59 protein-coding genes (1 of these 59 only partly in view) are annotated in these 55,794 nt (G+C 64.6%); 53 read left to right on the top strand and 6 right to left on the bottom strand.

The features are described 5' to 3' along the window. The first annotated feature begins 845 nt into the window (after positions 1-845). The 35 genes from ASC87_RS31965 (at position 846) to ASC87_RS19160 (ending at position 25,407) form a co-directional block, all read left to right on the top strand. Entirely contained in the window at positions 846-1,142 is a 297-nt protein-coding gene (locus tag ASC87_RS31965) for a hypothetical protein (RefSeq protein WP_157604134.1), read from the top strand. 205 nt (positions 1,143-1,347) lie between these two features. Then, positions 1,348-1,530 carry a hypothetical protein gene (locus tag ASC87_RS31970; RefSeq protein WP_157604135.1) on the top strand — a complete coding sequence of 61 codons (183 nt, stop codon included), beginning with the start codon at positions 1,348-1,350 and terminating at the stop codon, positions 1,528-1,530. Next, positions 1,527-1,934 carry a hypothetical protein gene (locus tag ASC87_RS31975; protein WP_157604136.1) on the top strand — a complete coding sequence of 136 codons (408 nt, stop codon included), beginning with the start codon at positions 1,527-1,529 and terminating at the stop codon, positions 1,932-1,934. Before ASC87_RS31970 ends, ASC87_RS31975 begins: the two co-directional genes overlap by 4 nt. Positions 1,935-2,008: 74 nt before the next feature. Next, positions 2,009-2,386 carry a hypothetical protein gene (locus tag ASC87_RS19035; RefSeq protein WP_056665694.1) on the top strand — a complete coding sequence of 126 codons (378 nt, stop codon included), beginning with the start codon at positions 2,009-2,011 and terminating at the stop codon, positions 2,384-2,386. 1,142 nt (positions 2,387-3,528) lie between these two features. Further along, positions 3,529-4,977 (top strand): P-loop ATPase, Sll1717 family, encoded by a 1,449-nt coding sequence (locus tag ASC87_RS32765; RefSeq protein WP_200954417.1) that lies wholly within the window; start codon positions 3,529-3,531, stop codon positions 4,975-4,977. Positions 4,978-5,604: 627 nt separating this feature from the next. Beyond that, positions 5,605-6,075 (top strand): GNAT family N-acetyltransferase, encoded by a 471-nt coding sequence (locus tag ASC87_RS19040; protein WP_056665696.1) that lies wholly within the window; start codon positions 5,605-5,607, stop codon positions 6,073-6,075. A 71-nt stretch (positions 6,076-6,146) separates the two neighbouring features. Further along, positions 6,147-6,629, top strand: coding sequence for a GNAT family N-acetyltransferase (locus ASC87_RS30845; protein ID WP_200954419.1), 483 nt, complete (start codon positions 6,147-6,149; stop codon positions 6,627-6,629). Between the two features lie 176 nt (positions 6,630-6,805). Continuing rightward, positions 6,806-7,489 carry a hypothetical protein gene (locus ASC87_RS31980; RefSeq protein WP_157604137.1) on the top strand — a complete coding sequence of 228 codons (684 nt, stop codon included), beginning with the start codon at positions 6,806-6,808 and terminating at the stop codon, positions 7,487-7,489. Between the two features lie 75 nt (positions 7,490-7,564). Further along, entirely contained in the window at positions 7,565-8,431 is an 867-nt protein-coding gene (locus ASC87_RS19050) for a putative phage abortive infection protein (RefSeq protein WP_200954421.1), read from the top strand. A gap of 85 nt (positions 8,432-8,516) precedes the next feature. Then, on the top strand, positions 8,517-8,825 hold the full coding sequence (locus ASC87_RS30850) for a hypothetical protein (protein ID WP_082568754.1): 309 nt from the start codon (positions 8,517-8,519) through the stop codon (positions 8,823-8,825). Positions 8,826-9,609: 784 nt separating this feature from the next. Beyond that, entirely contained in the window at positions 9,610-9,810 is a 201-nt protein-coding gene (locus ASC87_RS33290; protein WP_235582212.1) for a hypothetical protein, read from the top strand. Positions 9,811-9,822: 12 nt separating this feature from the next. Continuing rightward, positions 9,823-10,101 (top strand): hypothetical protein, encoded by a 279-nt coding sequence (locus ASC87_RS19055; protein WP_157604138.1) that lies wholly within the window; start codon positions 9,823-9,825, stop codon positions 10,099-10,101. An 83-nt stretch (positions 10,102-10,184) separates the two neighbouring features. Beyond that, the gene (locus ASC87_RS19060) at positions 10,185-10,514 is read left to right on the top strand and encodes a ribonuclease E inhibitor RraB (RefSeq protein WP_056665707.1); all 330 of its coding nucleotides are present in this window, start codon (positions 10,185-10,187) and stop codon (positions 10,512-10,514) included. A gap of 87 nt (positions 10,515-10,601) precedes the next feature. Further along, a complete protein-coding gene (locus ASC87_RS31985) occupies positions 10,602-10,853 on the top strand; it encodes a hypothetical protein (protein WP_157604139.1) in 252 nt (83 codons plus the stop codon). A 90-nt stretch (positions 10,854-10,943) separates the two neighbouring features. Continuing rightward, complete coding sequence (locus ASC87_RS19065; RefSeq protein WP_056665709.1) at positions 10,944-11,246, top strand: hypothetical protein; 303 nt, start codon at positions 10,944-10,946, stop codon at positions 11,244-11,246. Between the two features lie 249 nt (positions 11,247-11,495). Beyond that, positions 11,496-11,885, top strand: coding sequence for a hypothetical protein (locus ASC87_RS31990; RefSeq protein WP_157604140.1), 390 nt, complete (start codon positions 11,496-11,498; stop codon positions 11,883-11,885). A 171-nt stretch (positions 11,886-12,056) separates the two neighbouring features. Beyond that, on the top strand, positions 12,057-12,278 hold the full coding sequence (locus ASC87_RS19070) for a hypothetical protein (RefSeq protein WP_056665712.1): 222 nt from the start codon (positions 12,057-12,059) through the stop codon (positions 12,276-12,278). Positions 12,279-12,447: 169 nt separating this feature from the next. Then, a complete protein-coding gene (locus ASC87_RS30860) occupies positions 12,448-12,849 on the top strand; it encodes a hypothetical protein (RefSeq protein WP_082568756.1) in 402 nt (133 codons plus the stop codon). 1,925 nt (positions 12,850-14,774) lie between these two features. Continuing rightward, a complete protein-coding gene (locus ASC87_RS19080) occupies positions 14,775-15,029 on the top strand; it encodes a hypothetical protein (protein WP_056665718.1) in 255 nt (84 codons plus the stop codon). A 63-nt stretch (positions 15,030-15,092) separates the two neighbouring features. Further along, the gene (locus ASC87_RS19085; protein ID WP_056665721.1) at positions 15,093-15,398 is read left to right on the top strand and encodes an NIPSNAP family protein; all 306 of its coding nucleotides are present in this window, start codon (positions 15,093-15,095) and stop codon (positions 15,396-15,398) included. A gap of 172 nt (positions 15,399-15,570) precedes the next feature. Continuing rightward, the gene (locus tag ASC87_RS19090; RefSeq protein WP_056665726.1) at positions 15,571-15,987 is read left to right on the top strand and encodes a GNAT family N-acetyltransferase; all 417 of its coding nucleotides are present in this window, start codon (positions 15,571-15,573) and stop codon (positions 15,985-15,987) included. Between the two features lie 75 nt (positions 15,988-16,062). Beyond that, positions 16,063-16,329: a hypothetical protein gene (locus ASC87_RS19095; RefSeq protein ID WP_157604141.1), complete on the top strand. Its 267-nt coding sequence runs from the start codon at positions 16,063-16,065 to the stop codon at positions 16,327-16,329. A gap of 135 nt (positions 16,330-16,464) precedes the next feature. Beyond that, positions 16,465-17,013, top strand: a complete 549-nt coding sequence (locus tag ASC87_RS19100; protein WP_056665732.1) for an OsmC family protein — start codon at positions 16,465-16,467, stop codon at positions 17,011-17,013. 86 nt (positions 17,014-17,099) lie between these two features. Beyond that, on the top strand, positions 17,100-17,411 hold the full coding sequence (locus ASC87_RS19105; protein ID WP_056665736.1) for a DUF1330 domain-containing protein: 312 nt from the start codon (positions 17,100-17,102) through the stop codon (positions 17,409-17,411). A 43-nt stretch (positions 17,412-17,454) separates the two neighbouring features. Then, a complete protein-coding gene (locus ASC87_RS19110) occupies positions 17,455-18,000 on the top strand; it encodes a DUF1569 domain-containing protein (protein WP_235582213.1) in 546 nt (181 codons plus the stop codon). After that, complete coding sequence (locus tag ASC87_RS19115; protein ID WP_056665739.1) at positions 17,997-18,392, top strand: type II toxin-antitoxin system PemK/MazF family toxin; 396 nt, start codon at positions 17,997-17,999, stop codon at positions 18,390-18,392. Before ASC87_RS19110 ends, ASC87_RS19115 begins: the two co-directional genes overlap by 4 nt. Before the next feature lie 158 nt (positions 18,393-18,550). Next, complete coding sequence (locus tag ASC87_RS19120; protein ID WP_056665741.1) at positions 18,551-19,672, top strand: DUF4034 domain-containing protein; 1,122 nt, start codon at positions 18,551-18,553, stop codon at positions 19,670-19,672. A 104-nt stretch (positions 19,673-19,776) separates the two neighbouring features. Next, entirely contained in the window at positions 19,777-20,520 is a 744-nt protein-coding gene (locus ASC87_RS19125) for a sterol desaturase family protein (RefSeq protein ID WP_056665744.1), read from the top strand. Positions 20,521-20,589: 69 nt separating this feature from the next. Then, entirely contained in the window at positions 20,590-20,919 is a 330-nt protein-coding gene (locus tag ASC87_RS19130) for an antibiotic biosynthesis monooxygenase (RefSeq protein ID WP_056665747.1), read from the top strand. Then, complete coding sequence (locus ASC87_RS19135) at positions 20,919-21,578, top strand: hypothetical protein (RefSeq protein ID WP_056665749.1); 660 nt, start codon at positions 20,919-20,921, stop codon at positions 21,576-21,578. The genes ASC87_RS19130 and ASC87_RS19135 overlap by 1 nt, the downstream gene beginning before the upstream one ends. Before the next feature lie 142 nt (positions 21,579-21,720). Next, positions 21,721-22,311 carry a LysE family translocator gene (locus ASC87_RS19140; protein WP_056665861.1) on the top strand — a complete coding sequence of 197 codons (591 nt, stop codon included), beginning with the start codon at positions 21,721-21,723 and terminating at the stop codon, positions 22,309-22,311. Positions 22,312-22,441: 130 nt separating this feature from the next. Further along, positions 22,442-22,861, top strand: a complete 420-nt coding sequence (locus ASC87_RS19145; RefSeq protein WP_056665752.1) for a hypothetical protein — start codon at positions 22,442-22,444, stop codon at positions 22,859-22,861. Between the two features lie 13 nt (positions 22,862-22,874). After that, positions 22,875-23,276, top strand: a complete 402-nt coding sequence (locus tag ASC87_RS19150; protein WP_056665755.1) for a VOC family protein — start codon at positions 22,875-22,877, stop codon at positions 23,274-23,276. A 187-nt stretch (positions 23,277-23,463) separates the two neighbouring features. Then, complete coding sequence (locus ASC87_RS19155) at positions 23,464-24,348, top strand: PEP-CTERM sorting domain-containing protein (protein ID WP_056665758.1); 885 nt, start codon at positions 23,464-23,466, stop codon at positions 24,346-24,348. 141 nt (positions 24,349-24,489) lie between these two features. Further along, a complete protein-coding gene (locus ASC87_RS19160) occupies positions 24,490-25,407 on the top strand; it encodes a cation diffusion facilitator family transporter (protein ID WP_056665761.1) in 918 nt (305 codons plus the stop codon). A 142-nt stretch (positions 25,408-25,549) separates the two neighbouring features. Here the strand turns inward: ASC87_RS19160 and ASC87_RS19165 are convergent, their stop codons facing one another. Further along, entirely contained in the window at positions 25,550-26,371 is an 822-nt protein-coding gene (locus ASC87_RS19165; RefSeq protein ID WP_056665764.1) for a carbonic anhydrase family protein, read from the bottom strand. Between the two features lie 208 nt (positions 26,372-26,579). Here ASC87_RS19165 and ASC87_RS19170 point away from each other — a divergent pair, with 208 nt between their 5' ends. Together ASC87_RS19170 and ASC87_RS19175 are read left to right on the top strand one after the other, a co-directional pair. After that, complete coding sequence (locus ASC87_RS19170; protein WP_056665767.1) at positions 26,580-28,550, top strand: phosphatase PAP2 family protein; 1,971 nt, start codon at positions 26,580-26,582, stop codon at positions 28,548-28,550. 43 nt (positions 28,551-28,593) lie between these two features. Next, positions 28,594-29,364 (top strand): hypothetical protein, encoded by a 771-nt coding sequence (locus tag ASC87_RS19175; RefSeq protein WP_056665770.1) that lies wholly within the window; start codon positions 28,594-28,596, stop codon positions 29,362-29,364. On the opposite strand, the gene ugpQ is transcribed toward ASC87_RS19175, so the two are convergent. The 5 genes from ugpQ to ugpB all read right to left on the bottom strand — a co-directional run bounded on the left by ugpQ (position 29,361) and on the right by ugpB (position 34,356). Next, on the bottom strand, positions 29,361-30,119 hold the full coding sequence (ugpQ, locus tag ASC87_RS19180) for a glycerophosphodiester phosphodiesterase (RefSeq protein WP_056665773.1): 759 nt from the start codon (positions 30,117-30,119) through the stop codon (positions 29,361-29,363). The two genes, ASC87_RS19175 and ugpQ, sit on opposite strands and share 4 nt — an antisense overlap. Positions 30,120-30,129: 10 nt before the next feature. After that, complete coding sequence (locus ASC87_RS19185) at positions 30,130-31,200, bottom strand: sn-glycerol-3-phosphate import ATP-binding protein UgpC (protein WP_056665776.1); 1,071 nt, start codon at positions 31,198-31,200, stop codon at positions 30,130-30,132. 18 nt (positions 31,201-31,218) lie between these two features. Continuing rightward, positions 31,219-32,070 (bottom strand): sn-glycerol-3-phosphate ABC transporter permease UgpE, encoded by an 852-nt coding sequence (ugpE, locus tag ASC87_RS19190; protein ID WP_056665778.1) that lies wholly within the window; start codon positions 32,068-32,070, stop codon positions 31,219-31,221. 86 nt (positions 32,071-32,156) lie between these two features. Continuing rightward, positions 32,157-33,038, bottom strand: coding sequence for a sn-glycerol-3-phosphate ABC transporter permease UgpA (gene ugpA, locus ASC87_RS19195; protein ID WP_056665781.1), 882 nt, complete (start codon positions 33,036-33,038; stop codon positions 32,157-32,159). 4 nt (positions 33,039-33,042) lie between these two features. Beyond that, complete coding sequence (gene ugpB, locus ASC87_RS19200) at positions 33,043-34,356, bottom strand: sn-glycerol-3-phosphate ABC transporter substrate-binding protein UgpB (RefSeq protein WP_056665783.1); 1,314 nt, start codon at positions 34,354-34,356, stop codon at positions 33,043-33,045. 228 nt (positions 34,357-34,584) lie between these two features. Between ugpB and ASC87_RS19205 the strand changes: the two genes are divergently transcribed. From ASC87_RS19205 to ASC87_RS19280, 16 genes are all read left to right on the top strand, one after another. Beyond that, positions 34,585-38,463, top strand: a complete 3,879-nt coding sequence (locus ASC87_RS19205) for an FAD/FMN-binding oxidoreductase (protein ID WP_056665785.1) — start codon at positions 34,585-34,587, stop codon at positions 38,461-38,463. Beyond that, entirely contained in the window at positions 38,463-38,903 is a 441-nt protein-coding gene (locus ASC87_RS19210) for an HIT family protein (protein ID WP_056665788.1), read from the top strand. Before ASC87_RS19205 ends, ASC87_RS19210 begins: the two co-directional genes overlap by 1 nt. Before the next feature lies 1 nt (position 38,904). Continuing rightward, positions 38,905-39,321 (top strand): gamma-butyrobetaine hydroxylase-like domain-containing protein, encoded by a 417-nt coding sequence (locus ASC87_RS19215; protein ID WP_056665791.1) that lies wholly within the window; start codon positions 38,905-38,907, stop codon positions 39,319-39,321. A 23-nt stretch (positions 39,322-39,344) separates the two neighbouring features. Next, positions 39,345-40,076 (top strand): bifunctional demethylmenaquinone methyltransferase/2-methoxy-6-polyprenyl-1,4-benzoquinol methylase UbiE, encoded by a 732-nt coding sequence (gene ubiE, locus ASC87_RS19220; protein WP_056665795.1) that lies wholly within the window; start codon positions 39,345-39,347, stop codon positions 40,074-40,076. Between the two features lie 454 nt (positions 40,077-40,530). After that, on the top strand, positions 40,531-41,934 hold the full coding sequence (locus ASC87_RS19225; protein WP_056665798.1) for a TIGR03013 family XrtA/PEP-CTERM system glycosyltransferase: 1,404 nt from the start codon (positions 40,531-40,533) through the stop codon (positions 41,932-41,934). 44 nt (positions 41,935-41,978) lie between these two features. Then, complete coding sequence (locus ASC87_RS19230; RefSeq protein ID WP_056665802.1) at positions 41,979-42,596, top strand: XrtA/PEP-CTERM system exopolysaccharide export protein; 618 nt, start codon at positions 41,979-41,981, stop codon at positions 42,594-42,596. A 190-nt stretch (positions 42,597-42,786) separates the two neighbouring features. Beyond that, positions 42,787-44,337 carry an XrtA system polysaccharide chain length determinant gene (locus tag ASC87_RS19235; protein ID WP_056665805.1) on the top strand — a complete coding sequence of 517 codons (1,551 nt, stop codon included), beginning with the start codon at positions 42,787-42,789 and terminating at the stop codon, positions 44,335-44,337. Between the two features lie 10 nt (positions 44,338-44,347). Beyond that, on the top strand, positions 44,348-45,304 hold the full coding sequence (locus tag ASC87_RS19240; protein WP_082568761.1) for an XrtA-associated tyrosine autokinase: 957 nt from the start codon (positions 44,348-44,350) through the stop codon (positions 45,302-45,304). 23 nt (positions 45,305-45,327) lie between these two features. Beyond that, a complete protein-coding gene (locus ASC87_RS19245; protein ID WP_056665809.1) occupies positions 45,328-47,028 on the top strand; it encodes a TIGR03016 family PEP-CTERM system-associated outer membrane protein in 1,701 nt (566 codons plus the stop codon). Between the two features lie 8 nt (positions 47,029-47,036). Then, a complete protein-coding gene (locus tag ASC87_RS19250) occupies positions 47,037-49,196 on the top strand; it encodes an XrtA/PEP-CTERM system-associated ATPase (protein WP_056665812.1) in 2,160 nt (719 codons plus the stop codon). A gap of 62 nt (positions 49,197-49,258) precedes the next feature. Beyond that, positions 49,259-50,728, top strand: coding sequence for a lipopolysaccharide biosynthesis protein (locus ASC87_RS19255; RefSeq protein ID WP_056665814.1), 1,470 nt, complete (start codon positions 49,259-49,261; stop codon positions 50,726-50,728). A gap of 27 nt (positions 50,729-50,755) precedes the next feature. Then, positions 50,756-51,535: a polysaccharide deacetylase family protein gene (locus ASC87_RS19260; RefSeq protein WP_082568763.1), complete on the top strand. Its 780-nt coding sequence runs from the start codon at positions 50,756-50,758 to the stop codon at positions 51,533-51,535. Positions 51,536-51,546: 11 nt separating this feature from the next. Then, the gene (locus tag ASC87_RS19265; protein WP_056665821.1) at positions 51,547-52,716 is read left to right on the top strand and encodes a glycosyltransferase family 2 protein; all 1,170 of its coding nucleotides are present in this window, start codon (positions 51,547-51,549) and stop codon (positions 52,714-52,716) included. A 15-nt stretch (positions 52,717-52,731) separates the two neighbouring features. Continuing rightward, entirely contained in the window at positions 52,732-53,937 is a 1,206-nt protein-coding gene (locus tag ASC87_RS19270) for a glycosyltransferase (protein WP_056665823.1), read from the top strand. Further along, a complete protein-coding gene (locus tag ASC87_RS19275; protein WP_056665827.1) occupies positions 53,934-55,064 on the top strand; it encodes a glycosyltransferase in 1,131 nt (376 codons plus the stop codon). Before ASC87_RS19270 ends, ASC87_RS19275 begins: the two co-directional genes overlap by 4 nt. A gap of 24 nt (positions 55,065-55,088) precedes the next feature. Continuing rightward, positions 55,089-55,794: the start of an asparagine synthetase B gene (locus ASC87_RS19280; protein WP_082568765.1), read on the top strand. It continues 1,145 nt past the right edge of the window; 706 of the gene's 1,851 nt are visible here — the first part of the coding sequence; it begins with the start codon at positions 55,089-55,091; its stop codon lies beyond the right edge, outside the window.

Consider the following 55,794-nt stretch of genomic DNA (forward strand, 5'->3'; position numbering starts at 1 on the left):
CTGGCTCTCGCTGAACTTGCTCTTTCTCATCGCGTCCTCGTCTTCCTTGTGAGGCCGCATTCTCCAGATTCAGGTGTCTACTGGTTGGGGGAGCTTACGTAGGGGAGCCGCTGTCCGCTGATCCAAAGAGTTTTGGCTACTTCGCTTTGCCACTGCTTGTTGGGCTCATCCTTGGCGGAGGCCTACTACTCGTTGGCTTGCCAAACCTTGTAGTCGGGCAGAGACGGCCGGTTCTTCGTGTCGCAGCTGCCATCCTGTTGGCCGTCTCGGTGGTGGCAGTGTTCTGTATCGACTTCCCTGGCTCAGTGACCGCAGTAGTTGGCCCTCTGACACTTCTAAGCAACGCGGCGGCGTTCTACTACTTTGTCTACCCGGCCAAGCGCTTCTCGAATCCCTCAAGCACCGGCACTGTCAACACCAATGACGCCTAACCCATCCATCGAGCGGACGTCACCAAAGTGGCTTCGCCACTTTGGCGCCGCCGCTCATGTCAAACGTTAGGCTTGCGCGAATACTTCATGCGAACGCTCGTGCGTATGGCCAGGAGCGTCTTGTTGGTTGGTCCGTTGGCAAGCTCGTGTGGGCCGCCCGTCCTTCGGCGGTCAGCGGCCGGCCGCAGTGACACGAAGTAAGTGCGGATGCTCGCTGGAAGAATGGCTGAGGCATGTGTTCGAGCCCTGCCCTAGAGTAGGCCCTGAGCAAGAAGGAGGCAGCACCTGTGGAGGTCGCGGGTTCAAGATTGTTCGCACATGCAGCGGCGAACAGTTGGTGCTTGGCCAGCGGTGCCGCGCTGTGGCACCTCCATCGGGATCGGCGCCGCTCGTCGCATCTGGAAGTGTGAAATCATGAGCCGTCGTCTTCAAACGCCGTTGAACGCACTCTGCTTGAGCTTTCCGGTTTGGGCATTAGTTCTCGCCCTCGGTTTCATCAGCTTGTTTCCAAGTTCGTCTCAGCTACCTGGCGAGCTGATTGTTGCGCCGGGTGCTATTGCGCCGTTCGTTGGCGGACTGCCCATCATTCGGATGCGAGCTGCGACAGTCGCACTGCGGGTGGTGCTCTTTGTTCTGTACTACGGTTGCTGCGCCATTGTGATGTTTGTGGTCGGTTGGGGGGCTCTCGGTGTTTTGGGTATTGCAAAGTGAGGCCCGCATTCATCGCATGCTAGGCCGAGTCACGCGAAGCTCTCGGACGTTCACCCTCGGCGAAACAGCGAGTTCGTCCCCGTGGGTAGTGCCGTGTCGTGGGCTAAGCTATGCCTAACCCATCCATCGAGCGGACGTCTTGCCAACCGCTTCGCGGTCGTCAAGCCGCCGCTCATGTCAAACGTTAGGCTCGCGCGAATACTTCATGCTGATGCTCGTGCGCTTGCGTGAAATATTCTCTGTGGGCTGCCCATCAGTGGGCGGCCAAGGTGGTGCGATGCAGATGTGGCTGCGCGCTGAATCAAGTGTCAGCGGAATGTTTGCGAGCGGGGTGTCGCTTCGCTCGCGGCCAGATTCTCCTTTAAAGCTTCAGATGTTCAAGCCATGAAAGCCTCGCGCCGAGTCACCGTTGTTCGCTGGATCCTTCGGGCGGCATTGCTGATCAATATGTTGTTTCTCACGGAGACAGCTTTCCTGTTCTACAGTCTCAATGCACTTGCAGGAAGTGATGCGTTCCGACCTTCAAGTGCCGAACAAGTGAGTCGTTTGGCTGCGCCGTATCAACTACACACGCGGGAGACCGACGGGATGTTTCGGATTGTTCAGCAGCAGCACTCGGAACTCGGCGTGATGTTCTCGGCACTCGCTACTTCTGATGAAATGGCCTTGAGACTTTCCTTCGCCAGCGCTGTCGGCTTTGCGGTGCTCTTCGTGAGTCTTGTCGGGTGCCTTTGGGTTTTGCCTAGCCGTGCGCAGCAGCGCCAAATGGTGGGTGCCATACATGACGCCTAACCCATCCATCGAGCGGACGTCCCAAAGCCTTCGGCTTTGTGCCGCCGCTCATGTCAAACGTTAGGCCGCACGAAATGGACCCAGTCGTCGCCCTCTATCAAAGTGTCAAGGAGAAATTCCCTGCGCTCTCAGTGAGAGCAGATGCCTTCCACAAGACGAGATGGGAAGACATGCTGGATATTGGAGCCGAGTACGCATGGTTCGAAGCCCTTGCCGATGCGCTGAACGATGAAATGCGGCGCGGGATTCCTTACCAAACTCACAAGGCACTGTTTGAATACATAGCTGGCGCGTACACAGCCGGCTCAACAGCCGTGAAGCAATGCATCGATGTCTCGTTCGTGGAGAACCTGTTTTGGCAGATTCCAAGCGAGAGATGCGCCCCCTACTGGAAGGCGGTTCCTTCCGCCATCAAGGAGCTGTACCTGGACTTTCACCACCGTGAGCCGTAATCTTCCGCTTCAAGGCCAAATGTATTTTCAGCTTTCGCCAAGGCCTGGGTGTTCTCTCGAGCGGCCTAACCCATCCATCGAGCGGACGTCACCAAAGCGGCTTCGCCACTTTGGCGCCGCCGCTCATGTCAAACGTTAGGCTTGCGCGAATACTTCATGCGAAGGCTCGTGCGCTTGCGTGAGATCGTCTCGGTAGTTTGGTTGTCGGCAAGCTCGTGTGGGCTGCCCGTCCTCCGGCGGTCAGCGGTCGGCCGCGGTGATTCGCAGCACGTGCGGCTGCTCACTGGAAGCAGGACTGCGGAGTGTGTTCGGTTAGTGACGTAGAGTAGGGCCAGAGCAGCAGGGGCGGGTCGGCTCGTCATTTTTTCTGCTTGGCCGCTGAGCCTGGCGGGAGGCAACGAGAGGGCCGTGGTATTTCCCGCGCATCAGAGGCGCTTCGGTAGCCTTGAGTGAACAGCACCTGGGGAGGTCGCGTGGTCGAAGGTCGTGGGCGTAGAGGTCATTGGCGAACGGAGCCGTGCGAGCAACAGCGCGCGGTGGCATCGATGCCGTTCTCTTGCGTAGCCGACCAGCCGCCCAACCTATCCATCGACCGGAAAGGCCGAGGCCTTAAGACCTGCTTCGACGCGTGTAGCCGTCGTTCGGTTATCAAATGCAAAAGATCCTGATGACTCGATTCATCTTTAGCATCTGGTGTGTCGTAGGCGGGCTGGCATCTGTCGGTGGACTCCTGCACTCAGGCCATGAGTTGTTCGAGCTGGTGAACGCAGGTGAGGCTGTCGGCTTGCGAGGCCTTCTCTTCAGCGTGCTTGGTTGCATTTCGCTAGCGACAACTGGGCTGTTCGCTCACGGGATATCTCAAGCTAAGTCGGGGCCAGTAAAGAGATGGCTTCTTGTCACTGGCTTGCTCTTGGGTCTGCCGCCCTGGCTGGTCCTGGTGTGGGTCATACAGAGGTCATAACTTTATTTGGCTAGAACACTTGGCACCCGGTCATGCAGCCTAACCCATCCATCGAGCGGACAGCTTCCGGCGGGATTTGCCCGCCTACAGCCGCCGCTCATGTCAAACGTTAGGTGTCGTGGCACTATTGCGATGCAGGGGCAGAGTAGGCACCAGACGCACGTTCATGGGGGCGCAATACATGGCAATGTTCAAGTTCGATGACCCAACTCTCTTCGGGAGTGAGGCTGCTGACCTCGAAGATGCATCACTCTTTTTCAGCTACGCGATGCAGCGACCAGAAGTCGTTGAGTTTCTGGATGACCGCCATGCCGTTCGCATTGTCAGTGCTTACAAGGGCGAAGGGAAATCTGCGCTGCTTCGTCTCGCCGAACAGAAACTTAAAGATCGTCCGTCGCAGCCTCTTGTGATTCGTGTTACAGGATCCTCAATCGCTCCTCCGCTGTCCTCGCTAAACGAAGACGAATGGATAAGGGCCTGGAAGCAATCAATATTCGCACTTCTGGCGCGGGAAATCGGCGCAACCATAAAGATTGCGCTGACAGATGACGCTACCACGTTGGTAGAAGAAGCGGAGCGCGAGGGATTTAGGCAGCGCTCGATTTTTGGCTATGTGTTGGATAGGATAAAAATCAAAGATAATCCTATCTTACAAGAAAAGCCGGCCTTGGCCAGCGCGGAAAGAATACTTCAACGTTGGCTTTCGTCCAACGACAAGGTGTGGCTTTTGGTCGATGACATCGATCACAACTATGCAAACAATGATCACTATCGAGTAAAGCTTTCTTCGTTCCTCGCCGCGGTGAAGGATTTGATGGTGAAGACGCCCGAAGTGCGAATTCGATTCACGATTCGTCCGAACGTTTGGCAAATACTCCGGCGGAACTACGAAGGCGTTTCGCATTTCAGGGAAAGCGTTCTGCCTCTGAGTTGGACGCTCCAAGATTGTGAGCTGATGGTTTCCCGGCGAGTAGAAGGTTATTTGCACCGGTCAGGGGAATGGTCGCGTATATCGCGGACGCTTCCAATGGATGCACGAAGGGTCGAGGCGCTGAACAAACTCCTTTTCGAGACACCGATGCCTTGGGGGAGGGACTCGTGGCGGCCGGCAACTGTGGTTCTTTACACGCTTTCTCGACATCGCCCACGTTGGCTTATTGAGCTAATCAAGGAATCGGCCAAGCGCACAAACAAGCGCGGCGGTTCTAAAATCAACTGGGACGACATAAAAGATGTCTTGGCTAGCTTCAGCAAGAATCGATACGACGATACGATCGTCGAGTTCAAGTCCCATTGTGCTGAGCTTCCCGAGTTATTGACGGCTTTCGCCAATCAGCGTGAGCGGTACACTACTGATGAACTTCTAAAACTCTTTCGGGACAGCGTGCTACAGCAAGTGCATCCGAAAATATCTGGCTACACGCATCCCGTCCAACCGAGGGAGGTTGCCCATTTCCTATTCGAGATCGGATTCCTATCGGCACGCCTTGACAGGCCGGACGGAAGTTATGAGCATGCCACCTATGCCGATCAGCCTGATCTTCTCGACTCGCGAGTTAATCTAGATCAAGGCTATTCTTGGGAGATTCATCCGGTGTTCCGACATGTCTTAAAGCTCCGCTCGTTCTGAGCGCTCCGCCTAACCCATCCATCGAGCGGACGTCCCAAAGCCTTCGGCTTTGTGCCGCCGCTCATGTCAAACGTTAGGCTCCTATGTACCAGTGTCCGCATTGCAAGCAGAAGATCGTGTCGTTTAGGTCGAAGTGGCTCTCCTGGCGCATTCTTCCGACGGAGTGCCGGCATTGCGCCGGGTTGAGCTATGCGCCGAGTTCTCGAGGCGGGGCTCTACTGGTCATTGCAGCGCTGCTGTTCACCGCAGCTGGGTTTCTTGGGATCCATTTGCGTTCAGCTTTGCCTGTTGCTGGAGTCGTTGCGCTGGTATCGGCGCTGTGGCTCGCCCGGCTGCACGTGCAGCCGCTTCTGGCACTCAGTCCGCATGAGGTGGCGCAGCCTCGCAAAGCGGAGGGCCTCGGCTGCTTCACGCTGCTTCTGCTTGGAATAATGCAATGAGTGTGTTCACAGCAATGCTTCGCGGCGTTCGCGCTGGGCCTAACCCATCCATCGAGCGGACGTCCCAAAGCCTACGGCTTTGTGCCGCCGCTCATGTCAAACGTTAGGCCTCACAAAATCATCACCGCATCACCGCATCACCGCATCACCGCATCACCGCATCACCGCATCACCGCATCACCGCATCATGCGAATCGAAGTCGACGATCTTTCGCGCTCAGCAGTGCATGACCTCCTGAGCGAGCACCTTGCGAACATGTACGAGTTGAGCCCGCCAGAACAAGTGTTCGCCCTTGATCTGTCGAAACTGAAGTCTCCAGACATCACCTTCTGGACGGTCTGGGACGACGACATGCTGCTCGCATGTGGCGCACTGAAGGAGTTGACCGGTGCTCACGGTGAAATCAAATCCATGCGCACGCCGGCGAAACTTCGAGGCCGCGGAGCAGGCCGTGCAGTACTCAATCGAATCATCGAAATCGCGAAACAGCGCGGCTATAAATTGCTTAGCCTGGAAACAGGAACGCATCCCGCGTTCTTGCCAGCGCAGCAGTTGTACAGGAGTGCAGGCTTCCAGGAGTCAGGGCCGTTCGCCAGCTACAAAGAAGATCCGCACAGTTTGTTCATGGAACTTCGGCTGTCACAAAGTGCGACCTAACCCATCCATCGAGCGGACGTCCCAAAGCCTTCGGCTTTGTGCCGCCGCTCATGTCAAACGTTAGGCCGCACATGCCAATCGACGCCAATCTCATCTCTCTTCGACCAATCACGGCCGAGACTGTGCGTGCAATCACAGGTCTGTCAGTCTCCGAGAGCCAGAAGGGCTTCGTTGCACCGAACGCGATCTCACTGTCTCAAGCGCTGTTCTCGCCAGAGGCTTGGTATCGCGCGATCTATCTCGGCGAAGAGCCAGTCGGCTTCGTCATGCTCGAGGACGAATCGCTGCGCTCGCCGCAGCCCGACACTCCGAAAGTGGGCGTGTGGCGCTTCATGATCGACGCCAAGTTCCAAGGTCGAGGCATCGGGAAGGTTGCATTGCTTCATGTCATAGAGCATGTGCGAAGCAAAGGCCTGTTCAAGAGGCTCAAGCTGTCGTACGTTCCAGGCCCAGGGTGCCCTGAGCCGTTCTACCTTGGTCTCGGTTTTCAGCATACGGGCGAAGTCGATGGCAACGAAATCGTCCTCGAAATTCCGCTCCGTCAAAATGCCTAACCCTTCCATCGAGCGGACGTCTTGCCAACCGCTTCGCGGTCGTCAAGCCGCCGCTCATGTCAAACGTTAGGCCTCGTCATATGCTTCACTGTCGATGCTGCGGATCGGCCGAAAAGCTGGTTAAGGCGCATGTAATTCCAGAGGCGTTCTTCCGGGAGCATAGGGATGGTAGCGACATGCCGCTGATCATCTCTGGGGCAGGAAGGGAGGCGCCCAAGAGATCGCCTATTGGGATCTACGACACCGGAATTCTTTGTCTACGTTGCGAGGAAGCATTAGGCGCGACAGATTCCTATGGAATCGATGTTCTACTGAAGAGGTTTGGGCAACTATTTCTGCCCAAAAGCGGCCTTGGCAGAACGGTCGGCTTTGAAGCTACTGAAATCGCCAATCATCGCTTACTTCAGTTCCTGATAGCCGTCTTGTGGCGCGCCTCCGTGTCGTCGCAAGACTTCTATGGCGGGGTGAAACTTGGTCCTCACGAAGATGCCGCCAAGCAGATTGCGTTTGATGTTGCGGCCTCGTCATTCGGGGTCTTTGATGCGATTCTTTCGAAATGGCGGGACGACGAGGGAATCGGGCTTGTCACGCCACCACTCCTTAATCCCCATAGAGAGCGGTGGCATGGTGTCAATGCATACCGCTTCTACTTTGGTCAGGTGGTCGCGTACATCAAGGTTGACGCTCGGAGTTTCCCTGAGCCACTGAGGCGCAACTCTCTGCTGAATGCATCCACGGCCCGTGTGGTGTCGAGGAACATCGCGACTTCAAAGGACTTCGGCGCAATGGTCAGCACTACGCGTGGATCAGTAAAAGCAGAAGAGGCAAGAAGGGCAGGTCGGCGTGGCAACACGGCCTAACTCATCCATCGAGCTGACGTCTTGCCAACCGCTTCGCGGTCGTCAAGTCGCCGCTCATATCAAACGTTAGGCATAGTGGTCACCACCACCGTCACCATGACTCCAAGCCAAAAGCTATACCGTGCCTTCCGAAGCCTAGTAGCGCCACGCAGGCGAAATTCCATACGGTCGCTCTATCGGCTCTTTCAAGTAGCTGTCGCCACCTTGGCAGTCGTGCTCGTTGCTAACCTCTTTGCTATCGGCAAGAGTTCCTTCGGCGAGTGGGGTGACTTTTTTGGCGGAGTGCTGAACCCCCTGTTCACGCTTCTCACCTTTACCGGCGTGCTGATCACCATCGTTCTTCAGCAGACTGAGCTACGGGAGTCTCGTGTCGAGATGAGGCGATCGGCCGATGCGCTGCACGAACAAAACAAGAGCATGCAGCGTCAGAACTTTGAGGCAACATTCTTCCAAATGCTTGCTGTACACACATCTCTGGTAAATGCCATTGATTTGGTGGATGAGCACAACCGAATAACCAGAGGACGTGATTGTTTCAGCGTCTTCTACACTCGATTCAACAAGATCTATCGAGAGCAGGCGAGCAAAGAAAACGGCAAGTACACCGATGAAAGAGTACTCAAACGTTCGTATCAGATCTTCTGGAAAGTCCATCAAGTTGAACTCGGCCACTACTTCCGGTATCTGTACAACATTGTCCGGTACGTCAAAGAGGCGCCCTTCGTGGATGGACCTTACATCAGGCTTATTCGAGCTCAGTTGTCAGACCAAGAGACGCTCTTGCTGTTCTACAACTGCATTGCGTCCCAGCATGGCAGCCGCTTTAAGGCATTGGCCGAGGATTTCGCCCTCCTGGACAACATGCCTCAGATCCGTGCTCTCAAGGAAAGCCATCTGTCTTTGATCGATCAGCGGGCATTCCAGTCGGCCAGCGATGCCTAACCCTTCCATCGAGCGGACGTGCCACAGCAAGCTTCGCTTGCTGCGTCCCGCCGCTCATGTAGAACGTTAGGCTGTGAGGAAGAGCATGTCGAAAACGGTGTTAGCCGCAAAGGAAGTCCTTGCTGCCAATGAAGAAGTTCGCTACGGCATCTTTGGCGTCGTCGGAGGCTCGAAGGTCTTTCCTCCTCGTACTTTTCTCAACGAATTCTTCGCAGGTGGCAATGATCCATGCGACCAAGACGGCCGAATGGGAAGTTGGCGACCCTTCTCGGTGACTGAGCATGACTACCTTGAGATTAAGGCTTGGTGGGTGGCGAATCATCCCGGCGTTGCCGAGGACGATCTGGGCGTTTCAGAGTGGGATGACTGGGTCCAAGCGCTTCTCAATCCATGAGTGTCCAGCTTCATTCATTCGCGGCTTTCCGTGGACAGCCCCGTTGCGGACATAAGAAAATTGCCAAACTGCCATTTGTGCGTGCCGCCGGCCTAACCCATCCATCGAGTGAACATCCCACAGCCGGCTTCGCCCGCTGCGTCCCTCAGACCATGTCAAACGTTAGGCCGTCGCAGAAATGAAAACGTTCTTGGCACACAAGGAGAATGCACCGGGTGACTTCTACGTTGAAGATGGGTGCTGCCTAACCTGTGCAGTTCCGTTCACCGTCGCCCCGGACATGTTTGCGTGGTCAAGCGATGGAAATGAGCAGTGCATCGTTTGTAGGCAGCCCAGTACGCCAGAAGACCTAGATCGGATGCTCGCTGCTTTCCGAGTAGCTGACATGGGCTGCATTCGGTACAAGGGAAGTGAGCGTCCAATCCTGATGCGCCTTGTCGCTGCGAAGGAGCATGCCCAATGTGACGATCTTCCACCGGATCTCCTTGTTGAAGCTATACGCAGGCCAGTCTTTGGTGTGTCATTTGCCTCTGACGCGAGAGCAATTTGTGCGGCTGTAGGAAGGGTGTTTCGTTCGCTAGAAAACTGGCTGCGTAGAAATGCCTAACCCATCCCTCGAGCGGACGTCCCAAAGCCTTCGGCTTTGTGCCGCCGCTCATGTCAAACGTTAGAGCGCATGAATAGCCCACCTCGCCGGCCTGTAGACAAGAACGGAACACTCGTCCGAGTTGGTTCTCGTGTTCGAGTTTTAAGTCTTTCGGGAGAATGGTTCGATTCGCTGCCCGTGGACGAGAAGGAAAATGTTCAGTCGATGATTGGCGAAGTCTTCGTAGTCGAGGAAATCGACGAATACGGCCAGCCCTGGGTTCGAAAGTCATGGCCAAACGAAGCGGAAGGCACATGCAGTTCTCATTCAGTCGCAATTGAGCCACGCGAGATGGAGTTCGTTGGTGAGTCAACCCCGCCATCCAGCCAAAACACCTGAGAGACGCCATACATGAGCAAGTCGAGCGAACACAAGAAAAGGGAGCCACCGCTTGAAGTGAAGCTCCTACTGTGCATAGGCGCGTTGCTTCTCATGGTAGGTCTCATGTACTACTCGGTCACCTATTCCTATCCAACTGCGAAGCCACTTGATGTGTCGGGGTTCGTGGCTCTCTGGTTCAAAGAGATTCTCATTCTTGGCCTCCTCGTGCTTGGCTTGCTCGTCGGCACCGTCGCGTGGCTCATCAAGCTGATCGGTCTCATGCTGGCCAGAGGCAAGAATGCGCTCTAACCCATCCATCGAGCGGACGTGCCACGGCGGGCTTCGCCCACCGCGTCCCGCCGCTCATGTCAAACGTTAGGCTTCAGTCCGCGATGATCAGCCTTCAATCGCTGCACGACCTGTTCGAGAACATGCGATCGGCTCCGCAGGTGGACGTCAGTGCTCGTCTACTTTGGGGCTACTTCTTCTTCGGTGAAACCAGCGAGCCACTTGAATTGCTGGCTGAGGAACTTGAGCGGTTGGGGTACACCGTTGTGCGGCTGGAGCTTACCGATGACGAATTTTCGTACGTTCTCCATGTCGAACTGATCGAACATCACACTCCGCAGTCGCTGTTCGATCGAAACTCGGAGCTTGAAGCGCTCGCGGCCGTTCACGAAGGGATCTCGTATGACGGCATGGACGTCGGTCCTGTGTCGTAGAGCCGCGAGCGGGGTTGGCTTATGCTGCGCCTCGCGGCCCAAGCGCCACACCGGTTCCGGCCGCTCAGCTCAAACGTTAGGCGCTCGATGAAGATCTACGGCTATCGAAAGGAAGAACCAGATGATGCGCCCGTCTCGTCGAAGGGCCTCGCAGAGATCACGTTGTGCGCAACACCGCATGAGCTTAGGCGCATGGCCGAGTTCTTTGCTGTTTGTGCTGACGAGATGGAGCGCATGGGTGATGTATACGACCATGTCCACCTTGGAGATCGTATGAAGGAGTTCGACGGTTCATCACCCCATCTCGTGATCTGTAAGGCGGAGAGCGATGATGCCTAACGCGTACTCAAGCGGTCATCGGCAGAGTGGTTTCGCCACTTTGGCAGCGCCGCTCATGTCAACCGGTAGGACGCACGCTCGATGGTAGACATGAACGACATCGGCGTAGCAGCATCGGCGATTGGTTTTGTGCTTTCTGGCTTGTTTGGGTGGCGCATGCAACAGCCGTTCCGATTGGCGCATCTCGTTGTCCTAGCCGTGGTCGCCATCGCGCTTGCAATTTCGCTGTCTTTCGGCGCGGGTTTTCTTCACGTGGGCTGCACGTATCTCGGCCTTTGCGCGAAGACGACCGATACGACGATCTGGGGTGTCGCTTTTCCTTTGATTGCGACTCCTGCTTTTTGGTTGATGGGCTTTGTGGCCAACCTCGCTGGGCCGAAACAATCAGGCTGAGTTTGCGTGAATCAAGAGGAGAGCTCCATCGAACGGACGTCTTGCCAACCGCTTCGCGGTCGTCAAGACGCCGCTCATGTCAAACGTTAGGCGTCAGAATCACCTCTCGATGAAGTTCCTCACTTCTTTCCGCAATCTCGCTCTGCTCGCGATGGTAGCGGACATGCTTCTGGCAACGGTGCCGCCTAAACCTTCCTTCAACCGGATCCGCCTACGGCGGTCCGCTTCAGTCAAACGTTAGACGTCGAGATGAGATCCCCACTCCCGTCCAAAGCACAATCTGTTCTCGTACTACTCGGCTTTGCGCTCGTAGTGGCCGCAGCAATCCTCGTCATCCGATCAAAGTCCACGGCGAGACTCTCTATTGAAGAAAAGGTCAATGTCTCCACTTTAGCCAACCGCATCTGCAAGGCCGCGAGCCTAAGCAACTGTCCAATTGAGTGGGTGGGTCAAAGCAAAGGTGGCGGCATGCTTGTGGGGCAACCCGGAAAACCGGTTGCTTCTGTGGAGCAGATTCGCACGGTTCTGGCGGCACCCCAATGGTCAGAGTTGCCTGGTCCAAGCTGGGTGTTCCAGAATGGCAAGTATTCTGTGGCCGTCACGCCAAGTACTGGCGCCATAGTCATTGCTCCCTTTTGAGGCATCGTTAGTGTTCCTTTGCTCGCCGCCTAACCCATCCATCGAGCGGACAGCTTCCGGCGGGCGTCGCTCATGTCAAACGTTAGGCGACTGAAATGCGCATCGCCGCACATCCTGAAGTTTGAAGGCAATTCGCAATTCTTATCAACTCACTACCGCGGGCACAACTGAATGATTAAGAACAAGGAAACGGCGAAACAGATCAGCGATCTCATGCTCGAGATCGGCTCCAAACTCAATCAATCCGTAGTCCTGGCCCGAGATACATGCGAAGCAAGTGAGTTCGATGAGTACAGAGGAGTGGTCGGTCAGCTCATGGGAACCATGTTCTTGGAGGTCATGAATCCGCTGTACTCGATTCACCCTGAGCTCAAACCCGATGAGCTCAAGTAAGTTCAGGTGAAGGCAAAAACAAATGCCGAGGCCACTCAGGCAGCAGCCTAACCTTTCAATCGAGAGGACGAACAACGGCGGGTCAAGCTTTACTGATTTTGCCAACGCACAGCCGCCGTTGTTTGCCTCTCATCTCAAACGTTAGGCCACCTTAGCCAAGAGAGCCCTCATGAGTTGCGACTACTCCGTCTGGCACACAAACACACCCCTTACTTCTGTAGAAGCAGGCAGGTTGCACGCACGCCTCTGCGAGGGCGACACGTCCGGTGTTGCCGCACACCCGGGCATCGCCGCGTTCTACGCAGAGCTGACTGCAAAGCATCCGGAGATCGATGACTTACCTGAAGATCAAGTCGACGATGCTGAACTGTGCCCCTGGAGCATCGCGTTTGATCAGTCGGATGGCCACATCATCATGTGTTGCGTATGGTCGAAGGCTGACTACGTCGGCTCCCTCGTCTCCAGTCTTGCGACAAAGCATGGGCTTGCGTTCTACGATCCGCAGTCCGAGCGTGTCGTCTATCCGGGCATTGCTCAGGAGGCACCAAGGCCATGGTGGAAAGTTTGGTAACGCCACCTGCTCCTTCTGCGTGGCCTAACCCAGGCGCCGTCGGGAACCCGCACGGTGGTGAGGTCACCGGAACAGCCAGGCGGGCCAGCAGCATGGCGTCACGCCGATCCGTCTTGATGCGGTCACCCGAGGGCCGGGCGATTGAGGACGGCGCGACGACGTCGCAGTGCAGGCCCTGTGCGGTGAGGTGGCGCCAGATGACGAAGCCACAGGGGCCGGCTTCGTAGACGATGTGCAGCGGGTGGCCCCGGCTGACCAGGCGGCGCGAGGCCTTGTCGAGCGAGGCGAGGTCGCCTGCGGTGGTGCCTACATGCCGCACTTCCCCTTCCCTGGGGGGGCGTCGGCGGTGGCAATATCGATGCTGTCCTTGTGAACGTCCAGCCCGACAAACAAGATGCTAGATTCATTCATGGCCCGTCTCCTCGCAAAATTGCAACGCCCCGGCAGCCCGTCTGCCGGGTGCCTTGGTGTAGCTCGGTGGCCCTCCGGTTCGCAACCTACGGCATCGCGGGAATCGGGCCAACCGTGTTCGCGAAGCCATCTTGTCTAGGGACGCGAATGCGACGGGAAACTCGGCTTTTGGGACTGTTTGCCCTTGTGCTGGGACTCGGCGCGATTTTGGCTGGCTTGGCCACGCTCCTGTGGGACCCGGCGTCGGCCGCCGGCTTGTCCTGCAAAGTGATTTGCGGCTTGTCGCTGCTAGTCGCTGAAGTCTTTGGTCCAAATGCTGGCGCGATCGTCGGTGGTCTCATTGGACTGTCCATTGGTGTCGGCGTAGCTGTCCTTGGGGTCGGGATCCTGCGGGACGGGCGTGACGCCTAACCCGTCCATCGAGCGGATTTCACCAAAGCGGCTTCGCCCCTTTGGCGCCACCGTCCATGTCAAACGTTAGGGCTTGGGCTCATGTACCGCGCTCGATTCAACGAACGAAAGGCCTCTGAAGCTCCAGCGCTTCGTGAGGTCGCTATTCGCCGAAAGTCTCACTGGCTCTCGAACGTTCTTGGTTGGCTAGGTGCGGCGTTCGGTGCATTTGCTGTCGTGGTGCTCGTGAGCGGAATGCAGCATGCTGCGAAACTTCCAACAACGCCGCGACCTAACATCGGCCCCGGCCTCAGTGAGGGCACGACTGCGGGAATCGGGGCCATGATCTTTGGGTTAGGCCTCTCGCTGATTGCATTCGCTCTGGTTGGCTTGGCGCTCCTCCACGCCAAGAACCGTCGTCGAACGCTGATGCTCTCGGTGCCGGCGGTCCTATGCATCCTCTTGCTCCTCTCTGTCGAGTTGTGGGCCACATGAGTGCTCGCGTGATCGCGCCTAACTCATCCATCGAACGTACGCTAGGCTTTCGGGGAGGACCCATGCGAGTGTTGTTCACCAGGAACTCCATCGAAGCCGGAATGGTGAGTACTGCGAGACCGGATGCGCTCTTGGAATTCGGAGGGACGAGGCCATCTTCATGGGAGAACTTCGGGAGGGTGTGTATCGCGTCCTCCAACGGAAGATGTAGCTCGGCGCCGAGGTTCAGCTGCAGCTTGAAAGTCAGCCCAGCCCATCCATCGAGCGGACGTCCGGCAGCCTTCGCCTTTGTGCCGCCGCTCAGGTCAAACGTCAAGCCTTCGGGGAAAACTCATGCCAACGCTCGCGCGTCTGCAGAGTTTGGTTTGTTGTGAAGGTGTATGGGTGGGAGCGTTTGAATGGCGCTCTGAAATCTGCCCACCGGATGAAGTTTGGCGTTCTGGTCTTCGTTCAGCGGTTGCTTGTGAACCTGCTTGCACCAGGCCGCGCGCGCATTGGCGTGGGCTGCCCGTCCTTCGGCGGTCAGCGGCCGGCCGGTGTGGCTCGTAGCATGTGCGGCTGCTGGTGCGGCCAAGCAGGTCGGGGAGTGTTTGGCCGGTGCCGTAAAGTAGAGATCGGGCAACAATCAGATGCGCTTCGCAAAGATCACACTCATTCAACTGGTAAACCTTGCGCTTCTCGCAGGGCTGTCTCTGTTTGCCCTGGAGTCCTGGTGGAAGATCTTTTTGTTCGGCCTGATCGTTATTCTGATCACCTCGGCTCTCGCCTTCCGATATGAGGCTTCGGAGATGGCTCTGGCTGTCGGATCGCTGCCCATTGCGTGGGTGGCGGGGATGGCGTTGAGTGTCGTTGCGAGTTTGCTGGGCTTCCGGCTAGGTTGGTAATGACAGCGTGGACTGTCTCAGTGCTCCGGTAATATCCATCGCTCCAGCCAGGAGTCCTGTCAGATGATCACTTGCCATCTTCGGTATGTCCTCGACCCGACCAAGATCAGGGAGTTCGAGCAGTACGGTAAGGTCTGGATCCAACTGGTCAGGAAGTTCGGCGGGCTACACCACGGGTACATGCTTCCTTCGGAGGGGGCCAGCAACATCGCGCTTGCGTCGTTCTCGTTCCCGTCACTCGCGGCCTACGAGGAGTACAGAACGAAGTCCTTCGACGATCCTGGGTGCCAGGCTGCGTTCAAGTACGCAGAAGAGACTCGGTGCTTCCTCAGCTACGAGCGCACCTTCTTTCGCCCGGTGTTCGAATGACGCAACGGCCTGACCCTGCCATCGAGCGCACGTGTTTCACCGAGCTGTGCACGCTTCCAGCCGACGCTCCTGTCGAACGCTAGGCGCTTTCATGTCCCCTGCCACTGAAGTACCAGGTCCGTACACCGCGAGGCGAGCGCAGACTGACGACGTTGCAGAACTCGTGAGTCTCATGGAGGCGTTCTATGCCGAATCCGGTTACACGCTCGATCGAAAGTGGGCTGAGCGTAGCTTCAACACGCTCATCGGAGATCCGTCGCTAGGCAGTGCGTGGCTTGTCTTGCACGGCGACGCCGTTGTGGGGCACGCCGTGCTGACAACACGCTTCAGCATGGAGTACGGCGGCATGGATGCATTCATCGACGATCTCTTTGTTCGCCCAGGCTATCGGCGCCAGGGCGCAGGTGCGGCAGCGTTGCAGCGCGTCCTCGCCGAGTGTCGCGAACGCGGCGTATTGGCGCTTCACGTCGAGGCTGGCCAAGATGATGCGGCGGCAAATGAGCTCTATTCGCGGTTTGGTCTGGCTCTCGGCAACGACCGTCGCCACACCCGTACGCTCGTGTTCAGCGCCCCGGAATCAAGTGCCTGACCCTTCCATCGAGCGGACGCTGCAAAGGCGACTTCGCGCCTCGGGCAGCCGTTCATGTCAAACGTCAGGCCGCACGTGAAGGTCGCCCTGAAGCTGCTACTTTGGTATTTGCTGGCCAGCCTTCTGGCAACCGCTTTGTCGCTTGTCCTGCAGCCGCCGCACGCACATGTTCCGTCATTGGTCATCCTCGCCTTCTTCCCAGCTCACCCGGTGATCTGGGCCCGGGACGCAATTCAAGGGGACGTCTCGCCCTCCAATGCGTTGTGCCTGTTCCTGGTCGTCGCGCCCGTTGGCGCAGCCGCTTGGCAGTACCGGCGCCGCAAGGTCGAAGTAGCAAACTAGGAGCGTCTTCGTGGGGCGAGCAGTCCCCGGGGCGCGGTATGCTGTTGCTCGCCAAGGCAAGCAAGCCGATGGTGCGGTGTCTGGCAGACCGCTCAAGCAGCGGGCGGCATACGGCGATCTCGAGGAGCTTCCACCATGAATGCTGACGATCTGCGGTCTGTGCAAGCTCCGCTGAAGGAGCGCTACCGTGAAACCCCGGAGGCGGCGCTGATCACGCTGCATGCGGAAGGACGCGTCGGTGAAGGCCTCAGTTGCAGGATCGAAACGGGCAAGGCACTGGTGGTTGCCGGACTGCATCCGGCCACGGGGGGAAGCGGGCAGGCCGCCTGTTCTGGTGACATGTTGCTCGAGGCGCTGGTGGCGTGCGCGGGCGTTACGCTGAACGCCGTGGCGACGGCGCTTGGCATCGTGTTGCGAGACGCATCGCTGCGGGCTGAGGGCGATCTCGATTTCCGGGGGACCTTGGGTCTGTCGAAGGAGGTTCCCGTGGGATTTCAGCACATTCGGCTGCAGTTCACGCTCGACACGGACGCATCCGAGGAGCAACTCGCCACGCTCCTGCGGCTGACGGAAAGGTATTGCGTGGTGTACCAAACGCTGTCGCAGCCGCCTGCATTGACGCTCACCCGCAAGCGGGCCCCGGGTTCCGCTCAAGCATCGACCGATCCGTCGGGCAGCCCATGAACCGGCCGAGGCCTGCCTCGCTGCTGTGATCGACAATGCACGGGTCGCTGCCGGGTTCTTCGGCAGGCCCTCATCGGAGAAGTCCCATGTCAAAAGGTTACTGGATCGCACGCGTCGATGTTGCCGACTTGGAGCAGTACAAGGTCTACATCGCGGCCAACGCCGAGCCATTCCGGCAGCATGGGGCCCGCTTCCTGGTGCGCGCCGGCCGTTTCGAGAATCCGGAAGGGGCGAGCCGCTCGCGCAATGTCGTGATCGAGTTCCCGTCGTACCAGGCCGCGCTGGATTGCTGGCATTCGCCCGAGTACCAGGCGGCGATCAAGTTGCGGCTTCCAGCGGCAACGAGCGATCTCGTGATCATCGAGGGATACGAAGGCCCGCAGCCGACGTCGCCTTGAGTCCGTTGGCCCCCCTGATCACTTTCAAGTTGTCCCGATGCACATGAATCCATCTCGTCGCGCCTTTGTGGTGGCGTCCACCGTGGCCGCCGCCGGCACAGCTGGTTGCCAGGCCCATCCGGGGGACCGGCAGCTGACGTTCGCTTCGCTTGCCGCGGCCGAAGAAGAAATCGCGCGGCTGATGCAGGCGAAGGCGCTGGACTCCGGCACCACCTGGAGCTGGGCGCAAACGCTGGCGCACTGTGCCCAGAGCATCGAGTTCTCGATGAGCGGGTTTCCGCAGCCGAAGTCCAGGCTCTTCCAGCGGACGGTGGGCTCGTTGGCGTTCGAAACTTTCGCGTGGCGCGGCCGAATGACACACGACCTGGCCGAGCCGATCCCGGGGGCGCCCTTGCTCGAACCCGAGTCGGATGCGGTCAAGGCGCTGGCGCGCCTGCGGGCGTCGGTGCAGCAGTTCCGGCAGTGGACCGGTGCGCTGCAGCCGCACTTCGCGTACGGGGATCTGGACAAGCGCGAGTACGAACAAGCCCACGCGATGCATCTTGCCAACCACCTGTCGGCGTTCCGTGTGCGGGGGGCCGAGGGATGACCCAGGCCGGTGACCCACGGCGGGTCCCTCACCGCGGGGGCGTCGAGCAAGGCGACTTGTACTGGGTGGGGCCCGACAACACGCGAAGTTCGGTGCCCGGTTCGCCACACCCGCATGTGGTCGTGCAGGACGACGTGTTCAACCGCTCGCGGATCACCACGGTCATCGTCTGTGCGTTGACGTCCGACCTGAGGCGAGCCACCGAGCCGGGCAATGTGCTGCTCGACGTGGGGGAGGGCCGCCTCGAGAAGCAGAGTGTCATCGTGGTATCGCAGATCTCTTCCATCGACAGGGCGCAGCTCGGCGCACACATCGGTGCGCTGTCGATCCGGCGCGTCGAGCAGGCCTTGGCCGGGATGCGGTTCCAGCAAGCGGCGTTCTTCAACCGATAGGCACGAGTCGCACGCGCCTGCTGCCGAAAGTGCGGCTGTGCCCGGCTTCCTGCTCCCGCTGCCGCTGGCCGGCAAGCGGTGAGGGCGACCATGGCGGTGCAGGGCGCTCCCGGCCCCCTGGGTGCCTGGCCTGCTCTCGGTGCGCACGCTTCAAGGGTATGCTGCGCGCCATCATCGGCCCCCTCTTTCCTCGAATCCCACACATCATGTTCACCAGGCTGGCGTTCATCACCTTGTCATTTCTGTGGGGCTCGTCAGTGCAGGCGCAGATCGGCGTTTCCTCCCCTCCCGTGCTGCGCCCTGCGTCCGTGACGTGCACGGACATGGCCGCCCGAAAACAAGTGCCATGCCCTGACAGCGAGTTGTTCTTCCACGAAGGGCAAGCGCCCGTCCAGAGCGCCCTCAATGCGCGGAATTTTGCGGAGCTCGACGCGCTCTATGACCGATGGTGTGTCGGGAAGGATCGCTTCCCTGATGGGCGGTGGAAGCTCTCCCAGTACGAGGCGGCGTTGTCCGGGAATTTCAATGCCTGGGGGGCCTGGGCGAAAGACCTGGAGGTGATCACGGCCTGGCAGAAGTCCGCCCCGAGGTCGGCGGCGGCGCGCTTCGCCGAAGCAGTCTATTGGCACGCCTATGCATGGAAGGCGCGAGGTGAAGGGTACGCGTCGTCGGTTTCCAAGGAGGGCTGGGAACTCTTTCGTGAACGACTTGCCAAGGCCGATGCCGCGATGGCCAAGTTCCCCAAGATGATGGAGTGCGCTGCACCACACGCGCTTCGGCTGAATCTCCTGACAGGGCAAGGTGCGACGGAGGCCCAATTCCTGAAGGCCTACGAAGAGGCCGCCAGCAAGTTCCCCGAATACCACAGTATCCACTTTGCAATGGCGCAGCACTACGAACCCAAATGGGGAGGGAGCGCGGCGCAATACGAGGCTTTTGCCGATCGGGTGGCGGCCCGGACCAAGGGGTTCGAGGGCATGGGGATGTACGCCCGCCTCTACTGGATCGTGGACACCCGTCAGGGCCAGCCCTTCACCAACAGCCCGACGCAGCCGCCGTCGTGGAGGAAACTCAAGGCCGGATATCAGGACCTGATGCGGCTGTACCCTTCCAGCATGCACAACCTTGGGAAATTTGCAGGCGTTGCATGCCGGTCGCGCGAAGGCGAGTTGTACAGGAAACTTCGGACTGCCATCGCGGGCCATCAGGAGACTGCGGACATGCTGGATCCAGTGGATGTCTGCGACAGGCGGCATGGATGGGTCGAGTCCAAGGGCTGATGGTCATGCCGGACTGTCGGCGCCACGGCATTGCGCCTTGGGAGGCCCGGCGCCCGGCTGCCATCCACCGCAACGTGTCCTTGCCCAGGATCCCTTGAGTCGAGATGGAACTCTACGCCTTCCCGTTCCTCGCACTGCTCTTCGTCGGGCTGTTCACCCGCGAGGTGATCGCACCCGCGTCGCGAAACCGGTGCGACCGGCGGTGGCTCGTGCTGGCGTCGAGCCTCGGCGTGGCCACCGTGGCCGTCACGTTGGCCGGCGGATATCTGTTCTCGGAGTTGATCCGGGCGCACGCCGTGTTCCATGCGGATGATCACCTGCCCGACGTGCTGGTCGGTGCGGTGAGCTTCGTGCTCACGAGTTTCGTCTTCTACTGGTGGCATCGGGCCACCCACGCGTCCGACTGGCTGTGGCGGGTGTTCCACCAACTGCACCACAGCGCGCGGCGCGTCGAGGCGCTCACTGCGTTCTATGCGCACCCGATGGACTCGGCGGCGGCGATCCTGATCAGCGGGGTCTCGAGCTACGTGTTGCTCGGCGCCTCGCCACTGGCGGCCGCCTGGGCCTTGCTGCTGACCGGGGCGTTCGACCTCTTCCTGCACAGTGACCTCCGCACGCCCACGTGGCTCGGGTTCCTGGTGCAACGGCCCGAGATGCACACGGTGCACCACGCCGAAGGGCACCACGCGCAGAACTACGGCCTGCCGGTGTGGGACCTGCTCTTCGGCACGTGGACGAACCCGCGGGAGCGGTCAGTGCACCTGGGGTTCGATGGGGACAAGTCCGGCCGGGTCGCAGACATGCTGATGTTTCGCGACGTCCACAAGGTGGAAGACGGTCAGGCCTGAAGTTCGCCCCGGGTCAACCTGGACGGTGCCGCGTGGCCGTCAGCGCCTGCATGCCGTACAGTCACATTCATGTATTCCTCCACCTTCATCTTTGCCAAGAAGCAGTTCGACGAAGCCTTCCATCGCCTCGACGAGGAGATCGCCGCGATGGCCAAGGCGCTCCCCGGCTACCTGGGCGAGGAAACCTGGGAGAACCCCGCGACGGGGCTGGTCTCGAACGTCTACTACTGGTCGTCCCTGGAGGCCCTGCAGCAGTTGGTGCAGCACCCGCGCCATCAGGAGGCCAAGGCCGCGCAGCAGCGCTGGCTGGCGGGGTACCAGGTGGTGATCTCGCAAGTGATTCGCACATACGGGGACGCCGGGGTTCCCGCGGCCTGGTCGGCGTCGCGGCCCGCCTGATGCTTTCGGTGCGTGTGGCCATCGCGATGGCCGCGTTGGCGGCGGGTTGGGTCACGCCAGCCTGCGCCCAGGACGAGGCGGATGCGGGCCGCTGGGTGGTCCAGCAGGCGAGCACCCCGGACCATCGCTTTCGCGTGTGGACCTTCGTGTCGCGTGACGCGCTTGCAGCCGCCGACAAGGTGGAGGTGGTGCACCGAGCCACCGGCGTGGTCGTGCAGCACATCGACGGCATCGGCGGCATGGGCATGCACCGCGCCGCCGAGACCCTGCTTCACGTGGTCGACGTGAACTTCGATGGTCATCCCGACCTGTCGGTGGCGGCGGGGGACGGCGGGGCCGGGCCGAACAACACCGACAATTTCTACCTCTACGACCCGCGCACGCGCCAGTACGTGTTCCACGAGGTGCTGTCGTCGCTGACGCAGGTGGTGATCAACCCGGACCACAGCATCACGTCGTCGTCCCGGGGCAGCTGTTGCAGCCACCTCTCGGAGACCTACCGTTTCGTGGGCGGGCAGCTGACGCTGGTGGCCAGCTGGGAGGAGTCCCTCACCGCCGACGGCGCATGGATCGAGACCACGACAGGGCGGCTGCGCGGCGGCAAGATGCGCTACCAGGTGAAACGCCGGCGGCCGCCCGCCGAGTTGTCGGGGCGGTGATCGACTGGATCGATCGGCTTTCCCGCCCCGTGAGGGCGGGGGCGGATCGTGCCCGGTATGCTGGGCTACCGTTGCTGAACATAGAGGAGAGCGTGTGAGCCTGTTCCAATCGCTGCTGGTTTTTGCAGGCGCCGCCTTGCTGATGGCGCTGACGCCGGGGCCGAACATGATCTACCTGATCTCGCGGTCGCTCTGCCAGGGCCAGCGCGCCGGTGTCACGTCGTGGGTGGGCGTGGTGCTCGGGTTCACGGTGCACATGTGCTGTGCGGCCGTGGGGCTGACGGCGCTGTTCATGGCGGTGCCGCTCGGGTACGAGGTGCTGAAGGTGGCGGGCGCCCTGTACCTGCTGTGGATGGCGTGGCAGGCCGTCAAGCCCGGTGCCAGTTCACCATTCGACGCGCGGGACCTGCCCGACGAATCACCGCGCCAGCTGTTCATGATGGGCCTGCTCACCAGCATCCTCAACCCGAAGGTCGCCATCTTCTACCTGTCCATCCTGCCGCAGTTCGTGTCGCCCGCGAACGGCCCGGTGCTGGGGCAGGGCTTGCTGTTCGGTGGCACGCAGGTGCTGATCGGGGCCGGCGTGAACCTCCTGGTCGTCCTGTTCGCGGGCCGCATCGCCCGCTGGTTTTCCGGCCGCCCCACGTGGCTGTCGGTCCAGCGCCATGTGATGGGGTTCGTGCTCGGCGCACTCGCGGTGCGCCTGTTCACCGAGCAGCGGCGGGCGGTCTGACCCAGGCGCCGATGCACGAGGCGAGGGCCGGCCTCTCCTGACGTTGCAGCGCCTGGGCCGAGGTTCCGATGGCCGGGAGGGCCCCGGTTTGCTACAGTGGTCCGGCCCATCACTTCCGTTGGCCGTCCCGATGAAACTCCCCCTGGTGTTCGTGTTCGCGCTGCTGCCGTGCTGGGCGCACGCGGAACAGCTCTACCGGTGTGGCAACACCTACAGCCAGACGCCGTGCGCGGCCGACGCCACGGCGAAGAAGCTGCCGTCGTCCGCGGCGCCCGACGCCGCTGCCGGACTGCAAGGCGAAGCGCTGTGTGCCACGGAAGGGGTGTTGCGAATGGGCGTGCCCGATCCCGAAGGCGCCCGCATCATCAGCGTGACGAAGCTCGGCACCGAAGTGATCCAGTACGCCGACAAGCCCACGGCCGCGCGGAAGTTCGCGGTGCGGCTCAACCCTCGCAATGCCCATGGCGGCTACGGCGGCGAGCAGGTGTTCAACTGCTTCCTGAGTGAAGATGGGCGCCGGGTGCTCGCGGTGGGGAATCCGCGGCCTTGATCGGAGAGTCTCCATGGCAATCCAGCTCGACCACACCATCGTGCCTGCCCGGAACCAGCAGGCCTCCGCCCGGCAGCTCGCGGAACTGCTCGGAGTGCCTTGGTCCGCCACCACCATCGGACCGTTTTCCGCGGTGTTCGTCAACGACGGGCTGACGCTCGATTTCCAGGACACCGACGAAGCGTTCCCGGTGTATCACTTCTGCTTCCGTGTGAACGACACCGAGTTCGATGCCATCCTCGCGCGCCTCGTGGCGGCCGGCATCGACTACCGCAGCTCGGTGCGTGGTCCGGTGGACCACGCGGAGAGCACGCTGCTGGGCGGCCGCGGCATCTACTGGAACGAGCCCGAAGGGCACCAGTGGGAAATGCTGACGGTGAGCTATGCGCGCCAAGGCGTGGTGCTGGCACCGTGAGTGCCGCGCACGCGGGAGCGTGTGCCGTGTGCTTCTCGCAAGTGACGAACGCTCTTTCGCTCATTGAGTAACGCGATGTGAATGGCTCCCGTGAATGGGGGGGATCAATGCGAGACCCCGCCGATATCATGAATCTTTCACGCATTTCTCAATGGCAAGCCGCACAGAACGGCGTTAAGGAGGTTACTTGAAAACATTCGCACACGTCGCCCTGGCCGCATTGGCATTCGGGTCCGCCAGCCTCGCGCAGGCATCCACCGCGGCGTACTCGGCCAACTTCGCACTCGAAGGCGGGCTCCCGCGCCTGCTGACAGGCAACCCCAACTTCGACGGCCCGGATTCGCTCGACGGCCGCTGGACCACCATCGGCACCCAGAACGCCGAAGTGCGCTCGCGCGACTTGCTGTCCACGTCGATCGATGCCGACACCGGCGCGGTCGTGCAGAACTGGGGCAACACGAACTACTCGGCGAACAAGAACCGCAGCTCGGGGCCGCCGTTGTCGATGGGCCAGTCGGTCGCCCACGTGCCGGGCGCGGGTCAGGTCAGCCAGACCAGCGCCTTCGCTGGCGTCAACTACGACCGGCTGACCGCGCAGGTCGAACAGAACACGCTGCTGTCGGAATCCACCGCCGCCGCCACCTGGCAGCGCGGGTTCTCGCTCGATGCCCATTCGTCGTTCACGTTCTCGGGCATCGCCACGCTGGGCCTCGGCGGTGACGCCGGCCCGCTCGACGCCATCACCACGTTCGACCTGGGGGCCGGTTCGTCGTTCGCGTCGCTGACGCTCGGCGACGTGCTGGGCCGCGTGCGCACCAGCATCGGTGCCACCATCTCCGACATGCAAGCGGGCCTCGGCAACATCTTCAGCTACAGCCAGGGCCCCAATGGCCTGCTGTCGCTGACCATCACCAACAATGGCGACAGCGAACTGCGCGGTTCGTTGACCGCCGGCAGCTACGTCAGCGTGGCGGCACCGGTGCCGGAACCCGAGGTGTGGGCGTCGATGCTGCTGGGCCTCGGCCTGATGGGCTCGGTGCTGCGCAAGCGCGCGAAGACCGCCACCGCCTGAACGGCGCACCCCTGTCGCCACGACAGGGTTTGAGGAACAAGCGGCCCGCCTGCGCAAGCAAGGCGGGCCGCTTCACTTTCCGACTCCGATGGCCGCCCCGGTTTTTCCGGCTCGACCGGCGAGCCTGCACAATGCCAGGCCATGACCTCGCCACCGGACCGTTCCCTGCCTGAGCCCGCCGTCGGCCCTGCCGAACGGGCCGCCGCCGCGGCGCGCAGCACCTGGACGAGCGTGGCGGTGAACGTCGTGCTGTCCACCGTGCAGGTGGTGGTGGGGTGGGGCACACACTCCCAGGCCTTGGTGGCCGATGGGCTGCATTCGCTGTCCGACATCGTGGCCGACTTCGTCGTGCTGCTTGCGAACCACCACGGCCAGAAGGACCCCGACGCCGAACACCCCTATGGCCACCAGCGGTTCGAAACCGCCGCGTCGCTGGTGCTGGGCTCGCTCCTCCTCATCGTGGGCGCCGGCATGCTGTGGTCGGCCGCCAGCAACCTCGGGCCGGCCGCGGCCGTGCCCACGGTGCACGTGGCCGCCCTGTGGGTGGCGGGGGGCACGCTCGTGGCCAAGGAGTTGCTGTTCCGGTACATGCTGGCGGTGGGCAAACGCGTGCGCTCGGGCATGCTGATCGCCAACGCGTGGCACGCGCGATCGGATGCCGCGTCGTCGCTGGTCGTGGCCCTCGGCATCGCCGGCAACCTCGCGGGCTACCCGATCCTCGACCCCATCGCCGCGGCCATCGTCGGGTTCCTGGTGGCCCGCACGGGCTGGACCTTCGGCTGGCGTGCGCTGCACGACCTGATGGACCACGCGGCCGACGAGGACGAGGTGGCCGCCATCCGCAGCACGCTGGCCGGCACCCCTGGCGTGGCGGGCGTGCACGCGGTTCGCACGCGCAAGATGGGTGACCTGATCGTGGTCGATGCCCACCTCGACGTGGATGCGTCGATCACCGTCGAGGCCGGACACGCCATCGCGGTGGCGGCGCGCGACCGTGTCATGCAGCGGCACCGCGTGCTCGACGTGATGACGCATCTGGATCCGTGGCGGCCCGGTTAGATCGCTGTGAGCCAATGCTGTGTGCGGGCTGACGACCCACGCGCAGCGCGCTGCCGAGGGGCCTTGGCGACAGCCCGAGAGGGCCGCCGCCAAGGTGCGCACCCTGCCGCTCACGCGTCAAGGCTGCGCGCGCAAGGGGGAATCAGTTGTGGCTGTGAACGTGGTAGACGCTGCGCCCGTTGAGCGGCTGCGTTTCGCGCGAGTTGCCTTCTTCAAAGAGATGTCGGAAGGCCCTGATGTTCCGCCTGGGAATCTCGACCGGCTTCGTCAACACGACCCATTGCACGTTTTCGGGGAAGACGTCGGCGCTGAGTTGATCTTCGATCGATCCGCCCTGCGCGGTGCAGTTCGTGAACGTGGATGGCGCGGTCAACGAACCCGCGTAGCGCAACGAATCGTTCAGCTTGGGCAGGACCTTGTTGAGATCGAAGTGGTTGATGGTTACCGCCGCCTGCGTGGAATCTTCCGGCAGGCTGTGATTGTTGAAGATCTTGCTGAGTTCGGAGCGAGCGAAGTCGTCCGGCTTGATCAGTGCGCCGATGACGAGAAGGGCGTCCGGGTCGCAGGGCGTGGCCCCCGTCTTCAAATGCACGAAGTGAACTTCCATCGGCGCGCCGCGGTTGCTGATCGTGTGCTCCGACGGCGTGTGGAAGTGGAATTGCAGCAGGTCGTATTGCTGGTTGCCGACCATGACGTACGAAGCCCCGGCAGGCGTGGCCCGGAGGGTGGCCCACTCCTTGTCGACGAGGGGGACACGGTTCGGGTTGTACGTGTTGACCACGGTCAAGGTGGCGTCGGATTGATAGGTCGCCGTGATCCGCGGAGCGTGATTTGTCACAACAACATCTTTCTTGTCGATGTTGATCGGGCTCTGCCGAACGCCTTCTGCGTATGCGCTGGTGGCCAGGGCCAGTGCCGTGGCGATGGCAAGGGCGGTGCCAGAGCGGCGGAATTGGATGCTCATCGGGTCTCTCTCCGGTATGTCGCTGAATGAAAAAAGTGTCGTATTTGGTCTCGACATTCGATTTAAGCAAGAGGTATACCAATTGCGTGAGCGCCTGCCCACATGCACTGAGCGCCTGGATCGGTCACGAACGTGACTTGTGGCGTGGATAGAGTTCGCGGCTTCGCGGCCGGCCCCGGCGCGACGTCGCAACTCTTCCTCCCCGCCCATGCAGTCCCTTTCCTTTGCCCGCCATCCCCTGTCGGTCGCGCTGACCGCCGCGCTGCTGCTCACCGCCTGCGGCGGCGGCGATGACACCGCGGCCCCGGCCGACACCGCGCTGACGATCCCCGAGGCCCCGAAGGGTCTGGGCACGGTCGACACCGCCCCGGTGGCCGATGAGGCCATCGTGTTGCCGTACGTGGACTACAGCGCCACGAACCAGCGCGGCGACGCCCGCTACGCGACGAAGGAGACGAACGCCGGTGTGCGGCTGGTGACCGGTTTCCTGGACGTGTGGCAACCGGGCACGCTGCTCGTGGACGCCGGTGCCGCCGCGGCCGCCCGCGACGGCTTCCCCGCGGTGGTGGCATCCACGTGGGCCGGCATTCCCGGGGACACCACCGACGGCAAGGTGCTGAACACCGCGGTGCATGACGCGAACATTGCCTACGTGGTGCAGGCCACGGCCAACCGCACGGTCGAGCAGACGCTGGCCGCCTACCTCGACGACCGCCGTGGCAAGGCCTACAGCATCGCCGATGGCATGGGGCCGCTGACGGCCGCCTGGCGCACCGCGAGCCAGCAGACCACCACCATCACCGAGATGGCCGCCGATGCGACCACGGTCAAGTACGACGACCTGGGCAACGAAAACGGCGTGGGGGGCACTGCGAACACGCAGAACTTCGGCACCGCGATCGACCTGTTGAACAACATCGGCGAAAACGGTTCCACCGAGCCGGCCAAACGCTTCTACAAATACGCACGGCCCTGGCGCTGGAGCGCCAGCGTGAAGGTCGTGCCGCAGCTGGAGCCGGCCAAGAGCCCCACCCCGGGCACCGACGGTGGTTTTGTCAGCGGCCACTCCGCCGAGGGCGTGCGCAAGGGCCTGGCCATGGCCTACGTGGTGCCCGAGCGGTTCCAGGAGATGCTGACGCGTTCGCTGGTGCTCGGTGAAAACCGCATCCTCGCCGGCATGCACTCGCCGCTCGACGTGGTGGGTGGGCGCATCCAGGGCCTGGCCGTGGCCGCCGCCAGCCTCTCCACCGGCGCGAACAAGGACCGCCGCGCCGCCGCGCGCGAGCAGGCCCGCACCACGCTGATGACGGCCGTGGGTGCCGCCGACGCCGCCGCGCTCTACGCGTTTGCCCATTCGAAGACGACCGCCGAGGACCCCTTCGCGGAGCACGCGGCCAACAAGGCCACGCACCGCCGCCTGATGACGTTCGGACTGCCGGTCATCGGCGCCACTGGCAAGCCGGCCACCGTGCCGAAGGCTGCCGAGGTGCTGCTCGAGACCCGCCTGCCGTACCTCACCGCGGACCAGCGCCGGGTCGTGCTCAAGACCACGGCGCTGCCGTCGGGCTACCCCGTGATGGACGATGCCGAAGGCTGGGGCCGCCTGAACCTGTTCGACGCCGCGGACGGCTATGGCCGGTTCGACGGTGACGTGGCCGTGACGATGGACGCGGCCCTCGGTGGCTTCAACGCCCAGGATGGCTGGCACAACGACATCGCCGGCGCAGGCAAGCTGACGAAACTCGGCAGCGGTGCGTTGCGCCTGACCGGCACGAACGTCTACACCGGCGGCACCCGGCTGTCGGCCGGCACGCTGCAGGCAGCGTCCGCGACGGCGCTCGGCAAGGGCGACGTGTACGTGGACGGCGGGCGGCTCGTGTGCGAAGCATCGGCCGCGTTGAACGTGACGGGGGCCTACACCCAGCTCGCGGGCTCGACGCTCGAACTCGTGCTGGGCAGCAATGGTGCCGGGCGCCTCGACGTGTCGGGCACGGCCACGCTGGCCGGCGGCACGCTGGCGGTGTCCTTCAAGGCCGGCGAGGCGCCGGCCGTGGGTGCCACGGTCCAGGTGATCACGGGCGGCCGGCTCGCGGGCAAGTTCACCACCGTCACCGCCACAGGCTTCAAGGTGACGCCGGTCTACACGGCCACCGGCCTGCAGTTGCACATCGACGGCTGACCCGTTGGACAATGCCGGTCCTCGACACCGGGACCGGGATCCGATGAAAACGTTCGTTGTGCTGGCGCTGCTCGTGGGCGCCAACCTGGCCGCGGCGGCGCCGCGCCAGGCCATGCCGTTCAAGAGCGCCCCCGCCGGGCGGGTGGCCGCGGACTTGTTCCGCACCGTGTGCCCGCAACTGCCGGTGCCGTGCAACCCGGCCGACGTGACGGCCTGGGTGGGCGTGCGCGACACGGCCGGACCTGTCTACCTGATCGATGCCAGCCGGCCGATGCTGGTGGCACTCGACGCCGTGGAGCCGTCCCGTGCGGACCGTGCTCGCCAGTGGGACTTCCAGGACCACATGCATTCCTCGCCGCCTTCGGCCGATGGCGGGTCGCCCGAGCCGCTGCGGATCCACCCCGCGCTGTACCCGGTGGGGGCCGCCGGCTGGGCGGTGGCGGTGGTGAGCGAGCGCCGCGCGATGTACTCGGGCGGTGGCGCGTCGTTCCAGGTGGCTGACTTCGTGCCGCTGGAGGCGCCGGGCAAACCGGCCTACGCCGCGGTGCCGTTCTCCTGCTACCAGATGATCCGGGCGTGCTTCTACGACCGCGAGTACCGGCGTTCGCCCCATTGCCACGACGAAAGCAACGGTCACCTGACGATCCGGTTCGGCGAGGCCGATGCGCGCTGGACGTTCGTGTGGCACCAGACCGACTGGGCCGCGCATGAACCGAAGTCGAAGCAGGTGGCCACGCAGGCGCCGTTCCGCGTGGCTGCGGGCAACACGGAATTGCCCAAGGATGCCGCGTTCTGCGGCGGTCCGGTCGATTAGTCGTTGACGCCGGCGCCCGGCGAGAACCTGTCCACCGCGTCGGTGATCAGCCCGTCGATGCCGGCGGCCACGAGGCGGCGCGCCTCGGCCGGTGCGTTGACGGTGTATGACAGGGCGCGCAGGCCGGCGGCGTGGATGCGGCCGATCACCTGGGGGTCGAGCAGCGGGTGGTGGCACACCACGGCCACGCAGCCGAGTTCCAGGGCTTCTTCCAGCCAACCGTCGCGCAGCGTGTCGAGCAGCAGTGCGCGCGGCAGGGTGGGGGCCGCGGCGCGTGCCCCGGCGAGGGCTGCGGGCTTGAACGAGCTGAACAGCGGCGGGACGTCCTGGCCATCCCACAGCGCCGCGGCGCGTTCGGCGATGGCCCGGCCCGTCTCGTGTTCCACCTCGGGCGAGGGGGGCTTCAGCTCCACGTTCAGCGCGAACCCGTTGCGGATGCAGTAGCGCGCGATGGCGTCGAACGACGGGATGGGTTCGCCGGCCCAGGGGCGGCTGTGCCAGCCGCCAGCGTCCAGCCGAGACAGTTCGGCCCATGTGAGTTCCGTGGCCGGGCCGTGGGCCGGGGTGGTGCGTTGCAGCGTGGCGTCGTGGATCAGGAACGGCACGCCGTCGGCGCTCAGCTTCACGTCGCACTCGAAGGCCCGGTAGCCATGGCCCGCTCCCACGCGGAACGCCGCGAGGGTGTTCTCGGGGGCCAGGGTGCCGGCGCCTCGGTGGGCGATCCAGAGCGGGTAGGGCCAGGCGGGAGGGGTCATGGTGTCGGGGTCAGGTGTCGATGCGCACGCCGGTGGTGGCGTCGAACCAGTGCAGGTGATGGGCCGACCACTGTAGTGGCACCGTGCTGCCTTCGGCCGGCGGCACCAGCGTGCCATCCAGCCGCAGCGTGAAATCCGCACCCGCCAGGTGGCCGTGCACGAGGCGTTCGGCGCCCAGCATCTCGAGCAGGTCCACCTGCAGCGGCCAGCCGTTGCCGTTCGCGCCGACGATGGCGTGTTCGGGGCGCAGGCCCAGCACCAGGTCGCCGTCGCGTGGCGCAGTTTGGGGCAGGGTGAGCGCCTGGCCGCCGAGCGTGAACGTGTTGCCCTGCGCCGTGCCGCGCAGCAGGTTCATGGGCGGCGAGCCGATGAAGCCGGCCACGAAGGTGGTGGCCGGGCGGGCGTACACCGTCTCGGGGGTTCCGATCTGCTCCACGCGGCCTGCGTTCATCACGATCATGCGCTGGGCGAGGGTCATGGCCTCGACCTGGTCGTGGGTGACGAACAGCGACGTGACACCGAGTTCCGCATGCAGCTTGCGGATCTCGATGCGGGTCTGCGCGCGCAGCTTGGCGTCGAGGTTCGACAGGGGTTCGTCGAACAGGAACACCTCGGGCTCGCGCACGATGGCGCGGCCCATGGCCACCCGCTGGCGCTGGCCGCCGGAGAGTTCGCGCGGCCGCCGCTCGAGCAGCGCTCCGAGCTGCAGGATGCCCGCGGCCTTGTCCACACGCCGCCGGATCTCTTCCTTCGGCACGTTCGCGATCTTCAGGCCGTAGGCCATGTTGTCGTACACGCTCATGTGCGGGTACAGCGCGTAGTTCTGGAACACCATCGCGATGTCGCGTTCGGATGGTTCGACATCGTTGACCACGCGGTCGGCGATGGCGATCTGGCCGCTGGAGATTTCCTCCAGGCCGGCCACCATGCGGAGCAGCGTGCTCTTGCCGCAGCCGGAGGGGCCCACGATGACGATGAACTCACCGTCGGCGATCTCGGCATCGATGCCGTGGATGACGGCCGGGCCCTTGCCGGCGAGGCCGTACTGCTTGGAAACGTTGCGGATCGAGATGGAACCCATGGTGTTGTTGTTGTCTGGTTATTTTTCGGTGTCGACGAGGCCCTTGACGAACCATTTCTGCATCAGCATCACGACGAGCGCGGGTGGGATCATCGCCAGCACCGCGGTGGCCATCACGAGGTTCCATTCGTTGGCGGCCTCGCCGCCGGCGATCATGCGCTTGATGCCGATCACCACCGGATACATCGATTCGTCGGTGGTCACGAGCAGCGGCCACAGGTATTGGTTCCAGCCGTAGATGAACTGGATCACGAACAGCGCCGCCATGCTGGTGCGCGACAGCGGGAGCAGCATGTCCTTGAAGAACCGCATGGGGCCGGCGCCGTCGATGCGCGCGGCCTCCAGCAGTTCGTCGGGCACCGTCAGGAAAAACTGGCGGAAGAGGAACGTGGCCGTGGCGGAGGCGATCAGCGGCACCGTGAGGCCCGCGAACGTGTTGAGCATGCCCAGGTCGGCCACCACTTTGTAGGTGGGCGAGATGCGCACCTCCACCGGCAGCATCAGCGTCAGGAAGATGGCCCAGAAGGCCACCAGCCGGAATCGGAACCGGAAGTAGACGATGGCGAACGCCGACAGCAGCGAGATGGAGATCTTGCCGAAGGCGATCACCAACGCGGTGACCAGGCTCACGAACATCATGCGGCCTACCGGCGCCGTGGAGCCGGCCCCGGTGCTGCGGCCCTTGAGCGCCGCGGTGTAGTTCTCCACCAGGTGGTCACCGGGCAGCAGCGACATGGGGGCGTTGACGATGTCCTGCGCGGTCTGCGTGGACGCAACGAAGGTCACGTACAGCGGGAACGCGACGATCAGCACACCGAGGATCAGCACGATGTGGGCGAGGATGCCGAGGGTGGGGCGGCGTTCTACCATGTGAATCCGTCATCCCGGCGAAGGCCGGGGGCCATGGTGGCGGTGGGCCCCGGCGTGCGCCGGGGTGACAAGGGGCGGGCCATCATCTAGTAGTTCACCTTCTTTTCAACGAACCGGAACTGGACCACCGTGAGCGCCACCACGATGAACATCAGCACCACAGACTGTGCTGCCGAGCCGCCCAGGTCCATCGCCTTGAACCCGTCGTAGTAGACCTTGTAGACGAGGATGGCGGTGTCGCGGCCGGGACCGCCCTGCGTGGAGGCGTCGACGATGGCGAACGTCTCGAAGAACGCGTAGACCACGTTGATGACCAGCAGGAAGAACGTGGTGGGCGACAACAGGGGGAACTGGATCGTCCAGAATCGCCGCCAGGGCCGCGCCCCGTCGATCGCGGCCGCCTCGATCAGTGACTTGGGGATGCTCTGCAGCCCGGCCACGAAAAACAGGAAGTTGTAGGAGATCTGCTTCCACACCGCGGCCACCACGATCAGGGCCATGGCATGGTCGCTGTCGAGCAGGTGGTTCCAGGCGAAACCGATGGCCTGCAGGCCGTACGACACGATGCCGATGCTGGGGGCGAACAGGAACAGCCACAGCACCCCCGCCACGGCCGGGGCCACCGCGTACGGCCAGATCAGCAGCGTGCGGTAGAGGGTGGTGCCGCGGACGATGCGGTCCGCGAACACCGCCAGCATCAGCGATACCGAGATGCCGAGCCCGGCCACGAGCACCGAGAACACCGCGGTGACCTTGAACGACGCGAGGTAGCTCTCGTCGGCCAGCAGGGCGCGGAAGTTGTCGAGGCCCACCCACTCCACGGACGTGCCGAACGCGTCGGACTGCTGCAGGGACTGCAGCAGTGCCTGTGCCGCGGGCCAGAAGAAAAACACCGAGATGATGGCGATCTGGGGTGCCAGGAGCACCCACGGCAGCCAGCGGGACCGGAAGACGACGCGTTTTTCCATGAACTCAGCGCTTGTTGGCCTTTTCGAACTTCTCGAGAAGTTCGTTGCCGCGCTTCACGATGGATTCGAGGGCCTCCTTGGCCGTCTTCTTGCCGCCCCACACCTGTTCGAGTTCCTCGTCCTCGATGGTGCGGATCTGCGGGTAGTTGCCGAGGCGGATGCCGCGGCTCTTGTCGGTCACCTTGCGCACCATCTGCGTGACGGCCACGTCCGAGCCCGGGTTCTCCTTGTAGAAGCCCGACTTGTCGGTGAGTTCGTAGGCGGCCGTGGTGACCGGCAGGTAGCCGGTGCGCTTGTGGCTGGCGGACTGCACCTCGGGGGTGGAGATGTACTTGAAGAACGCGGCCACGCCCTTGTACTCGGCCGGCTTCTTGCCGGAGATGACCCACAGGCTCGCACCGCCGATCACGGTGTTCTGCGGGGCGCCCGGCACGTCGGGGTAGAAGGGCAGCGGCGCCACGGCGTACCCGAACTTGGCGTTCTTGCGCACGTTGCCCAGGAACCCGGACGACGTGGTGATCATGGCGCACTCACCGGACACGAACGAGGCCTCAGGCACGTTGCCGCGGCCCTTGTAGACGAACAGGCCCTGCTTGGCCATGTTGGCGAGGTTCTCGATGTGGCGCAGGTGCAGCGGCGAGTTCACCTGCAGGCGGGCATCCATGCCGGCCAGGCCGTTGCGCTTGCTGGCGTACTCCACGTTGTGCCAGGCCGAGAAGCTCTCGAGCTGGGTCCAGCCCTGCCAGGCGGTGGTGAACGCGCATTTGTGGCCGGAGGCCTTGAGCTTGGCGGCGGCCAGCGCCACCTCGGGCCAGGTGCCGGGCGCCTTGTTCGGGTCGAGGCCGGCCGCCTTGAAGGCGTCCTTGTTGTAATAGAAGACGGTGGTGGAGCTGTTGAACGGCAGGCTGATCATCTGGCCGTTCGGGGCCGTGTAGTAGCTGGCGACGGCCGGGATGTACACCGACTGGTCGAAGCCGGCGCCGGCGTCCTTCATGACCTGGCCCACGGGGATGGCCACGCCCTTGCTGGCCATCATCGTGGCGGTGCCTACCTCGTACACCTGCAGGATGTGGGGGGCATTGCCGGCGCGGAACGCGGCCACGGCGCCAGGCATCGATTCGTCGTAGCTGCCCTTGAACGTGGGCACCACCTTGTATTCCTTCTGGCTCGCGTTGAAATCGCGGGCGAGGTCGTTGACCCATTCGCCGTTGACGGCGGTCATCGAGTGCCACCACTGGATCTCGATCTGGGCTTGGGCCGGGGCGGCGGACAGGGCGAGCAGGCCCGCGGCCAGGGCAAGTGCGGTCTTGGTGTTCATTTTTGGGGGCTCCAGGGCGCCAGGATCGGCGGGAAAAACCGTCGAGTAGGCCAAACGGATGTGACACGCAGGTTTATGTCCTCCGGAACCGGTCAAGGGCATCCGGGATTACCCCTCTGGACCCACATATTCGAGATTTCCGGGGCAGCGGAGCGGCCTGCCCTGGTTCCCAGGCTGCGGTACCATTCGTTTCCAACGCCATACAGGTGCAGTCGACGCCTGGAGTCCATGAACGCGCCGCTTCCGCTCAACCACATTGCCGCCGCGGCCGACGCGGCGCACCACGCGCCCCGCCTGCGCGAAATTCCGTACAACTACACCTCGTTCTCCGACCGGGAGATCGTCATCCGCATCCTCGGCCCCCGGGCGTGGGAGCTGCTGAACCGCCTGCGCGAGGAACGCCGCACCGGCCGCTCCGCCCGCATGCTGTACGAGGTGATCGGCGACGTGTGGGTGGTCCAGCGCAACCCGTACCTCCAGGACGACCTGCTCGACAACCCCAAGCGCCGCGGCCAGCTCATCGAGGCGCTGAACCACCGCCTGAACGAGGTCCAGCACCGCCGCGATCCGGCCGCCGACCAGGAACGCGACGCCTCCGTGGGCGAACTCCTGGACGCCGCCAGCCGGGCCGTGAAGGCATTTGCCGACCAGTTCAAGCAGGTGGCCGAGCTGCGCCGCCGCGCCACGAAGGTGCTGGGCCGCCATACCGCGAAGGACAACATCAAGTTCGACGGACTGTCGCGTGTGGCCCACGTGACCGACGCCACCGACTGGCGCGTCGAGTACCCGTTCGTGGTGCTGACCCCCGACACCGAGGCCGAGATGGCCGCGCTGGTCAAGCACTGCATCGAGCTCGGCCTCACCATCATCCCGCGGGGGGGCGGCACCGGCTACACCGGCGGCGCCGTGCCGCTCACGTGGAACAGCGCCGTCATCAACACCGAGAAGCTCGAGGCGATGACCGAGGTGGAACACGTCCGCCTGCCGGGCCTCGACCGCGACGTGGCCACCATCTGGACCGAAGCCGGCGTGGTCACCCAGCGGGTGGCCGATGCCGCGGAACGGGCGGGTTTCGTGTTCGCCGTGGACCCCACCTCGGCCGAGGCCTCGTGCGTGGGCGGCAACGTGGCCATGAACGCCGGTGGCAAGAAGGCCGTGCTGTGGGGCACCGCGCTCGACAACCTGGTGTCCTGGCGCATGGTCACCCCCGAGGCCAAGTGGCTCGAAGTGACGCGCCTGGACCACAACCTCGGCAAGATCCACGACGTGGCCGTGGCCACGTTCGAGCTGAAATACTTCGATGCGTCGGGCAAGACGCTGGAGCGCGTGGAGCGCCTGGAAGTGCCCGGCCGCACCTTCCGCAAGGAAGGCCTCGGCAAGGACGTCACCGACAAGTTCCTGGCCGGCCTGCCAGGCATCCAGAAGGAAGGCTGCGACGGCCTGATCACCAGCTGCCGCTGGGTGGTGCACAAGATGCCCGCCCACACGCGCACGGTGTGCCTGGAATTCTTCGGCAACGCGAAGGACGCGGTGCCGTCCATCGTCGAGATCAAGGACTTCATGTTCGCCGAGGCCAAGGCCGGCGGCGCCATCCTGGCCGGCCTCGAGCACCTGGACGACCGCTACCTGAAGGCCGTGGGTTACGCCACCAAGAGCAAGCGCGGCGGCCTGCCGAAGATGGTGCTCGTGGGCGACATCGCCGGTGACGACGCCGACGTGGTGGCCCGGGCCACCAGCGAGGTGGTGCGCCTGGCCAACGGCCGCGCGGGCGAGGGTTTCGTGGCCGTGAGCGCCGATGCCCGCAAGAAGTTCTGGCTCGACCGCAAGCGCACCGCCGCCATCAGCAAGCACACGAACGCGTTCAAGGTGAACGAGGACGTGGTGATCCCGCTGCCGCGCATGGGCGAGTACACGAACGGCATCGAGCGCATCAACATCGAGCTCAGCCTGCGCAACAAGCTGGCGCTGGTGGACGCGCTGGAAGACTTTTTCCTGAAGGGCAACCTGCCCCTTGGCAAGAGCGACGACGCGGGCGAGATCGCGTCCGCCGAGTTGCTGGAAGACCGTGTGCAGCAGGCCCTCGCCATGCTGCGCGACGTGCGCAGCCTCTGGCAGCAGTGGCTGCACCAGCTCGACGTGGAACAGGCCGACAACGGCCGCACGTTCTTCTTCGACCTGCAGGACCACACGCTGCGCGCTTCGTGGAAGACGCAGATCCGCGGCCCGTTGCAGCGCATCTTCGCGGGTTCGGCACTGTCGCCCATCGTGGACGCCTGCGTGCGCATCCACAAGGAGGTGCTGCGGGGCCGCGTGTGGGTGGCGCTGCACATGCACGCCGGCGACGGCAACGTGCACACGAACATCCCGGTCAACAGCGACAACTACGAGATGCTGCAGACGGCCCATGAGGCCGTGGCGCGCATCATGGTGCTGGCGCGGTCGCTCGACGGGGTGATCTCCGGCGAACACGGCATCGGCATCACGAAGCTCGAGTTCCTGACCGACGACGAACTGCGCGACTTCACCGACTACAAGCAGCGCATCGACCCGGAAGGCCGCTTCAACAAGGGCAAGCTGCTGCGCGGTGCCGGCCTCAAGGCCGACCTGACCAACGCCTACACCCCGAGCTTCGGGCTGATGGGGCATGAGTCGCTCATTATGCAGCAGAGCGACATCGGCGACATCGCCAACTCGATGAAGGACTGCCTGCGCTGCGGCAAGTGCAAGCCCGTGTGCGCCACGCACGTGCCGCGCGCGAACCTGCTGTACAGCCCGCGCAACAAGATCCTCGCCACGTCGTTGCTGGTGGAGGCCTTCCTCTACGAGGAACAGACGCGCCGCGGTGTCAGCATCAAGCACTGGGAAGAGTTCGAGGACGTGGCCGACCACTGCACGGTTTGCCACAAGTGCCTCACGCCGTGCCCGGTCAAGATCGACTTCGGCGACGTGTCGATGAACATGCGCAACCTGTTGACCAAGATGGGGAAGAAGAGCTTCCGCCCGGGCAACAAGATGGCCATGATGATGCTCAACGCCACCAACCCGGAAACCATCAAGCTGCTGCGCATGGGCATGGTGGACGTGGGCTTCAAGGCGCAGCGCCTGGCGAACAACCTGCTGCGCGGCCTCGCGAAGAAGCAGACCGCCGCCCCGCGTTCCACGGTGGGCACCGCGCCCATCAAGGAGCAGGTGATCCACTTCATCAACAAGAAGCTGCCGGGCGGCCTGCCGAAAAAGACGGCGCGTGCGCTGCTCGACATCGAGGACAAGGACTACGTCCCCATCATCCGCGACCCGAAGGCCACCACGGCCGAGACCGAGGCGGTGTTCTATTTCCCTGGCTGCGGATCCGAGCGGTTGTTCTCGCAGGTGGGCCTGGCCACGCAGGCCATGCTGTGGCATGCCGGCGTGCAGACCGTGCTGCCGCCGGGTTACCTGTGCTGCGGTTACCCGCAGCGCGGCAGCGGCCAGTTCGACAAGGCCGACAAGATCATCACCGACAACCGGGTGCTGTTCCACCGCGTGGCCAACACGCTGAACTACCTGGACATCAAGACGGTGGTGGTCAGCTGCGGCACCTGCTACGACCAGCTCCAGGGCTACCAGTTCGACAAGATCTTCCCGGGCTGCCGCATCATCGACATCCACGAGTACCTGCTGGAAAAGGGCATCACGCTGCAGGGGCAGGGCGGGTACCTGTACCACGATCCGTGCCACACGCCCATGAAGCTCCAGGACCCGATGAAGACGGTCAAGGCGCTCGTGGGCGACAACGTGCTCAAGAGCGAGCGATGCTGCGGCGAAAGCGGCACGCTGGGCGTGACGCGCCCCGACGTGGCCACGCAGATCCGTTTCCGCAAGGAAGAGGAGCTGAAGAAGAACGAGGCGGCGCTGCGCGCCACCGGCGCCGAAGGTGACCTGAAGATCCTCACCAGCTGCCCGTCGTGCCTGCAGGGCCTGAGCCGCTACGGCAATGACCTGAACAACGGGCTGCTCGAGGCCGACTACATCGTGGTCGAGATGGCGAACAAGATTCTCGGCCCTGACTGGATGCCCGACTACGTCAAGCGCGCCAACGACGGCGGGATCGAGCGGGTGCTCGTCTGATGGCCGCAGGATGCGAGCTTTGCGAACAGCCGGGCGGGGTGCCCGTGGCGTCCGGCCTGGCGTGGCGGGTCATCCGGGTGGCGGACGCCGATTTCCCGGCGTTCTACCGCGTGGTCTGGACGGCGCACGTGGCCGAGTTCACCGACCTGTCCCCGGCTGAGCGAGCCACCTGCATGGACGTGGTGGCCCGGGTGGAGACGGTGCTGCGCGAGCGGCTGTCGCCCACCAAGATCAACCTGGCGGCGTTGGGCAACATGGTGCCGCACCTGCACTGGCACGTGATCGCCCGCTTCGACTGGGACAGCCACTTCCCCCAGCCGGTGTGGGGCACCCGCCAGCGCGACGTGGCGCCTCCGGCCGCCAGCCGCCTGGCCGTGCCGCTCGACGTGCTCGACGCCGCGGTGCGGTCCGCCGTGCAGGCGGCCGAGGAAAGCGCCTGACATGGCCGGCCTGAAAAAGGATTCCCCCACGCCCACGGCCCTCGTCGTGCACCAGCAGTCGCGGGTGCTCGAGGTGGGGTTTTCCGACGGTGCCACGTTCCGCATCCCGTTCGAGCTGATGCGGGTGTACTCGCCGTCGGCGGAGGTGCAGGGCCACGGCCCCGGCCAGGAGGTGCTGCAGACGGGCAAGCGCGGCGTCGGCCTGGTCGATCTGGCCCAGGTGGGCCACTACGCCGTGCAGCCCACGTTCACCGACGGCCACCAATCCGGCATCTTCACGTGGGAATACCTGTACTTCCTCGGGTCGCAGGAGTCCGACCTGTGGCGCCAGTACGAAGCCCGCCTGGCCGCCGCCGGTGCCAGCCGTGACACCGAGATGCCGCCCCCGGCCGCGCCGGGCTGCGGCCACTCGCATTGACCGACTTCCCAGAAGGGTTCCCCATGAGCAACACCCACTTCGGTTACCAGACGGTCGACGAAAAGGAAAAATCGGGCCGCGTGCGCGGTGTGTTCGATTCCGTGGCGTCGCGCTACGACGTCATGAACGACCTGATGTCGATGGGCCTGCACCGGCTCTGGAAGGCCTACACCGTCACCATCGCCGGCCTGCGTCCGGGCGACCGGGTGCTCGACATCGCTGGCGGCACGGGCGACCTGGCCCGGGCGTTTGCCAAGAAGGTGGGCCCGCGGGGCCTGGTGGTGCACACCGACATCAACGAGGCCATGCTCCGCCAGGGGCGCAACCGGCTGCTCGACGAGGGGCTCGTGCTGCCCACGACCCTTTGCGACGCCGAGAAATTGCCGTTCCCGGACGCCAGCTTCGACCTCGTCAGCGTGGCCTTCGGCCTGCGCAACATGACCCACAAGGACCAGGCGCTCGCCGAGATGAACCGGGTGCTCCGCCCGGGCGGCAAGCTGCTGGTGCTGGAATTCTCGAAGGTGGCCAAGCCGCTGGAGAAGGCCTACGACTTCTATTCCTTCAAGGTGCTGCCCCGCATCGGGCAGGTGGTGGCCGGCGACGCCGAGAGCTACCGGTACCTCGCCGAATCCATCCGCATGCACCCGGGCCAGCAGGAACTGAAGGCCTTGATGAAAACCGCCGGGTTCTCGCACGTGGACGTGCACAACCTGAGCGCGGGGGTGGTGGCGTTGCACGTTGGCATCAAGTGCTGAGCCGGCGGGTTCGGGGTTGACAGGCCCCGGTCCCGCCCGAACGGCCCGGGAGGGCTGGAATTTTTACGCGTCCGCCGGCCAACCGGCACGGTTGACGTGCCCCCGAGGTGGTGCTTTCGCACCCTTTCACGCGGGTTCCTGATGGGCGAGTGCCGGAAAGCGTGACGCAGTTCACGCTTTCGCTTCGTTACCCCGCGCTGGCGGCAAACAGGCGCGTGCCGCCGCCGCAGATTCCTCGCAACGCCCAATGTGGCGCGCATGTTGCAGCCGCGCGTGCGCCGGTGCGCGGAGCCCTCTCGCGGCCCCCCCGGAACACGGGGGGGAACCCTCAATTGGAGGATGGTGAGGTTGGGGGCGGCAACGAAAATTGCAACCAGTGATTGCGCCTCGCCAAGGAGATCGGTATCCACCGGTTCGCAGAGGGCGCGGGTGCAAACCCGGAAGGATGAGTCAAATGCTGAAAGTGTTCCAGCTCCACGTATCGATCGCCACGTTCGCCGGCATGGTGGCCGACGGGCTGCTGTGCTTCTTCGCGGTGCTGCTGGCGGCATCGTCGCTGCAACTCGTTCCCGGCACGGCCGCGCAGTCCGCGCTGACCGCGCCGCACATCTTCCTGTTCGCGAGTGGCTTCGCGATGGTGATGTCGCTGCTGTACGCGTTCGTCGGCCTGTACCGCCCCACGCCCATCGCGTTCGGCGCCATGCTGCGCCGCACGCTGGTGGCGCTGCTGGTAGGCGGCTACCTGACGTACCTGGTGCTCAAGCAGATCTCCGAAGGCGGGTACGCCAGCCAGCTGATGCTGTCGGTCACGCTGTACCTGCTGGTGGGCCTGGTGGTGGTGCGTGGCGCCATCTTCGCTGCGCGCCGCCTGGCTACCACGCCCCGCGTGCTGATCGTCGGCACCGGCCCGGAAGCCCAAAGCGTCGCGACCGATCTGATGACCCTCAAGCGTGTTTCACGCGATGTGGTGGGTTTTTTCGCCACCGACCCGGAATGCGCCCAGAACGGCACCATGCGCGGCCACCCGGTGTTCTCCGGTGACCAGTCCATCGAAGACATCGTCGCCGCCCACCAGGTGGACGAGATCATCGTGGCCGTGCGTGAACAGCGCGGCGGCGGTGTCCCCATGGACCAGCTGCTCGCCTGCCGCATCCGCGGCATCCCCATCCTCGACCTGGCCGGCTTCTACGAGCGCGCCAAGTCCGAAGTGCCCATCGACAGCCTCAAGGCCAGCTGGCTCGTGTACGGCCATGGTTTCGTGCAGGGCCGCGCCCGCCAGTTCGCCAAGCGCACGTTCGACATCGTCAGCTCGTCGCTGCTGCTGCTGGTGGCCTCGCCGATCATGCTGATCACGATGCTGCTGATCAAGCTCGACAGCGCCGGCCCGGTGCTCTACAGCCAGGAACGCGTGGGCCTTGGCGGCAAGGGGTTCATGTGCCTGAAGTTCCGCAGCATGCGCACCGACGCCGAGAAGGACGGCAAGGCCGTCTGGGCCACGAAAAACGATTCGCGCGTCACCCGCGTGGGTGCCTTCATCCGCAAGACCCGCATCGACGAACTGCCGCAGCTCTTCAGCGTGCTCAGGGGGGAGATGAGCATGGTGGGTCCCCGCCCTGAACGCCCCACGTTCGTGAACGAACTCAAGCAAGTGATCCCGTTCTATGATGTGCGCCACAGCATCAAGCCGGGTGTGACCGGCTGGGCGCAGGTTCGTTACAGTTACGGCGCATCCGTCGATGACGCACGCAAGAAGCACCAGTACGACCTCTACTACGTCAAGAACAACTCGCTGTTGTTGGACATCCTGGTTCTGATCGAAACCGTGAGTGTGGTGCTCTTCCGCGAAGGTGCTCATTGAATGACATGCGGTTCAGATCCGTTGGATTGCAAAGGGAAATTCGAATGAGTGCGAAGCGTGTGATGGTGTGGTGTGGGCTGCTGTTGTCGGCAGCCGTCCTGTCGGCCTGCGGGTCGTTGAGCAGTTACCCCGCGGCACCGCAGTCCGCGGCCTCGGTGGACCACCGCTACAAGATCGGCCCGCTCGACACACTGAACATCGTGGTGTGGCGCAACCCCGAGCTGTCGTCCACCGTCACGGTGCGCCCCGATGGCCGCATCGCCACGCCGCTGGTCGAAGACCTGGTGGCTGCCGGCCGCAATCCGGTCGACCTCGCCCGTGAAGTCGAGACCGTACTCGCCAAGTACGTGCGCGACCCGGTGGTCACCGTGGTGGTGAGCGGCTTCCAGGGCAACTATTCCGACCAGATCCGCATCGTCGGCGAGGCCGCACGACCGCAAGCTGTCGCCTATCGCCAGGACATGACCGTCCTGGACGTCATGATCCAGGCAGGTGGCCTGACCGATTTCGCCGACGGCAACGGTGCCGTGCTGGTGCGTGGTTCCGAGAAGGGCAAGCAGTACTCTGTCCGGCTGAAGGACCTGCTCAAGCGTGGCGACATTTCCGCCAACGTGGCGGTGCTGCCGGGCGACATCGTGATCGTGCCGCAAAGCTGGTTCTGATCCCTTGTCCGCGCCGGGAACTCCGGCGGCGGAACCCCCCGGCTGTCCGGCGGGTCGGCCTCACCGCCAAATCGTAGCCATCCCACCACGCGAGCGTCCCGCGACGCGTGCAGGCGTCATCGTGCAGGAGCATCATTCTCCGGCGCGGTGCGCTTTCTGATTTCTCTTGAACGTTAGCCAGACAGGGGCCATGGAAGCATTTCTGACGATGTTGCGGTACGACGCAAGGCGCATGTGGGACCGCCGCTGGATCGTCGCGTCCATCGCCTGGGGCCTCGCGATCGTGTTCGCCGGCGCGCTGATGCTCACCCGGGACCGGTACGAGGCTTCCGCACGCATCTACGTGGACACCCAGACCGTGCTGAAACCCCTGATGGCGGGTCTCGCGTTCCAGCCCGACATCGACCAGCAGGTGCGCATGCTGGCCCGCACGCTGATCTCCCGCCCTAACGTCGAGCGGTTGTACCAGGACCCGAAGATCGGGCTGACCATGCCACCGACGTCCAAGTACGACCGCGCCGTGGAACAACTCAAGGACCGCATCAAGGTGACGCCCAGCGGGACCGGCAACCTGTACGCCATCACCTACCGCGACAGCGATTCTGCCCGGGCGCAGCGCCTGGTCGAGGCCCTGGTCTCGTTCTTCATGGAATCCAGCGCCGAAACCAAGCGCCGCGACTCCACGGAAGCCAGCCGCTTCATCGAGGAACAGATCAAGGACTACGAGGCGAAGCTCGTGCAGGCCGAGAACCGGCTGAAGGACTTCAAGCTGCAGAACTTCGGCGTGACCGGCGTGGCCAACAACCAGGACCACTTCAGCCGGCTCGCTTCGCTGTCCGACGAGGTGGCGAAGATCAAGCTGCAGCTGGCGTCGGCCGAGCAATCGCGTGACGCGCTCAAGCGCGAGCTGGCCTCGGAAGACCCGCAGCTGCCACCCGAGTCCATGCCCAGCACCGCTGGGGGCGCCCCGTCCGAGCTGGCGCAGCGTTTGCAGGCGCAGTACCGCTCGCTCGACGAGTTGCTGCGCCGCTACACCGAAGACCACCCCGACGTCATCAGCGCGCGCCGCATGATCGCGTCGATGGAAAAGCAGATCAAGGAAGAGGGCGACGCCAAGTCGCCCGGTGGCAAGGCCAAGCGCGGTTCGGCCGCCACGAACCCGGTTTACCAGCGCCTGCGGGTGTCGATGGCCGAGGCCGAGGCCAACATCGCGTCGCTGCGCTCGCAGCTGGTGGTGCAGCAGGGTCGCCTCGACCAGGTGCGCGCGCTGGCCAACCGCATGCCGCAGGTCGAAGCCGACCTGTCGCAGCTGAACCGCGACTACGACATCGTGCGCAAGAACTACGACCAACTGGTGTCGCGCCGCGAGGCCGCGTCTCTCGGGGTGAAGATCGACGAGTCGTCCCACCTGGCCGACTTCCGGATCGTGGAGCCGCCGCGCGTGACACCGTCGCCGGTGTTCCCGAGCCGCAAGATCCTCGGGGTGCTCTCCATGTTCGCTGCGCTCGGCATGGCCGGCGCCGCGGTGTTCGGCCTGGGCCGCCTGAAACCCACGGTCGATTCGCTGACCACCATGCACCAGCTGTCGTCGCGCCCCGTGCTGGGTTCGGTGTCGCTGCTGCGCGGGCCGGAACAGCAAGCCCAGCGCCGGCGTGACGTGTACCGTTTTGCCAGCGTGATGGGGGTGTTCGTCGTGGCCCACGTGGTGTGGGTGGTGATGATCGCCAAGTACGTCGTTTGAGGAGAACGCGATGAGCACCATCCAGCAAGCCGCCAAACGCCTCGAGGAACTGCGCCGCGCGGGTGTCGCCATTCCCTGGGAAACCGAAAGCATCGAGGACAAGGCGATCATCGCGGCCGCGCAGACTGACGGTGTTCCCGCGCCAGTGCTGCCGGTGGCCACTGACACCCGGGCCCCGGTGGCGCCGCGTGTGCGTGTGCCCACCGGCCGCCAGTCGGAACTGGTCAACCTCGACCTGGTCAACCTCGCGCAGCAAGGTTACCTCGTGCCCGGGCACGAGAACAACCAGCTCAGCGAGGAGTTCCGTGCCATCAAGCGCCCGCTGATCCGCAACGCGCAGGGCAAGGGCGCGGCGCCGGTGCACCACGCTAACCTGATCGTGGTGACCAGCGCGCTGCCGGGGGAGGGCAAGACCTTCTTCTCGATGAACCTCGCGCTCAGCATCGCGATGGAACTCGACGCGTCGGCGCTGCTGGTGGAGGCCGACATCCTGAAGCCGGCCGTGATGAGCCGCCTGGGCATGCCGCCGCGGCGCGGGCTGCTCGACGTGCTCACGGACGAAAAGATCGACCCATCCGACGTGATGTTGCGCACCAACGTGCCCAAGTTCAGCCTGCTGCCGGCCGGCAGCAAGATGGTGCACACCACGGAACTGCTGGCCAGCACCCGCATGGGCGAGTTCCTCGACGAACTGGCCACCCGCTACGCCGACCGCATCATCGTGTTCGATGCACCGCCGCTGCTGATGACCAGCGAGGCGCAGGTGCTGGCCAGCCGGGCCGGCCAGGTGGTGGTGCTCGCCGAGGCGGGCCGCACACCGGCGGCTGCGTTCTCGCAGGCGATGACGAAGATCGAGGCCTGCCCGGTGGTGATGATCGCGCTCAACAAGAGCAAGGAATCCCACCACGGCGTCGTGTACGGCTACGGCGGCGACTCCATGTACAGCGAAATGCAGGGGGCTGCGTGAAGGGCGGAGCCGGGCGTCTGGGTATGGCTTTGCGTGGCGGTTCGCTGCTCTCCCTGCTGCTCGCGGGCGTCTGCTCGGTGCAGGCGCAGGGTGTGCGCGGCGCCGGCGAGATGCGGCAACCGGGCACCGCCCCGGTGTTGCCTGCCGATGCCCCCCAGCCGCCACCGGCTCCCGGCCAGCCGAACATGCCGCTCGACGCGCCCGGCCCCAATGGGCCGGGCCCTTCCGCAGGCCCGCCCGGGCAGCCGCTGGCCCCCAGGTCGCTGGCGGCACCCGCCGTAGCGCGCAACACCTTCATCGAAGGTGAGATCAACGTGCGCGGCACCGGCACCGACCGGGGCCGCCTCGACCGCGAGTCCGGCAAGGACATCATCCTCGGCGTCAGCCCCCGCCTGAACTTCCGCAGCCGCGGCGCGCAAGTGAACCTGAACGCCACGGTCGGGCTCGACCACGTGCGCTACATCAAGCACACCGACGCCGACTACACCCAGCCGCTCGTCAACGCCGACCTGCAGGCCACCGTGGTGGACAACCTGCTCTTCTTCGACGGCTCGGCCAGCGTCGACCGCCGGTCCGTCTCGCCGTACTCGGTGCAGACCGCCGACGTGCCGTCGGACGAGCAGGTCAAGACCGGCATCGTGCGCCTGAGCCCGCGCATCGAACAGCGCCGGCCGTCCGGCTGGAACACGCTCGTGCGCAGCGACAACACGTGGACGCGCCGCTCCGGCCAGCAGGTGGGCAGCGATTCCGGCAACACGTACTCGCAGAACACCCAGGCCAAGTTCGAACGGGTGCCCGAGCGCCTCGGCGCCGGCATCGAAGGCAGCCACCAGACGCTGCGGTACGAGGAAGACGACGAAGACGTGATCCGCCTGGACAGCGCACGCTTGTCGGTGGGCCTGGCCGTGACACCGCAGTTCACCGCCTGGGCGCTCGGCGGGGCCGAACGCAGCCGCTTCGGCAGCATCACCGAAACCGACGCCGACTATGGTGGCCGCGTGCGCTGGGCGCCGCTCGAGCGCTCGGTGATGACGGCGGAGGTGCGCAAGCGCTTCTTCGGCACCGGGTTCAACGTGCAGTGGAACCACCGCCACCGCAACTTCGGCTTCACCCTCGGTGGCAGCCGCGAGCCGGTGACCGAACCCGACAACGTGCAGCTGAGCGGCAACATCGCCCAGCAGTTCGATGCCATCTACCGCTCGCGCGGCTACTCCGAGTCCCAGCGCGAGGCCCTCGTGCGCGCCGCGCTGAATTCGTATGGCCTGCCAGCCAACCTGACCGACCCGGTGAGCCTGCGCGTGAACAGCCCGCAGCTCTCCACCACCGCCAACGGGCTGCTGAGCGTGATGGGCCGCCGCACGGTGCTCATCGTGTCGGCCTACTACCGCAAGCTGGCCCAGCTGCGGCGGTCCGACGACCCCGTGCTGGCGCTGGCCCCTGGCGACATCCGCCAGGCGGGTGGCCTCGTCTCGTGGAGCCTGCAGCTCACGCCGCTGTCGGGCTTCGAGGCGTCGTACCGTGTCGACGATTCCCGCGGCCTCGGTGTCGACCTGGGCCGCAATTCGCGTGACCAGGTCGTCTCGCTGGGTACCACCCATTCCCTGTCGCCGAAGACGCGCGTGAACCTGTCGGTGCAGCACCATCGGCTGGAAACCACCGAAGCGTCGCGGCCGCAGGCGGCCTCGGCCAACAGCGCCACGCTCGGCGTCAACTACCGCTTCTAGGTCCTCCGGTGTTCGAATCCCACTTTGGCTTCAGTGCCCCGCCGTTCCAGCTCAACCCGGATCCCACGTTCTACTTCGGGAGCAAGGGGCACAGCAACGCGCTCGCGTACCTGCAATACGGCGTCCACCAGGCCGAGGGGTTCATCGTGGTCACCGGCGACATCGGCGCGGGCAAGACCACGCTCGTGCGCACGCTGCTCGAGGGCCTCGATTCCACCCAGGTGAAGGCCGCCCAGATCGCGAGCACCCAGCTCGATGCCACCGGCCTGCTGCAGGCGATGCTCACCGCGTTCGGTGTGCCCCACCAGCCCGGCGCGTTGTCGAAGGCCAGCCTGATCTCGACCCTCGAAGCGTTTTTCATGACGCTCGCGATCAAGAACAAGCGGGCGCTGCTGGTGGTCGACGAAGCGCAGAACCTCAGCATGGACGCCATCGAGGAACTGCGCATGCTGTCGAACTTCCAGTTGCGCAAACAGGCGCTGCTGCAGAGTTTCCTCGTGGGCCAGCCCGAGCTGCGCGGCATGCTGGAATCGCAGCGGCTCGAGCAGCTGCGCCAACGGGTCATCGCGTCGTGCCACCTCGGGCCGCTCGACGCCGATGAAACGCGCCGCTACATCGAACACCGGCTGAACCGCGTGGGCTGGAAGGGCAACCCGAGCTTCGAGCTCGGCGCGTTCCAGAAGATCCACCAGTTCTCGAGCGGCATTCCGCGGCGCATCAACCTCTTGTGCAACCGGCTGCTGCTGTCGGCGTTCCTCGAGGACCTGACCGGAATCACCGAGGCGCATGTGCTGCGCATCGACCGTGAGTTGCGTGCCGAAGTGGGCGAAAGCACCGTGGTGCAGGCGCCGTTCCGGCGCGATGCCGCGGCAGCCCGGCAACCGGTCCAGCGTGAGCATGCACCGGACACGGCAGCCGTGGGCCTGCCCATGGCCCCGCCGGCGCGCATCGCGAGCGTTGCCTCGGGCCGCGCGCCGCTGCACCGCATCGTGCGCCGCGACGCGGCGGCCTACCGCCGCACCGTGCTGTGCCTCGTCGATTCGCCTGCCAGCTACCTCAACGCGGCGCTTTTCGCCGCGGCGGTGGAGGGCACCAAGACGGCCTCGCGCGTGGTGGTGGTGTCCACCGTTGACGCCCGGCAGCTGGGGCCGGTCGAGAACTACGCCGAGATCGCCGGCCTGCCCGCCGTGGAGATCCACTTCGGCATTGCCGAAGGCAGCATCGCCCATCGCGCGGCCGAGGCCTCGGTGTGCTGCGAAGCCATGCTCGATGAATTCCTGCCCGACCTGGTGGTTCCGGTCGGAGGGTCCGACGAGGTGGTGAGTTGTGCGCTGGTGGCCTCGCGCAGCGGCGTGCCGCTGCTGCGTGTGGGGGCCGGCGCACGCCCGTCTCGCATGTTCCCGGCGCAGCGCCTGAACGCGAGCCTGCTCGACCGCATGGCCGCCGTGCTCTATGCCCCCGACGCCCTGGCAGCACTGGCCCTCGGCCAGGACGGCATCGCGGCCGAGCAGGTGCACGTGCTCGGCAGCCTGACCCAGGACGGTGCCGCCGCCGCCAATACCGCCAGTCCGCTGGCGTCGGCGCTGATCTCGCACCACGGGCTGAGCCACGGCTACGTGCTCGTCACCGCCCGTGTGGGCCAGGGGCGGCTCGAGGTCCGGTTGCTCAGCAAGCTCGTGCTGATGCTGAGCCGTGTGCGCGGCGACCGCCCCATGCTGTGGCTCGTGTGTGGCGAGACCCAGTCCGCCCTTCGCGCGCAGGGCCTCGGTTCGGTGCTGTCGCGGTCCGGCATCGCGCTCGCCTCGATGCCGGTGTTTTCGGCCCGCCTGAGCATCCTGCAGCGGGCGTCATGCCTGCTGACTGACGCCGCCGACGACCTGATCGAGGTGGGCACGGCGCTGGGCACGCCGATGCTGCTGATCGATGAAGAGGAGAATGCCCCGGTGTCCACCGATCGCCATGCGAAGTGGATCACGCTGTCGGCCGCGGACCTGGGCATCGAGACAAGCACGACCAATCCTCCCCCGCCCGCGGCGGCCACGTCCACGGCCGCCGAGGCGATGGCGCTGCACCTGGACGGCTGGCTCTCGCAAGTCGAAGCCGGGTTGCAGCAGTCTCCCGAACCCGCAGCCGTGGGGCGTCCTCGCCTCAAAGAAGCCTCGCCCTGATGCCCCGGACGGTGGCCGGCGGGGAGCGATCCCGTGTGCCGGTGCCGTCAACCTGTTTCCCCATGTTCCGTCACCTGCTGAAGCACGCTTCGAACTACACGCTCGGCAATGGTCTGATGATCCTGGCCGGCTTGGTGTCGTTCCCGATCCTGACCCGCGTCCTGAGCGTCGACGAATACGGCCTCATGAGCTTGATCGCCACCGCGCTGTCGCTGCTGGTGGGCATTGGCAAGCTCGGCATGCAGCACGCCACGCTGCGATTCTTCAGCGAGGTCCAGGCCGGCAAACGCGCGGTCGGCAACGACGCGTTCGTGTCCACGGTGGTGTACGGCATGGCCGCCGTTGGCGCCATTGCCACGCTGCTGTGGGCGGCCCTCGCCAGCATGGTGCCCGTCAGCTGGTGGAACGACGACCCGCGTGTGCATCCGCTGATGCTCTTCACCGCCGTGCTGATCCTGGTGCGGGTGTTCGACAGCGCGCTCGTCAACCAGTTGCGTGCGCAGGAGCGCAGTGGCGCGCTGATGGTCTACAGCGTGACACGGCGCTACGTGGGACTTGCCTTGCTGCTCGCCGTGCTGTTCTACGTGGCAGGCAACGTGTGGGGCTTCTACGCGGCCACGATCGCCGGCGAGGTGCTCGCCACCGTGACCATGGCCGTCTGGATGTTCCGCCGCGACCCGCCTCGGCCGAAGGCGTTTTCGCCATCGCTGTTCCGCGCGATGCTGGCGTTCGGCATCCCGATGATCGGGTACGAGTTGTCATCGATCGTGCTGTCGATGGGTGACCGCTACATCATCCAGAGCCTGCTCGGCGCGGAGTCGCTCGGAGTCTATTCCGCGGCCTACAACATGTGCGACTACATCAAGTCGATGTTGTTCGGTTCGCTGGTGGCGGCCGCACAGCCCATGTACATGCGGTATTGGGAGCAGGACGGCCCGCAGATCACCTCCGAGTTCCTGGGCCGCTTCATGCGCGTCTACATCATGGCCGCGATGCTCGTGATTGCCGGTCTTGCGGCCATCGGCGGTGAATTGCTGAGCTTTCTCGCGTCCGAGAAGTACCGCAGCGGCGCCGCCGTGATTCCGTACGTGATGGCCGGCATGGCCATCGAGTCGGTGCTCATCATCACCGGCGCGGGCCTGTACATCCAGAAGCGCACGAAGACCATCATGCTGCTGGTGTTCCTGAGCGCGGTGCTCAACATCGGGCTGAACTTCCTGCTGATCCCGAAGCTCGGCCTGATTGGCGCGGGCGTGGCCACGTTCATCAGCTACCTGCTGCTGATGGCGGTCGGGGCCACGCTGGGCCGCGGGAGCCTGCCCTTCCCGATGCCGGGATGGGCGGCACTGAAGTTCGGGGCGATCGCGGCCGTGATGTACGTCGCGGTGATCCGCATCGATTTCCACGACAACCTGAACACGATGTTGGCACGCATGGTCGCGGGCCTCATCATCTATTCGGCCCTGACCCTGGCCCTCGATCGCGATGCCCGCCAGGGTGTCGGGATCGTGCGGGGCAAGCTGGGCTGGTGAGCGGCGAAGAAAAGAGGTCATGACACCATGAATCACACCGTCACGGTCTTGATGTACCACGGCGTCGGCGACGAACGCGGTGCCTGCGCAGGCGCGGATGCGCATTACGCCGTCTCGGGCCGGCAGTTCGCCGCGCACCTGGCGCTCGCGAAGCAGGCCGGCCTGCGGGTCAGCAGCGTTGCGGACCTGCTCCGCGATCCCGCCACCGCTGCGCGGGGTGTCGCGTTCACGTTCGACGACGGCCACGCGAGCAATGGGCCCGCCGCCGAGCTGATCGCCCGCGACGGTGGCAGCGCCGACTTCTTTGTCAACCCGTCGCAGGTGGGCGCGGCCCACTACCTCGGGTGGAGCGCGTTGCGCGACATGGCCGCCGCCGGCATGTCGATCCAGTCCCACGGCTACAACCACTACTACCTCGACGACCTCAGCCCGCAGGAAGTGGAGGCCCAGGTGCGCGACTCGAAAAAGGCCATCGAGGACAACGTGGGCCAGCCGGTGACGCTGTTCGCGCCGCCCGGAGGCCGCGTGGCGCCGAACCTGCGCGAGGTGGCTGCGCGCGCCGGCTACACCGCCGTGTGTTCGTCGCGGGTGGGTCTTTGGCACACCGCCGACGGGGCGTGGGACGTGCCCCGCCTGGCGGTGCTTCACGGCACGTCCGACGAACAACTCGCCCGCTGGCTGCGGCAGGACTGGTGGGAGATCACCAATCGCCGTACCCGCTACGCCGTGCTGACGTCGGCCAAGCGCCTGCTGGGCAACCAGGCCTACGAACGCCTGCGCGGCCGCCTGCTGCGCAGCGCCGCCTGAGGGGTCCCGGCGTGGTTCATTTCATCTTCTGGTTCTCGCTGGCGCTGCTCGCCTACACGTACGTGGGCTACCCCGTGGCGGTGGCCCTCTGGGCGCGCGTGTTCCCCCGCCCGGTGAAACGGGCGCCGTTCGAGCCGGCCGTCGCCATCGTGGTGGTGGTGCACAACGAGGCCAGTCGTGTCGAACGCAAGATCGCCACCTGCCTGGCGCAGGACTATCCGGCCGACCGGCTGCGGATCGTGATCGCATCGGACGGTTCCACCGACAACACCGTTGCGTTGGTCGAATCGCTTGGCCACCGCAACGTCACGGTGCTGCCGTTTGCCAGCCGCCGCGGCAAGGCCGCGTGCCTGAACGACGCCATCGCCGCCTGCACCGAGGAGGTGGTGGTGCTGACCGACGCGCGGCAGATGCTCAACCCGGAGGCCGTGCGCTGCCTGCTCGAGAACCTCGCCGACCCCACGATCGGCGCGGTCAGCGGCGAGTTGATGCTGGTGCGTGACGACATGACACCGTTCGGTGAGGGCGTGGACGCGTACTGGCGCTATGAGAAGTTCATCCGCCAGCGCGAGGGCCTCGTGCATTCGGCGCCTGGCGTGACCGGGGCGCTCTACGCACTCCGGCGTGTGTGTTTCCAGCCCATCTCCGAGCGCACCATCCTCGACGACGTGGCCATCCCCATGCAGGCCGTGCGCGCGGGCTACCGGGCCATCTTCGACGGCCGGGCGCATGCATACGACCAGGCATCGAAGTCGCCTGCCCAGGAGCAGACGCGCAAGGTGCGCACGCTGGCCGGCAACTACCAGCTGATGGCCATGATGCCGTGGCTGCTGGTGCCGTTCGCCAACCCGATCTTCGTGCAGTTCGTGTCGCACAAGGTGTTGCGCCTCTTGGCCCCGTTTGCGATGGCCACGCTGCTGCTGGCGAACCTGGTGCTCGCGGCGCGGGGCGGCGCCTACGCGGTGTTCCTTGCGGCGCAGCTGGCCGGGTATGCGCTGCCGCTCGCGGGCCGGGCGGTGCCGGCCGTGGCCGCGTGGCGCCTTACCAAGATCGCATCGGCCTTCGTGCTGCTCAATGGCTACGCGGTGCTGGGCCTCGTGCAATTCCTCTCCAACCGCGAAGGCCACCTGTGGCAGTCGCACACCCCCGTTGCCGGCGACAGCCGCAAGGGCCAACCCTGATCGCGCGCCCCGAAGATGCGAGTCATTTATTTCACGTCACTGTTCCCCTGCTGGTCCGAGACGTTCATCGTGCGCGAGATCGACGAGTTGATCCGCCTGGGCGTGGACGTGCGCATCGTGTCGCTCAAGCACCCGGTGGAGAAGCTGGTGCAGTCCGACGCCCAGGCGCTGCTGGACCGCGTCGTGTACCCGGCCACCGGCTGGAAGGCGGCGCTCGGTGCGCTGGGCGAGTGTCTGCGGCACCCGTGGCGTGAGCTGCTGTCGCTCGGGTCGATGGTGCGGGGCCTGGGCGCGCATCCGGAGGCGCTCGGCAAGACGGTGGTGGTGTGGTGGCGCACGCTGGCGCTGCTGCCCGCGCTGCGGGCCCTGAGGCCGGACCACCTGCACGCCCACTGGGCCACGTACCCGTCCACGTCGGCCATGCTGGCCTCGCGCCGGCTCGGAACCCCCTACAGCTTTACCGCCCACGCGCACGACATCTTCCTCGAAGACCACCTGCTGGCGGGCAAGATGCGCACCGCCGCGTTCGGCGTGACCATCTCCGAGTTCAACCGTCGCTACCTGGCCGACAAGGTGTCGCCGTCGGCCCTCGCGTGCTTTCGCATCGTGCACTGCGGCGTGCGCCCGGCCGGGTTCGCGTTCGAACCCGATGGCCGCGAGCCGGGGCTGATCCTGGCCGTGGGCCGCCTCGACGAGATCAAGGGCTTTCGCCACCTGGTCGATGCGTGCCAGCTGCTCGCCAGCCGGTCGGTGCCGTTCCAGTGCCACGTGATCGGCGAAGGGCCGCTGCGCGACGAACTGCAGGGCCGCATCGACGCCGCCGGCCTCACGGGCCGTGTGACGCTGCTGGGCGCGCGCAAGCAGGAAGAGGTGCGCGGGTTCCTGGGCCGGGCCAGCATGTTCGTGCTGCCGTCGGTGGTCACATCCCGCGGCGACCGCGATGGCATCCCGGTGGCCCTGATGGAGGCCATGGCGGTGGGCCTGCCGGTGGTTTCCACCCGGGTCTCGGGCATCCCCGAATTGGTGGACCACGGCCGCTCGGGCCTGCTTGCCGAGCCCGGCGACGCCAGCGGCCTCGCCCATTGCGTGGAGCAACTCATCGCCGACCCGGCCGCGGCCCGCGAGATGGCCATCGCGGCCCGCCGCACCGTGGAGCGTGAGTTCGACATCGCCACCGAGGCCGGCAAGCTGCTCGGCGCCATCCAGGGGGCGAGGGCATGACCGTGGGCCGCAAGACCCGTGTGCTGCTGCTGACCGACGAAATGGAAGTTGGCGGCACGCAGCGCCAGATCGTGCACATCGCGCGCCACCTCGACCGCGAGCGGTTCGAGCCGTCGGTGCTGTTCTTCCGCAACCCGTCGTTTTTTGTCGGCGAACTCGAACGGGCCGGCGTGCGGGTGATCCAGGTGGAAAAACACGGCCGGCTCGACCTCGGGTTCGTGTGGCGCCTCGTGCAGACGCTGCGCCGCGAGCGCTACGACGTCATGCAGTGCTTCGCGTTTTCGGGCGAGCTGTGGGGGGCCGTCGCCCGCCGCCTGCTGCCGCGGGCCCGCCGCCCGGCGCTGATCTCGTCGGTGCGGGGTGTCTACGAGTGGTACTCGGGGTGGCATTGGCGCATCAAGCGCTGGGTGTCCGGCCAGTCCGAGCGGGTCATCGCCAATTCCCGCATGGGGGCAGAGTACGCCTGCGAGCGCATGGGCCTGCCGGCGGACGCCATCCGCGTCAGCTACAACGGCGTGCAGTCGGTGCAGGGCACGCCGAGCCTGCGCACCGAACTGGAGGTGCCGGCTGGTGGCCTGCTGGTGCTGTTCGTGGGCCGCCTGGTGGTGCACAAGGACGTCCCCACGCTGCTGAAGGCCGCCGCCGCACTGCATGCCCGCCTGCCTGGCCTGCGGGTGGCGCTGGCCGGGGACGGTCCGCTGCGCGACTCGCTCGCGCGGGACGTCGAGGCGCTGGGCTTGCAGGGGGTGGTACACCTGCTGGGGCAGCGAGACGACGTGCCCGACCTCATCGAGTCGGCGGACGCCATCGTGCTGCCCTCCCTACGTGAGGGATTGTCGAATGTCATCCTCGAAGGAATGATGGGCGGCAAACCGGTGGTGGCGTCTCGCGCGGGAGGCAACGTCGAGCTGATCGAACACGACCGGAGCGGCCTCCTGTTCGACGTGGGCGATGTCGAGGCACTCGCCGCGGCACTGGAACGGCTGGCCCGGGACACCGCGCTCCGCGCGCGGCTGGGGGAGGGGGCACGGCAACGGGCGTTGACCGAGTTCAGCATCCCCTCCATGGTCCAGGCCTACGAAAAACACTATGGCGAGGCGGCCCGTTCGGCGGGCACGCCACGTTGAGCATCGAACAGACAGGGAAAAGACATGTCCGGAACCGTGGGTGATTTTCTTGTACTGATGGGCGAGTCCGACGGCGCGGCCGTGGCGCAACGCCTGGCCGATCCGAAAGCCTGGGCACCTTGGCCCGGTGTGTCTGCCGAAGTGCGCCACGAGGTGCCCGCACCCGGCGTGCATGTGTGGTTGCGCGGCGACGTGCGCCTGGCCGCGTCGGGCGAGGTGGGCGGGCTCGGGGTGGCCATCGAGCCCAACGGAACCCAGCCGGCCGGCGCCGACGTGCGCAGCGCCACGCTGCAAGCCTGGCTTCGCGACCAGCAGTGGTCGGCCGACCGCCTGCGCGGCCGCTTCTCGTACGTCTTCTGGGACGCACGCGCCCGCCGCCTGCTGGCCTGCACCGATGCGTTCCGCAGCTGCACCCTCTATTACGCCCACACCCCGGCCGGCCTCGCCATCGCGAGCGACCTGCGCCTGCTGGTGCGTGCCGGCCTCGTGGCCCCGAAGGTGTCTGCGAAGGCCGTCTACCACTACCTGAACTTCTCGTACGTGCCGGCGCCGTTCAGCGCCATCGAGGGGGCGCTCAAGCTGCCGCCGGGCCACTGCCTCGAATCGCTGGGCGGCCAGGTGAGCCTGCGCAAGTACTGGGACGCCCGCTATCCGTCCGACATCGAGGGCACCGACAGCCAGAAGGCCGAAGGCCTGCGCGACAAGATGGTGGACACGCTGAGCCACTACG

It is taken from the genome of Rhizobacter sp. Root1221, from assembly GCF_001425785.1.
Taxonomy (GTDB): domain Bacteria; phylum Pseudomonadota; class Gammaproteobacteria; order Burkholderiales; family Burkholderiaceae_C; genus Rhizobacter.

What these genes read in the sequence shown, in the direction of transcription:
- ASC87_RS31965 (WP_157604134.1), top strand. Translation starts at nt 846, where the DNA reads ATGAGCCGTCGTCTTCAAACGCCGTTGAACGCACTCTGCTTGAGCTTT.
- ASC87_RS31970 (WP_157604135.1), top strand. Translation starts at nt 1,348, where the DNA reads ATGCTGATGCTCGTGCGCTTGCGTGAAATATTCTCTGTGGGCTGCCCA.
- ASC87_RS31975 (WP_157604136.1), top strand. Translation starts at nt 1,527, where the DNA reads ATGAAAGCCTCGCGCCGAGTCACCGTTGTTCGCTGGATCCTTCGGGCG.
- ASC87_RS19035 (WP_056665694.1), top strand. Translation starts at nt 2,009, where the DNA reads ATGGACCCAGTCGTCGCCCTCTATCAAAGTGTCAAGGAGAAATTCCCT.
- ASC87_RS32765 (WP_200954417.1), top strand. Translation starts at nt 3,529, where the DNA reads ATGGCAATGTTCAAGTTCGATGACCCAACTCTCTTCGGGAGTGAGGCT.
- ASC87_RS19040 (WP_056665696.1), top strand. Translation starts at nt 5,605, where the DNA reads ATGCGAATCGAAGTCGACGATCTTTCGCGCTCAGCAGTGCATGACCTC.
- ASC87_RS30845 (WP_200954419.1), top strand. Translation starts at nt 6,147, where the DNA reads ATGCCAATCGACGCCAATCTCATCTCTCTTCGACCAATCACGGCCGAG.
- ASC87_RS31980 (WP_157604137.1), top strand. Translation starts at nt 6,806, where the DNA reads ATGCCGCTGATCATCTCTGGGGCAGGAAGGGAGGCGCCCAAGAGATCG.
- ASC87_RS30850 (WP_082568754.1), top strand. Translation starts at nt 8,517, where the DNA reads ATGTCGAAAACGGTGTTAGCCGCAAAGGAAGTCCTTGCTGCCAATGAA.
- ASC87_RS19055 (WP_157604138.1), top strand. Translation starts at nt 9,823, where the DNA reads ATGAGCAAGTCGAGCGAACACAAGAAAAGGGAGCCACCGCTTGAAGTG.
- ASC87_RS19060 (WP_056665707.1), top strand. Translation starts at nt 10,185, where the DNA reads ATGATCAGCCTTCAATCGCTGCACGACCTGTTCGAGAACATGCGATCG.
- ASC87_RS31985 (WP_157604139.1), top strand. Translation starts at nt 10,602, where the DNA reads ATGAAGATCTACGGCTATCGAAAGGAAGAACCAGATGATGCGCCCGTC.
- ASC87_RS19065 (WP_056665709.1), top strand. Translation starts at nt 10,944, where the DNA reads ATGAACGACATCGGCGTAGCAGCATCGGCGATTGGTTTTGTGCTTTCT.
- ASC87_RS31990 (WP_157604140.1), top strand. Translation starts at nt 11,496, where the DNA reads ATGAGATCCCCACTCCCGTCCAAAGCACAATCTGTTCTCGTACTACTC.
- ASC87_RS19070 (WP_056665712.1), top strand. Translation starts at nt 12,057, where the DNA reads ATGATTAAGAACAAGGAAACGGCGAAACAGATCAGCGATCTCATGCTC.
- ASC87_RS30860 (WP_082568756.1), top strand. Translation starts at nt 12,448, where the DNA reads ATGAGTTGCGACTACTCCGTCTGGCACACAAACACACCCCTTACTTCT.
- ASC87_RS19080 (WP_056665718.1), top strand. Translation starts at nt 14,775, where the DNA reads ATGCGCTTCGCAAAGATCACACTCATTCAACTGGTAAACCTTGCGCTT.
- ASC87_RS19085 (WP_056665721.1), top strand. Translation starts at nt 15,093, where the DNA reads ATGATCACTTGCCATCTTCGGTATGTCCTCGACCCGACCAAGATCAGG.
- ASC87_RS19090 (WP_056665726.1), top strand. Translation starts at nt 15,571, where the DNA reads ATGGAGGCGTTCTATGCCGAATCCGGTTACACGCTCGATCGAAAGTGG.
- ASC87_RS19100 (WP_056665732.1), top strand. Translation starts at nt 16,465, where the DNA reads ATGAATGCTGACGATCTGCGGTCTGTGCAAGCTCCGCTGAAGGAGCGC.
- ASC87_RS19105 (WP_056665736.1), top strand. Translation starts at nt 17,100, where the DNA reads ATGTCAAAAGGTTACTGGATCGCACGCGTCGATGTTGCCGACTTGGAG.
- ASC87_RS19110 (WP_235582213.1), top strand. Translation starts at nt 17,455, where the DNA reads ATGAATCCATCTCGTCGCGCCTTTGTGGTGGCGTCCACCGTGGCCGCC.
- ASC87_RS19115 (WP_056665739.1), top strand. Translation starts at nt 17,997, where the DNA reads ATGACCCAGGCCGGTGACCCACGGCGGGTCCCTCACCGCGGGGGCGTC.
- ASC87_RS19120 (WP_056665741.1), top strand. Translation starts at nt 18,551, where the DNA reads ATGCTGCGCGCCATCATCGGCCCCCTCTTTCCTCGAATCCCACACATC.
- ASC87_RS19125 (WP_056665744.1), top strand. Translation starts at nt 19,777, where the DNA reads ATGGAACTCTACGCCTTCCCGTTCCTCGCACTGCTCTTCGTCGGGCTG.
- ASC87_RS19130 (WP_056665747.1), top strand. Translation starts at nt 20,590, where the DNA reads ATGTATTCCTCCACCTTCATCTTTGCCAAGAAGCAGTTCGACGAAGCC.
- ASC87_RS19135 (WP_056665749.1), top strand. Translation starts at nt 20,919, where the DNA reads ATGCTTTCGGTGCGTGTGGCCATCGCGATGGCCGCGTTGGCGGCGGGT.
- ASC87_RS19140 (WP_056665861.1), top strand. Translation starts at nt 21,721, where the DNA reads ATGGCGCTGACGCCGGGGCCGAACATGATCTACCTGATCTCGCGGTCG.
- ASC87_RS19145 (WP_056665752.1), top strand. Translation starts at nt 22,442, where the DNA reads ATGAAACTCCCCCTGGTGTTCGTGTTCGCGCTGCTGCCGTGCTGGGCG.
- ASC87_RS19150 (WP_056665755.1), top strand. Translation starts at nt 22,875, where the DNA reads ATGGCAATCCAGCTCGACCACACCATCGTGCCTGCCCGGAACCAGCAG.
- ASC87_RS19160 (WP_056665761.1), top strand. Translation starts at nt 24,490, where the DNA reads ATGACCTCGCCACCGGACCGTTCCCTGCCTGAGCCCGCCGTCGGCCCT.
- ASC87_RS19165 (WP_056665764.1), bottom strand. Translation starts at nt 26,371, where the DNA reads ATGAGCATCCAATTCCGCCGCTCTGGCACCGCCCTTGCCATCGCCACG.
- ASC87_RS19170 (WP_056665767.1), top strand. Translation starts at nt 26,580, where the DNA reads ATGCAGTCCCTTTCCTTTGCCCGCCATCCCCTGTCGGTCGCGCTGACC.
- ASC87_RS19175 (WP_056665770.1), top strand. Translation starts at nt 28,594, where the DNA reads ATGAAAACGTTCGTTGTGCTGGCGCTGCTCGTGGGCGCCAACCTGGCC.
- ugpQ (WP_056665773.1), bottom strand. Translation starts at nt 30,119, where the DNA reads ATGACCCCTCCCGCCTGGCCCTACCCGCTCTGGATCGCCCACCGAGGC.
- ASC87_RS19185 (WP_056665776.1), bottom strand. Translation starts at nt 31,200, where the DNA reads ATGGGTTCCATCTCGATCCGCAACGTTTCCAAGCAGTACGGCCTCGCC.
- ugpE (WP_056665778.1), bottom strand. Translation starts at nt 32,070, where the DNA reads ATGGTAGAACGCCGCCCCACCCTCGGCATCCTCGCCCACATCGTGCTG.
- ugpA (WP_056665781.1), bottom strand. Translation starts at nt 33,038, where the DNA reads ATGGAAAAACGCGTCGTCTTCCGGTCCCGCTGGCTGCCGTGGGTGCTC.
- ugpB (WP_056665783.1), bottom strand. Translation starts at nt 34,356, where the DNA reads ATGAACACCAAGACCGCACTTGCCCTGGCCGCGGGCCTGCTCGCCCTG.
- ASC87_RS19205 (WP_056665785.1), top strand. Translation starts at nt 34,585, where the DNA reads ATGAACGCGCCGCTTCCGCTCAACCACATTGCCGCCGCGGCCGACGCG.
- ASC87_RS19210 (WP_056665788.1), top strand. Translation starts at nt 38,463, where the DNA reads ATGGCCGCAGGATGCGAGCTTTGCGAACAGCCGGGCGGGGTGCCCGTG.
- ASC87_RS19215 (WP_056665791.1), top strand. Translation starts at nt 38,905, where the DNA reads ATGGCCGGCCTGAAAAAGGATTCCCCCACGCCCACGGCCCTCGTCGTG.
- ubiE (WP_056665795.1), top strand. Translation starts at nt 39,345, where the DNA reads ATGAGCAACACCCACTTCGGTTACCAGACGGTCGACGAAAAGGAAAAA.
- ASC87_RS19225 (WP_056665798.1), top strand. Translation starts at nt 40,531, where the DNA reads ATGCTGAAAGTGTTCCAGCTCCACGTATCGATCGCCACGTTCGCCGGC.
- ASC87_RS19230 (WP_056665802.1), top strand. Translation starts at nt 41,979, where the DNA reads ATGAGTGCGAAGCGTGTGATGGTGTGGTGTGGGCTGCTGTTGTCGGCA.
- ASC87_RS19235 (WP_056665805.1), top strand. Translation starts at nt 42,787, where the DNA reads ATGGAAGCATTTCTGACGATGTTGCGGTACGACGCAAGGCGCATGTGG.
- ASC87_RS19240 (WP_082568761.1), top strand. Translation starts at nt 44,348, where the DNA reads ATGAGCACCATCCAGCAAGCCGCCAAACGCCTCGAGGAACTGCGCCGC.
- ASC87_RS19245 (WP_056665809.1), top strand. Translation starts at nt 45,328, where the DNA reads ATGGCTTTGCGTGGCGGTTCGCTGCTCTCCCTGCTGCTCGCGGGCGTC.
- ASC87_RS19255 (WP_056665814.1), top strand. Translation starts at nt 49,259, where the DNA reads ATGTTCCGTCACCTGCTGAAGCACGCTTCGAACTACACGCTCGGCAAT.
- ASC87_RS19260 (WP_082568763.1), top strand. Translation starts at nt 50,756, where the DNA reads ATGAATCACACCGTCACGGTCTTGATGTACCACGGCGTCGGCGACGAA.
- ASC87_RS19270 (WP_056665823.1), top strand. Translation starts at nt 52,732, where the DNA reads ATGCGAGTCATTTATTTCACGTCACTGTTCCCCTGCTGGTCCGAGACG.
- ASC87_RS19275 (WP_056665827.1), top strand. Translation starts at nt 53,934, where the DNA reads ATGACCGTGGGCCGCAAGACCCGTGTGCTGCTGCTGACCGACGAAATG.